At 45.4% G+C, this 57,671-nt stretch carries 55 protein-coding genes (1 of these 55 running past the window's edge); 46 read left to right on the top strand and 9 right to left on the bottom strand.

From position 1 onward, the window contains the following. The 11 genes from MZO41_RS10590 to holA all read left to right on the top strand — a co-directional run. On the top strand, positions 1–197 hold the end of the coding sequence (locus tag MZO41_RS10590; RefSeq protein ID WP_013355674.1) for a TIGR03766 family XrtG-associated glycosyltransferase. It extends 1,393 nt beyond the left edge of the window; 197 of the gene's 1,590 nt are visible here — the last part of the coding sequence; its start codon lies beyond the left edge, outside the window; its stop codon occupies positions 195–197. 462 nt (positions 198–659) lie between these two features. Continuing rightward, positions 660–1,826, top strand: a complete 1,167-nt coding sequence (locus MZO41_RS10585; RefSeq protein WP_003645668.1) for an FtsW/RodA/SpoVE family cell cycle protein — start codon at positions 660–662, stop codon at positions 1,824–1,826. Between the two features lie 30 nt (positions 1,827–1,856). Further along, the gene (locus MZO41_RS10580) at positions 1,857–5,288 is read left to right on the top strand and encodes a pyruvate carboxylase (RefSeq protein ID WP_011101664.1); all 3,432 of its coding nucleotides are present in this window, start codon (positions 1,857–1,859) and stop codon (positions 5,286–5,288) included. A gap of 160 nt (positions 5,289–5,448) precedes the next feature. Beyond that, complete coding sequence (locus tag MZO41_RS10575; protein ID WP_003640811.1) at positions 5,449–5,751, top strand: YlbG family protein; 303 nt, start codon at positions 5,449–5,451, stop codon at positions 5,749–5,751. A 15-nt stretch (positions 5,752–5,766) separates the two neighbouring features. After that, positions 5,767–6,330, top strand: a complete 564-nt coding sequence (rsmD, locus tag MZO41_RS10570; RefSeq protein WP_003644585.1) for a 16S rRNA (guanine(966)-N(2))-methyltransferase RsmD — start codon at positions 5,767–5,769, stop codon at positions 6,328–6,330. Between the two features lie 3 nt (positions 6,331–6,333). Continuing rightward, complete coding sequence (gene coaD, locus MZO41_RS10565; RefSeq protein ID WP_003644584.1) at positions 6,334–6,825, top strand: pantetheine-phosphate adenylyltransferase; 492 nt, start codon at positions 6,334–6,336, stop codon at positions 6,823–6,825. Then, the gene (locus MZO41_RS10560) at positions 6,818–7,864 is read left to right on the top strand and encodes a SepM family pheromone-processing serine protease (protein ID WP_003640808.1); all 1,047 of its coding nucleotides are present in this window, start codon (positions 6,818–6,820) and stop codon (positions 7,862–7,864) included. The genes coaD and MZO41_RS10560 overlap by 8 nt, the downstream gene beginning before the upstream one ends. Before the next feature lie 102 nt (positions 7,865–7,966). Further along, positions 7,967–8,692, top strand: a complete 726-nt coding sequence (locus tag MZO41_RS10555; protein WP_013355671.1) for a helix-hairpin-helix domain-containing protein — start codon at positions 7,967–7,969, stop codon at positions 8,690–8,692. A 54-nt stretch (positions 8,693–8,746) separates the two neighbouring features. After that, complete coding sequence (locus tag MZO41_RS10550) at positions 8,747–9,232, top strand: ComE operon protein 2 (RefSeq protein WP_003645663.1); 486 nt, start codon at positions 8,747–8,749, stop codon at positions 9,230–9,232. Next, positions 9,233–11,524, top strand: a complete 2,292-nt coding sequence (locus tag MZO41_RS10545; RefSeq protein WP_016510987.1) for a DNA internalization-related competence protein ComEC/Rec2 — start codon at positions 9,233–9,235, stop codon at positions 11,522–11,524. It begins immediately after the preceding gene. After that, on the top strand, positions 11,475–12,536 hold the full coding sequence (gene holA, locus MZO41_RS10540; protein WP_011101660.1) for a DNA polymerase III subunit delta: 1,062 nt from the start codon (positions 11,475–11,477) through the stop codon (positions 12,534–12,536). Before MZO41_RS10545 ends, holA begins: the two co-directional genes overlap by 50 nt. 176 nt (positions 12,537–12,712) lie before the next feature. On the opposite strand, the gene rpsT is transcribed toward holA, so the two are convergent. Continuing rightward, positions 12,713–12,967: a 30S ribosomal protein S20 gene (rpsT, locus tag MZO41_RS10535; protein WP_003645660.1), complete on the bottom strand. Its 255-nt coding sequence runs from the start codon at positions 12,965–12,967 to the stop codon at positions 12,713–12,715. Between the two features lie 227 nt (positions 12,968–13,194). On the opposite strand from rpsT, the gene rpsO reads away from it, so the two are divergent. From rpsO to MZO41_RS10480, 11 genes are all read left to right on the top strand, one after another. Next, positions 13,195–13,464 carry a 30S ribosomal protein S15 gene (rpsO, locus tag MZO41_RS10530; RefSeq protein ID WP_003639022.1) on the top strand — a complete coding sequence of 90 codons (270 nt, stop codon included), beginning with the start codon at positions 13,195–13,197 and terminating at the stop codon, positions 13,462–13,464. Positions 13,465–13,600: 136 nt separating this feature from the next. Beyond that, entirely contained in the window at positions 13,601–14,803 is a 1,203-nt protein-coding gene (locus MZO41_RS10525) for an MFS transporter (RefSeq protein WP_003644579.1), read from the top strand. 117 nt (positions 14,804–14,920) lie between these two features. After that, positions 14,921–15,793 (top strand): 4-hydroxy-tetrahydrodipicolinate synthase, encoded by an 873-nt coding sequence (gene dapA / locus MZO41_RS10520; protein WP_003640801.1) that lies wholly within the window; start codon positions 14,921–14,923, stop codon positions 15,791–15,793. 19 nt (positions 15,794–15,812) lie between these two features. Further along, on the top strand, positions 15,813–17,537 hold the full coding sequence (locus MZO41_RS10515) for a ribonuclease J (protein WP_003640800.1): 1,725 nt from the start codon (positions 15,813–15,815) through the stop codon (positions 17,535–17,537). A gap of 62 nt (positions 17,538–17,599) precedes the next feature. Continuing rightward, on the top strand, positions 17,600–18,514 hold the full coding sequence (locus tag MZO41_RS10510) for a hypothetical protein (protein ID WP_013355668.1): 915 nt from the start codon (positions 17,600–17,602) through the stop codon (positions 18,512–18,514). 214 nt (positions 18,515–18,728) lie between these two features. Further along, positions 18,729–19,916, top strand: a complete 1,188-nt coding sequence (gene tuf, locus MZO41_RS10505) for an elongation factor Tu (protein ID WP_003640798.1) — start codon at positions 18,729–18,731, stop codon at positions 19,914–19,916. A 203-nt stretch (positions 19,917–20,119) separates the two neighbouring features. Beyond that, positions 20,120–21,442 carry a trigger factor gene (gene tig / locus MZO41_RS10500; RefSeq protein ID WP_003640797.1) on the top strand — a complete coding sequence of 441 codons (1,323 nt, stop codon included), beginning with the start codon at positions 20,120–20,122 and terminating at the stop codon, positions 21,440–21,442. A 294-nt stretch (positions 21,443–21,736) separates the two neighbouring features. Further along, complete coding sequence (gene clpX, locus MZO41_RS10495) at positions 21,737–23,002, top strand: ATP-dependent Clp protease ATP-binding subunit ClpX (RefSeq protein ID WP_003640796.1); 1,266 nt, start codon at positions 21,737–21,739, stop codon at positions 23,000–23,002. Between the two features lie 158 nt (positions 23,003–23,160). Then, positions 23,161–23,754 carry a ribosome biogenesis GTP-binding protein YihA/YsxC gene (yihA, locus tag MZO41_RS10490; RefSeq protein ID WP_003640795.1) on the top strand — a complete coding sequence of 198 codons (594 nt, stop codon included), beginning with the start codon at positions 23,161–23,163 and terminating at the stop codon, positions 23,752–23,754. 1 nt (position 23,755) lies between these two features. Beyond that, complete coding sequence (locus MZO41_RS10485; RefSeq protein ID WP_003640794.1) at positions 23,756–24,052, top strand: nucleoside triphosphate pyrophosphohydrolase family protein; 297 nt, start codon at positions 23,756–23,758, stop codon at positions 24,050–24,052. Positions 24,053–24,298: 246 nt separating this feature from the next. Beyond that, positions 24,299–24,706 carry an iron-sulfur cluster biosynthesis family protein gene (locus MZO41_RS10480; RefSeq protein ID WP_003644577.1) on the top strand — a complete coding sequence of 136 codons (408 nt, stop codon included), beginning with the start codon at positions 24,299–24,301 and terminating at the stop codon, positions 24,704–24,706. 54 nt (positions 24,707–24,760) lie between these two features. On the opposite strand, the gene MZO41_RS10475 is transcribed toward MZO41_RS10480, so the two are convergent. Further along, positions 24,761–24,931, bottom strand: a complete 171-nt coding sequence (locus MZO41_RS10475; RefSeq protein WP_003640792.1) for an SPJ_0845 family protein — start codon at positions 24,929–24,931, stop codon at positions 24,761–24,763. A gap of 205 nt (positions 24,932–25,136) precedes the next feature. On the opposite strand from MZO41_RS10475, the gene MZO41_RS10470 reads away from it, so the two are divergent. From MZO41_RS10470 to MZO41_RS10410, 13 genes are all read left to right on the top strand, one after another. Further along, positions 25,137–26,612, top strand: coding sequence for an ABC transporter substrate-binding protein/permease (locus tag MZO41_RS10470; RefSeq protein WP_003640791.1), 1,476 nt, complete (start codon positions 25,137–25,139; stop codon positions 26,610–26,612). Further along, positions 26,605–27,345, top strand: a complete 741-nt coding sequence (locus MZO41_RS10465) for an amino acid ABC transporter ATP-binding protein (RefSeq protein WP_003640790.1) — start codon at positions 26,605–26,607, stop codon at positions 27,343–27,345. The genes MZO41_RS10470 and MZO41_RS10465 overlap by 8 nt, the downstream gene beginning before the upstream one ends. 182 nt (positions 27,346–27,527) lie before the next feature. Next, positions 27,528–29,342: an excinuclease ABC subunit UvrC gene (uvrC, locus tag MZO41_RS10460; protein WP_013355666.1), complete on the top strand. Its 1,815-nt coding sequence runs from the start codon at positions 27,528–27,530 to the stop codon at positions 29,340–29,342. 422 nt (positions 29,343–29,764) lie between these two features. Then, positions 29,765–30,523 (top strand): YveK family protein, encoded by a 759-nt coding sequence (locus tag MZO41_RS10455; RefSeq protein ID WP_003640788.1) that lies wholly within the window; start codon positions 29,765–29,767, stop codon positions 30,521–30,523. Positions 30,524–30,540: 17 nt separating this feature from the next. Then, positions 30,541–31,248, top strand: coding sequence for a CpsD/CapB family tyrosine-protein kinase (locus MZO41_RS10450; RefSeq protein WP_003640787.1), 708 nt, complete (start codon positions 30,541–30,543; stop codon positions 31,246–31,248). Further along, complete coding sequence (locus MZO41_RS10445; RefSeq protein ID WP_003644575.1) at positions 31,229–32,008, top strand: tyrosine-protein phosphatase; 780 nt, start codon at positions 31,229–31,231, stop codon at positions 32,006–32,008. Before MZO41_RS10450 ends, MZO41_RS10445 begins: the two co-directional genes overlap by 20 nt. A 15-nt stretch (positions 32,009–32,023) precedes the next feature. After that, positions 32,024–32,965, top strand: a complete 942-nt coding sequence (locus MZO41_RS10440) for an NAD-dependent epimerase/dehydratase family protein (RefSeq protein ID WP_003640785.1) — start codon at positions 32,024–32,026, stop codon at positions 32,963–32,965. After that, a complete protein-coding gene (locus tag MZO41_RS10435) occupies positions 32,952–33,617 on the top strand; it encodes a sugar transferase (RefSeq protein WP_024521680.1) in 666 nt (221 codons plus the stop codon). Before MZO41_RS10440 ends, MZO41_RS10435 begins: the two co-directional genes overlap by 14 nt. After that, positions 33,617–34,708, top strand: coding sequence for a glycosyltransferase family 4 protein (locus MZO41_RS10430; RefSeq protein WP_128650824.1), 1,092 nt, complete (start codon positions 33,617–33,619; stop codon positions 34,706–34,708). The genes MZO41_RS10435 and MZO41_RS10430 overlap by 1 nt, the downstream gene beginning before the upstream one ends. A gap of 15 nt (positions 34,709–34,723) precedes the next feature. Then, positions 34,724–35,752 carry a glycosyltransferase gene (locus MZO41_RS10425; protein ID WP_011101653.1) on the top strand — a complete coding sequence of 343 codons (1,029 nt, stop codon included), beginning with the start codon at positions 34,724–34,726 and terminating at the stop codon, positions 35,750–35,752. After that, positions 35,749–37,023, top strand: coding sequence for a hypothetical protein (locus MZO41_RS10420; protein ID WP_013355664.1), 1,275 nt, complete (start codon positions 35,749–35,751; stop codon positions 37,021–37,023). Before MZO41_RS10425 ends, MZO41_RS10420 begins: the two co-directional genes overlap by 4 nt. Next, on the top strand, positions 37,008–37,976 hold the full coding sequence (locus MZO41_RS10415) for a glycosyltransferase (protein WP_013355663.1): 969 nt from the start codon (positions 37,008–37,010) through the stop codon (positions 37,974–37,976). Before MZO41_RS10420 ends, MZO41_RS10415 begins: the two co-directional genes overlap by 16 nt. A gap of 79 nt (positions 37,977–38,055) precedes the next feature. After that, positions 38,056–39,507, top strand: a complete 1,452-nt coding sequence (locus MZO41_RS10410) for a lipopolysaccharide biosynthesis protein (RefSeq protein WP_013355662.1) — start codon at positions 38,056–38,058, stop codon at positions 39,505–39,507. A 107-nt stretch (positions 39,508–39,614) separates the two neighbouring features. Here MZO41_RS10410 and MZO41_RS10405 read toward each other — a convergent pair whose 3' ends face one another. The 4 genes from MZO41_RS10405 to MZO41_RS10390 all read right to left on the bottom strand — a co-directional run bounded on the left by MZO41_RS10405 (position 39,615) and on the right by MZO41_RS10390 (position 44,735). Next, positions 39,615–40,937 (bottom strand): metallophosphoesterase family protein, encoded by a 1,323-nt coding sequence (locus MZO41_RS10405; RefSeq protein ID WP_003645646.1) that lies wholly within the window; start codon positions 40,935–40,937, stop codon positions 39,615–39,617. Positions 40,938–41,076: 139 nt separating this feature from the next. Next, positions 41,077–43,044: a PTS fructose transporter subunit IIABC gene (locus MZO41_RS10400; RefSeq protein ID WP_003640777.1), complete on the bottom strand. Its 1,968-nt coding sequence runs from the start codon at positions 43,042–43,044 to the stop codon at positions 41,077–41,079. Positions 43,045–43,065: 21 nt separating this feature from the next. Next, positions 43,066–43,983: a 1-phosphofructokinase gene (gene pfkB / locus MZO41_RS10395; RefSeq protein WP_013355660.1), complete on the bottom strand. Its 918-nt coding sequence runs from the start codon at positions 43,981–43,983 to the stop codon at positions 43,066–43,068. After that, on the bottom strand, positions 43,980–44,735 hold the full coding sequence (locus MZO41_RS10390) for a DeoR/GlpR family DNA-binding transcription regulator (protein ID WP_003644567.1): 756 nt from the start codon (positions 44,733–44,735) through the stop codon (positions 43,980–43,982). Before MZO41_RS10390 ends, pfkB begins: the two co-directional genes overlap by 4 nt. 247 nt (positions 44,736–44,982) lie before the next feature. On the opposite strand from MZO41_RS10390, the gene obgE reads away from it, so the two are divergent. Continuing rightward, positions 44,983–46,278 (top strand): GTPase ObgE, encoded by a 1,296-nt coding sequence (gene obgE, locus MZO41_RS10385; protein ID WP_003644566.1) that lies wholly within the window; start codon positions 44,983–44,985, stop codon positions 46,276–46,278. A 146-nt stretch (positions 46,279–46,424) separates the two neighbouring features. Here obgE and MZO41_RS10380 read toward each other — a convergent pair whose 3' ends face one another. Then, complete coding sequence (locus MZO41_RS10380) at positions 46,425–46,709, bottom strand: hypothetical protein (RefSeq protein WP_003644565.1); 285 nt, start codon at positions 46,707–46,709, stop codon at positions 46,425–46,427. Positions 46,710–47,141: 432 nt separating this feature from the next. Between MZO41_RS10380 and rnz the strand changes: the two genes are divergently transcribed. Genes rnz through MZO41_RS10355 form a run of 5 tightly spaced genes read left to right on the top strand, consistent with a single transcriptional unit; the run spans position 47,142 to position 52,136 of the window. After that, positions 47,142–48,077 carry a ribonuclease Z gene (rnz, locus tag MZO41_RS10375; protein WP_003640772.1) on the top strand — a complete coding sequence of 312 codons (936 nt, stop codon included), beginning with the start codon at positions 47,142–47,144 and terminating at the stop codon, positions 48,075–48,077. Positions 48,078–48,086: 9 nt separating this feature from the next. After that, a complete protein-coding gene (locus MZO41_RS10370; protein ID WP_013355657.1) occupies positions 48,087–48,878 on the top strand; it encodes an SDR family NAD(P)-dependent oxidoreductase in 792 nt (263 codons plus the stop codon). 12 nt (positions 48,879–48,890) lie between these two features. Next, on the top strand, positions 48,891–49,241 hold the full coding sequence (locus MZO41_RS10365) for a LapA family protein (RefSeq protein WP_003644563.1): 351 nt from the start codon (positions 48,891–48,893) through the stop codon (positions 49,239–49,241). 21 nt (positions 49,242–49,262) lie between these two features. Continuing rightward, positions 49,263–51,599 (top strand): single-stranded-DNA-specific exonuclease RecJ, encoded by a 2,337-nt coding sequence (recJ, locus tag MZO41_RS10360; RefSeq protein ID WP_013355656.1) that lies wholly within the window; start codon positions 49,263–49,265, stop codon positions 51,597–51,599. Between the two features lie 18 nt (positions 51,600–51,617). Continuing rightward, positions 51,618–52,136 carry an adenine phosphoribosyltransferase gene (locus MZO41_RS10355; protein ID WP_003640768.1) on the top strand — a complete coding sequence of 173 codons (519 nt, stop codon included), beginning with the start codon at positions 51,618–51,620 and terminating at the stop codon, positions 52,134–52,136. A 142-nt stretch (positions 52,137–52,278) separates the two neighbouring features. On the opposite strand, the gene MZO41_RS10350 is transcribed toward MZO41_RS10355, so the two are convergent. Beyond that, positions 52,279–52,863, bottom strand: coding sequence for a winged helix-turn-helix domain-containing protein (locus MZO41_RS10350; RefSeq protein WP_013355655.1), 585 nt, complete (start codon positions 52,861–52,863; stop codon positions 52,279–52,281). A 115-nt stretch (positions 52,864–52,978) separates the two neighbouring features. On the opposite strand from MZO41_RS10350, the gene MZO41_RS10345 reads away from it, so the two are divergent. Continuing rightward, a complete protein-coding gene (locus MZO41_RS10345) occupies positions 52,979–54,190 on the top strand; it encodes an MFS transporter (RefSeq protein WP_003640766.1) in 1,212 nt (403 codons plus the stop codon). 96 nt (positions 54,191–54,286) lie between these two features. On the opposite strand, the gene MZO41_RS10340 is transcribed toward MZO41_RS10345, so the two are convergent. Beyond that, positions 54,287–54,634 (bottom strand): heavy metal-binding domain-containing protein, encoded by a 348-nt coding sequence (locus tag MZO41_RS10340; RefSeq protein ID WP_003640765.1) that lies wholly within the window; start codon positions 54,632–54,634, stop codon positions 54,287–54,289. A gap of 111 nt (positions 54,635–54,745) precedes the next feature. On the opposite strand from MZO41_RS10340, the gene MZO41_RS10335 reads away from it, so the two are divergent. From MZO41_RS10335 to MZO41_RS10320, 4 genes are all read left to right on the top strand, one after another. After that, on the top strand, positions 54,746–55,507 hold the full coding sequence (locus MZO41_RS10335; protein ID WP_033098959.1) for a class I SAM-dependent methyltransferase: 762 nt from the start codon (positions 54,746–54,748) through the stop codon (positions 55,505–55,507). Positions 55,508–55,681: 174 nt separating this feature from the next. Beyond that, positions 55,682–55,888 (top strand): hypothetical protein, encoded by a 207-nt coding sequence (locus MZO41_RS10330; protein ID WP_003640763.1) that lies wholly within the window; start codon positions 55,682–55,684, stop codon positions 55,886–55,888. A 774-nt stretch (positions 55,889–56,662) separates the two neighbouring features. Beyond that, the gene (locus MZO41_RS10325; protein WP_072534013.1) at positions 56,663–56,938 is read left to right on the top strand and encodes an IS3 family transposase; all 276 of its coding nucleotides are present in this window, start codon (positions 56,663–56,665) and stop codon (positions 56,936–56,938) included. A gap of 347 nt (positions 56,939–57,285) precedes the next feature. Beyond that, on the top strand, positions 57,286–57,564 hold the full coding sequence (locus tag MZO41_RS10320) for a hypothetical protein (RefSeq protein ID WP_128650826.1): 279 nt from the start codon (positions 57,286–57,288) through the stop codon (positions 57,562–57,564). Positions 57,565–57,671: the final 107 nt, after the last annotated feature.

The following is a 57,671-nucleotide window of genomic DNA, read 5'->3' as shown; positions in this document are numbered from 1 at the left end:
GGTTGGCGATGATTGGTGGGTTTATCTTCCTCCTCTTGTTCGAAGGTGGTCGGAGTCGGTACCTAATTCAGTACTTACCGTGCCTGCTATTACTGGGCGCATTCTCATTTGAACGGGCAGTTGCGAATGTCCGGCGTGTTAGGGATTGGTATCAGCGTAAGTTGCGAGCCGCGATTGCGGCAGATGAGTCCGAGTGAGCGTGCAATCGTCCCAGTGCGTGACACGAAAGCGATCGTTAACGAGCGGTTAGCAATCCAAAATAGCTGTGGTGGGTCCTAAATAGGGCTTACCACGGCTATTTTATCGTTCACGTTGTCGATTGTTGGCTCTTGCGGGGGCGCTTATCGCGTTATGGGTGGCAATGCGCGACAAATTCATTCCGACGTCAAGTGCCGGAACGGCGCGGGTTGTTCAAATCGTCTAGGTACGTTCATTTAAGGAAAATACACTGATTTGGAGGCGCTGCCAGTCGGTTATTAATGAGGCTAAACGCACTGGTTTGTAAATCAGTAATCCAAACTTGATTAAAAAACAACAAATTAATATGTGAAAATGCTGTGTTAAAATCGACTTATGCTATAATTGTTGCAAGCAAACAGTTCGCGTTATTGTGGGGGATAATCCGAATTGAGATATTAATTAGGGTGGGATTTAAGCTCATGTGGAAAAAGTTACACTATATGGACTATGTGCTGTTTATCCCGTATTTGATTCTCAGCGGGATCGGCGTTGTCATGGTCTATTCATCGAGTTCATACGTAGCCGCACAAAACGGTTCGACACCCACCGGTTATTTAGTTAAACAACTGATCTGGGTCGTCTTAGGCTTAGTGATCACCTTGGTTTGTATGAATTTGAAGATCGACTATTTTAAGCAAACCAAGTTACTTGGTATGTTAGGGTTTGCGATGTTATTTGTTCTGGTTCTCCTCCGATTGGTTGGTCAATCAATTAATGGGGCGGCTGGCTGGATCATTTTGGGACCAGTCTCGATCCAACCAGCTGAATTTTGCAAGTTTTACCTGATCATTTACTTGGCATCAATTATTTCTCAACGGGAGGCACATTTTGGGGTGGCTCGAATCCGTGAATTGGGTGCTCAGTTTGTGATGTTGTTCGCGATGATTTTACTGATTTTTGTGCAACCCGACCTTGGTGGGGCCACGATTAATTTAGCCATCGCGGCGGTTATTTTGTTTGCGAGTGGCATTTCATACTTTGTAGGTGTTGGTGTCTTTGCTGGGGCGGTCGCGGCCTTTGAATGGATTTTAGTACCTTTAGTGAGTCGCATGCCCCAAAGTGCTTTTGCAAATTCTTATCAGTTACGGCGGTTTCTCGGTTTCCTGAATCCGTTTAAAACGGCTTCAGGAGCGGGGACGCAGTTAGTCAACTCTTACTATGCCATCTCAAACGGTGGTTTGACAGGCGTTGGGATTGGGAATAGTTTGCAAAAACGTGGTTATTTACCAGAACCGAACACTGATTTTATTATGTCAATCACTGCCGAAGAACTCGGACTAATTGGCATTTTAATCGTAATGGGCTTACTACTTGTCATCGTGATGCGCACGATCTATATCGGGGTTCGTGCGACTAATACGTTCAACGCGTTGGTCTGTTACGGTGTCGCAGCCTACATGACCATTCAAGCATTTATTAATGTGGGTGGGATCGTTGGTCTGATTCCGATTACTGGGGTGACCTTCCCATTCATGAGTTATGGTGGTTCTAGCATGATGGTATTGACGCTTTCACTAGGATTGGTATTAAACATTAGTGCACTTGAAAAAATGGCGCGCCTTAATACAGTTCGACAGGCAGGCTAAGACGATTTTATTTGGAAATGAGGGATTTTGGTGAAGAAAGTATTAATTGCTAACCGTGGTGAAATTGCGACCCGGGTCATTCGTGCTTGCCACGAATTAGGCCTTCAGACTGTTGCGATTTACGCCAAAGAAGATGAGTTTTCAGTTCACCGTTTTAAAGCTGATGAAGCGTACTTAGTAGGTGAGGGTAAGGCGCCGATTGCGGCTTACCTGGATATTGAAGATATTATTCGCATTGCTAAAGAAAATCATGTGGATGCGATTCACCCAGGTTACGGCTTTTTATCTGAAAATGCTACTTTTGCTCGGCGGATTGCTGAAGAAGGCATGACCTTCGTTGGTCCTAAGCCAGAGCACCTCGAGATGTTTGGTGATAAGATTACGGCCAAACGTGTAGCTCGCGATGCCGGCGTGCAGACGATTCCGAGCACCTTACACCCGGTTACTAGCCTGAACGAGGCGTTACAGTTTACTCAGCAATACGGTTATCCAATTATGATCAAAGCTGCCATGGGTGGTGGTGGTCGGGGAATGCGCATCGTTCATGAAGCTTCTGAATTACAAGAAGCTTTTGACCGTGCCCGTTCAGAGGCCATGCAATCCTTTGGTGATGACGAGATTTACTTGGAAAAATTCATCGCGAATCCCAAACACATTGAAGTCCAGATTTTAGCGGATGCTCACGGCAATGTCATGCATTTATTTGAACGTGACTGTTCTGTTCAGCGCCGTAATCAAAAGGTGATTGAATTTGCACCGGCCGTGGCCCTGCCAATCGAGTTGCGTCAAAAGATCTGTAACGCCGCAGTCGACTTGATGAAGAGTGTACACTATTTAAACGCCGCAACGGTTGAATTCTTGGTTGAAGGGGACCAATTCTACTTCATGGAAGTTAATCCGCGGGTTCAAGTTGAACATACGGTGACAGAAATGATTACCGAAATCGATATTGTCCATGCTCAGCTCAAAATTGCGATGGGTGGTGACCTATTCGAGGATTTACGGTTACCACATCAAGACGCATTGACATATAAGGGTGCGGCAATTCAGTGTCGAATTACGACGGAAGATCCCGCAAATGATTTTATGCCAGATACTGGTCGCATCGAGACGTACCGGTCACCAGGTGGTAATGGGGTTCGTTTGGATGCTGGTAATACCTATTCCGGCGCAATCGTAACACCTTATTTTGATTCACTGCTTGTAAAGGCTTGTGTTGCGGCGCGGAACTTCAAAGCGGCCGTTCATAAAATGCGACGCGTCCTAGTTGAATTCGATATTCGCGGCGTGAAGACGAACATTCCGTTTATGCTGAATGTGATTGACAACCCAACGTTCCAAGCAGGTGAAGCGGGGACCCGGTTTATTGATCAGACCCCAACGCTCTTCAAATTCCCTGACGATACGCAACGTGAAGATAAGATGTTGAAGTATATTGGGAATGTGACGGTCAATGGTTTCGCTGACGTTGCCCAACATTCGAAGAAGTACTATCCGGACGTTGAGTTTAAGGATGATTTTCAACCGATCGCACCCGACATCGTCACGGCAAAAGACGTGTTGGATCAACAAGGTGTCCAGGGATTACAACAGTGGTTGTTAGCCCAGAAGCAAGTGTTATTAACAGATACGACCATGCGGGATGCGCATCAGAGTTTATTTGCAACGCGGATGCGGACGAAGGATATGTTAGCCGTTGCCGCGGCTTCACAAAAAGCGTTGCCACAGTTATTCTCCTATGAGATGTGGGGTGGTGCGACGTTCGATGTGGCCTATCGTTTTCTAAATGAAAATCCCTGGAATCGGCTGAAAGAACTTCGGCAGGCAATGCCCCGGACACTCTTCCAAATGTTGTTCCGTGGTTCCAATGCGGTGGGTTACCAGAACTATCCAGATAATGTGATTCGCGAATTTATCTTAGAAGCAGCTAAGAGTGGCATTGATGTTTTCCGCATTTTTGACAGTTTGAATTGGATTCCTCAAATGGAAAAGAGTATTCAGGCCGTCAAGGAAACCGGGAAGATTGCGGAAGCCACGATTTGTTATACGGGCGACATTATGGACCCTGACCGGCAAAAATACAATCTTGATTATTATCGTCAGCTGGCCTTGGATCTGCAATCAACTGGTGCCGACATTATTGCCATCAAGGATATGGCGGGTGTGTTAAAGCCAGAGGCCGCCTATGAATTAGTATCGACGTTGAAAGACGCGCTGTCCGTGCCAGTTCATCTGCATACGCATGATACGACTGGTAATGGAATCTTTACCTATGCCCGAGCAGTGGAAGCTGGTGTTGACGTGGTCGATGTTGCTGCGAGTGCGCTATCAGGCACGACCAGCCAACCATCAATGAGTTCGTTGTATTACGCATTAGCCCACAATGATCGTCAACCTGATGTTGATATTAACAACGTTGAAGCCATCAATCGGTATTGGCAAGGCGTACGGCCATACTACCAAGACTTCTCGAACGGTATGACCGGACCACAGACAGATATTTATCAGACGCAGATGCCGGGTGGACAATATTCTAACTTGCAGCAACAAGCTAAGGCTGTTGGTCTTGGGGATCGTTGGGAAGAAGTTAAGACGATGTATGCGACGGTCAATGATATGTTTGGTGATATTATCAAAGTTACGCCCAGCTCTAAAGTTGTTGGTGACATGGCCCTGTTCATGATGGAAAATCACTTGACACCGGACGATGTTTATAATCAGGGTACCAAGCTCGATTTCCCGGCATCGGTCATCAACTTCTTTGCTGGCAATCTTGGTCAACCAGTCGGAGGCTTTCCAAAGAAGCTCCAGCAGATTGTCTTGAAAGGCCAGCCAGCGTTGACTGTGCGGCCCGGTAGTTTAGCCAAACCAGCTGACTTTGCTGCGGTCAAAGCAGAGTTATCGGCTAAACTTGGTCATGAAGCGAGCCATCAGGAAGTGCTCAGCTACATCCTGTACCCGAAAGTATTCATGGATTACGACGCTAGCCATAAGCGCTACGGGCACGTATCACTGTTAGACACACCGACCTTTTTCCAAGGCATGCGGCTCGGTGAGACGGTCAATATTGAGTTAGCCAAAGGTAAGACGATGATCGTCAAGCTTAATCAGATTAGTGATCCCGATGTCGATGGTGTCCGGACACTTTACTTTAGTATCAATGGTCAAAATCAAGAGATTATGGTCAAGGACAATGCCATTCACCAATCGGCAACCAGCACGCGCAAGGCGGAACCAACTAATGAAGATGAAGTTGGCGCAACGATGAGTGGTTCAGTTCTGAAACTGTTAGTTAAGAAGGGCCAAACGGTTAAGAAAGGTGAGCCATTACTTGTGACGGAAGCAATGAAGATGGAGACAACCATTCAGGCACCGGAAGATGGGGTCATCGAACATATTTATGTTAATGCGGGTGACGTCATTCAGACGGATGACTTACTGCTCGAGATTGCACCACAATAAGGATATTTCAAGCAAAAACACTAGTGGCTTAGGTTACTAGTGTTTTTTAGCTTCAGCGCTTCGCCAATAAAAACCACTGCGTAGTTAAGAACTTAGTTGACGAAATGCTGAATCTAGCCTAACATTTAAACAGCAACGCTAGTAGAAGAGGTGAGGTTCGATGGATTTTACAGTTAAACCGCGCCGGTCGCTCATCGTTTATATGCATTCGATGAAGCAGGTGCGTCAATTGAAACGTTTTGGATTAATTCAATACCAATCGCGTAAAGAGCATTATGTGGTCTTGTACATGGATGAAAGTCAAATTCCGGCCGCGACCACGAAAATCAAAAAATTAAATTTTGTCCGCAGGGTTGAACCGTCATACCGCCCGGACGTTGCAATGAACTTTGGCGAACGTGTGGATCAAGGCTTTTTTAAGCCAACCACGACTGGTGCGCCTGATGACGATGATGAGGATTAAGTTGGTGAAGATGAAATGCGAATTGTAGCAGGAGACTTTGGTGGTCGACGGCTCAAAGCCGTGCCAGGCATGCAAACTCGGCCGACGACGGACAAAGTTAAAGAAGCTGTTTTTAATATTATTGGCCCCTATTTCGATGGTGGGCAGTCCCTAGACTTATTTGCTGGGAGCGGTGGCTTGAGTATCGAAGCTGTATCACGCGGAGTGGCTCGGGCCGTCTTGATTGATCGGCAGTATCAAGCTATCAAGACGATTAAGGATAACATTGCCGTTACAAAAGCCCCCGAACGATTTGAAGTTATCAAAGGCGATGCTGAGCGTATTTTGGACCGATTAGCATCCCAAGATGAATACTTTGATTGGGTGTTTTTAGACCCACCCTATGCCAAGCAACAGATTGTGAAGGATATTCAGCATTGTGATGCACTAGGATTGTTGAATCCGGGTTGTCGGATCATTTGTGAGACGGATACGAATGCGAACTTGCCAACGGTCTTACCCGGATTTGAGTTGATCAGACAACAAGATTACGGTATTACGGTCATTACCATTTACCAAAAAGTAACGGAGGTCGGGTAAGTTATGGTGACAGCAGTTTTTCCGGGGAGTTTCGACCCAATCACACGGGGCCACTTGGATATGATTCAACGTGCCAGTCGATTAGTTGACCGGTTGATTGTGGCCGTCATGGTCAATACGAGTAAGCAACCGTTATTTACGATGACGGAAAAAGTCGCGATGATCAGTGATGAGCTGACGGATTTACCCAACGTTGAAGTTCAGGCCGCAACTGGTTTGACCGTTGACTTTATGGCGAGTGTCCATGCGACAGTTTTGGTACGAGGTTTGCGGAATGAACAGGACTTCGGATATGAACGTGATATCGCTTGGATGAACAAGTCATTAGACGAGACAATCGAAACGATTTGCTTGATTGCACGGCCCCCGTACGCTTACTTTTCTTCCAGCTTAATTAAGGAAGTTGCCAAGATGGGAGCGGACGTTTCCAAGTACGTCCCGACCGCGGTGGCGCAAAAACTCCATCAGCGGTTAGGAACTGATCAGCATGACTAAGGGCCGGGAGTTGTTAAAACGTTACTGGGGCTTGCTGGTCGTGATACTGGTGGTACTTGCACTATTTCTAATTCCTTTACCGTACTATATTGAAGGACCCGGAAGTGCAAACAATTTGAAGACTTTTGTGACCGTCAAGCGGCATCCGGATCATCACCGGGGGAAGTTTATGTTGACCTCGGTCGCAGAAGCTCGGGCGACGCCGCTGATGTGGCTTTACGCACAATTGAATCCGCACTATGACGTGGTCAGTGCTCAGGATATGACTGGCGGTCAGGATGACGCGACTTATAATCGGGTTCAGAAGTTTTATATGCGAAGTGCAATCAACGAAGCTATCGCGACGGCGTATTCGGCTGCGCATCAGCAATACCGCAAGGTTTATCAGGGTATCTACGTTTTAACGGTTCAGTCTAATTCGAAATTTAGAAACCAGTTAAAAGTTGGCGATACGATTACGAAAGTCGATGGCCACCATTTTAATACAGCCAGTGCGTATCAGCATTATATTGGTAAGCAGGGCGTCGGACATCGAGTGACGATCACGTATCGGCGAAAGGGCCACTTGAAGCAAGCAAGTGCGCCCCTAATCAAGCTGAGCACGCACCGCGCCGGGATTGGTATCGGCCTAACTGATAATATTAAAGTGACGACGACTATTCCGGTTAAGGTTGATCCCGGACAAATCGGGGGTCCCTCGGCCGGATTGATGTTTAGCTTGCAAATCTATCAGCAATTGACTAATCAGAATTTGCGACACGGACGGAAGATTGCGGGGACCGGCACCATCGATCAAAATGGACAAGTTGGTGAAATTGGTGGTATCGACAAGAAAGTGATTGCTGCTAAGCGGGCAGGGGCGACAATTTTCTTTGCACCGTATGTGAAACCAACCAAAGCGCTTTTGGCGGTTGAAGAAAAGGGTCAAACTAACTATCAACTTGCTAAAGCGACCGCGAAAAAGTACGCGCCTAATATGAAAGTTGTTCCAGTGACCTCATTTAAACAGGCCGTTCATTATTTGCAGACACACCAATAGTAAAATTGAAATGCAAGTTAGCAAAGTTTGGGGTAAAACCCAAACTTTTTTCATGGGCAGCCGCTCCTTTTGCGTAACTATTCGCTGAAGGGGTGAAAACAAATGATAGATTGGATTAAGCTGCTCAAAATACACTGGCGGATTGTTGGTGGTGTTACTGCCGTGATCATTATTTTGATAACGGGATGGGCACTGAGTCAACTTAAGCAGCCTCAACCCGCCGGTACGGATAACTTGTTGGCGCATTCGTTCAATTCCACATCAATGGGAGGCGCGAGTCGAACGTCTGCCAATGCTGACCAGCCCGCAACGAGTACCCAACCGTCGAACGCTACACCGAGCCCAGCCCGACCGACAGGTGCTAGTTCACCCGGGTATGTCGATATTAAGGGTGCGGTTAATAAACCAGGGTTGTATCAGGTTACTGCTAGTATGCGGGTCGCGGATGTCATCCAACTGGCACAAGGCATGCAGCCACAGGCAGATGCTCGGCAGATCAACTTGGCTGCCAAAGTAACCGATCAGCAAGTGATCTACGTGCCAGCTAAGGGCGAACAGGCCCCGGCTGTTGCGCCACCAGTCGTCCAGTCAACGGGGCCTACTGGCGGAACACCAACTAGTGATCATGCGGCAACGGATAAGGTCAATCTCAACACGGCTGATGTGGCCGCGTTGCAAACGTTGAGCGGAATCGGGCAGAAGAAAGCTGAAAAAATCATTGATTATCGCCAGCAACATGGTAATTTTAAAACAATTGATGATTTGAAAAACGTCAGTGGCTTTGGAGAAAAGACTGTGGCCAAATACAAAGACCAGCTCACCGTCTAGTTTCAAAGCGCACATTTTGGTATACTACTGTCATTGAAAGTGAGGCATAAAATGATGAAAGATCAACGAATTCCATGGGATCAGTATTTTATGATGCAGGCGGTCTTATTGGCGAGTCGAAGCACGTGTGAGCGGCTTTCGGTTGGTGCCACGATTGTTCGCGACAAACGCATTATTGCGGGTGGTTACAATGGTTCAGTATCCGGCGATGTTCATTGTATCGATGAGGGGTGTTACCTTGTTGATGGGCACTGTGTTCGCACTATTCACGCGGAAATGAATGCGATTTTGCAGTGTGCGAAATTCGGTGCAGCTACGGATGGTGCTGAAATCTATGTCACTGACTTTCCATGTTTACAATGCACGAAAATGTTATTACAAGCTGGAATTCAAAAAATTCATTATTTACGTAATTATCATAACGATGCGTATGCCATGTCCTTAATTGAACGAAAACACGTGGCTTTACAACAAGTTCAGTTCGACCAATCAGATTTGGATAAGCTGAATCTTGATCAAATCTTGTTAGATCGTGACTAATTGCGTGCACTATTTTTTGCTGCCATTGCGTGCGGCTTACTTAGTAGTTGGTTAGTTGACCAACAATGGCTGGCAGCCGGATTATTATTAATTTGGTTATTGCGAGTCATCCGATTACGAGATCGACAGTGTTTGATGGTGACGATTGGCTGTGTTTTATCTTTGGCAATCTGGCTGAACTGGCAAAACCACCGTTTCGCCTCCATTGTTCAGCGGCCCAGTCAGGTGGTCACAAGCCATTTGGCTGTCCAACCCGATGCGATTACGGTGCGCGGTGGTCAGTATCAGCTGATTGCCACTAGTCCAATGGGCAAAGTACTTGTTAGAGGACAGCTGAAAAGTGCCACTGAAAAACAGTATCTGACCCAGTTTACTCACCGGACGATCTGGCACGTTCAGGGGGAAGTCGCCGCCATCGCACCTCCTACCAACCCGGGGCAGTTTAATGCGCCTAGGTATTATCGCAGTCAAGGCATCGCCCGCCAAGTAACGGTCACAGCGGTTCAACGAATAGAAATTGCGTCGCGGCGTGGTTGGCTGGGGCTACTTGATCGATTACACCAATGGCGTCAGCAATTCTTTCTAGCCTGTCAAAGATTGCCACCAACGCTTAGTCGTTATGCGACGAGTCTACTGGTTGGGATACGCCCCACAGATTTTCAGACGACAATGGGGGCCGTTCAACAGCTGGGACTATTGCATTTGTTCAGTTTGTCGGGTATGCATGTTATTTTATTAGTTAAATTCTTGCAATGGGTCTTGTTACGACTGCATCTAAGTCAGCAAGCAATCGATATTTGGTTATTAGGGCTCTTGCCAGCATACCTTGTCTTGGGCGGCGGTGCCGATAGCTTGCGGCGGGCAGTTGTAACCGCGGCTTTACCAATTATTTGGCAGTTGCTAACACATCAGTCAAGTGGGGCGTTGGGTGGTTGGAGCCTTGCCCTGATAATGGGGATTGCCCATAATCCTTTGGTATTGAGCCAATTAGGTGGTCAGCTCAGTTATGGACTAGCCTTGCTGCTGATCTTAATGCCTGGTTTGCCGCCGTGGCGATTAGCAATTTGGATTCAGGTTATCAGTTTACCGGTTTTGCTTGTAGCTACGGCGCAGTGGCATCTGTGGTCCTTAGCAGTCAATTTGGTGGTTGCGCCTATTTTTAGTTGGGTATTATTACCGGTGACGGTCGTGGGGGCGAGCATTGGCTTTGGTTCTACCAATGTCACCAGCGTGTGTGAATGGGTGTTGGTTAATTTTCAGAATTGGCTTGAGTGGGTCAGCCATTGGCCAGGCCTACTCATTATCGGTCAACCGAGTACACTGTGGGCATGGACGCTCAGTCTATTGAGTTTGTGGTTGTTACGGACACCGCGGCGTCGGTATTACTGGCGACTGTTACTGGCATATGCTTGTTTTAGTCTTAGTCTACGTTTTCCACTTCACGGTGCCGTTCAATTTATCGATGTCGGTCAGGGCGATTCGATCTTGATTCGCCAACCATTTAACCGCCAAGTGAGTTTGATCGATACTGGGGGGCAACTACACTTTTCCCGGCCACGTTGGCAGGCAGAGCAGGTACAACCGCGATCGCGTGCGGAAACGATTACGGTCAATTATTTGCACCGGCTAGGGATCACTCACTTGGATACAGTTTATTTATCACACAAGGATGTTGACCATATTGGTGATTTGGGTGAACTATTACGCTTGATGCCGGTCAATCAAGTGGTGGTACCTGCCGGAATGGCGCGCCTAGCCAAGTTTCAAAAGCTGCTAGTGCCCGCCAGAAAGCGGCCTAAAGTGGTTGAAGCATTGGCCGGCCATACGTTTGCAGATGGATTGGTTGCGGTGCATCCGTTTAAACCGGGACGGGCTGAAAATGAAGATTCGTTGGTGCTAACGGGGGTTTTTGGTCAGCAACGTTTCATGTTTACGGGTGATCTTGACCGAGCGGGGGAGCGTGCAATCGTTGCCCGATATCCACAATTACGCGTGGACGTTTTAAAGCTAGGGCATCATGGCAGTAAAACAGCCTCGGATCCGTTAGCTTTGCGCCAATTAGGTGTGCACCACGGTATTTTATCGGTGGGTCGGCACAATCGCTATGGGCATCCGAATCAAGAAACACTAATAACTCTAGCTGAACAGCATATTGTCACTTATTCAACGGCTTTGCAGGGGATGATAACCTATCGTTTCGTTAATCATCGCCAGGGACGTTGGCAAACATTTTTAAAGGAAGGTGATCGCCATCAACGCACAACAGGCGTTAAAATCGATTCGCAACGGTGACTTGGCATCAATCTATGTTATCTTGGGAACGGTCGACTATTTGGCCGATCAGCTCAAACAGGCTTTTACGCAGCAAATTCCCAGTGAAGAACAAACGATGAACGTCGGCAGTTATGATATGGAAACGACGCCAGTAGCTGTGGCTTTAGATGATGCAATGTCGGCACCGTTTTTTGGTGAACGGCGATTAGTCTTTATTAATCACCCGTACTTTTTGACGGGTGAAAATAAGAAGACCAAGGTTGACCATGATCTGGCCTCACTACAGCACTATTTTGAACAACCGGAACCAAGTACGATTCTGGTGTTTATGGCACCCTATGAGAAATTAGATGCGCGTAAAAAGCTCGTTAAAACGTTAAAAAAACAGGCGACGACGGTTGAAGTCAACCAAGTCTCGGAGGCTGAAACGCAACGCTATGTGCAAGCGGCGTTAGATGAGAAACAGATTCGCATTGATGCGGACGCACTACAGGAACTGGTTAATCGAACTGACGGGCAGTTGGGACTGATTATGGGACAATTACCGAAGTTGATGATTTACGCAGCCCAATCCCAACGAATTGATTTAGCGGCAGTTCAGGCTTTGGTGACTAAATCACTGACGCAAAATGTTTTTGATTTGGTCAACGATGTACTTCGTTATCAGACGCAGTCAGCGGTCGAACTTTACCATGAACTGGTGGCAGCTCAGGAAGCCCCACTAAAGATCAATGCAATCTTATTAGGACAATTCCGATTGTTGCTACAGGTCAAAATTATGGCGCGTGCAGGCTATAGTCAGGGCAGCCTAGCTAGCACGCTTAAAGTGCACCCATATCGGGTCAAACTAGCCATGCAAACGGTCCGCCATTTTGATCAAGCTGCGTTACGGGCGGCGTACTTAGGACTGCTCCAAACAGAAGTACAAATGAAAACGACACAACGCGACCCGGAGTTGCTCTTTGAGTTATTTATGGTTCAATTTGTTAATGAGCGACAGTCAGCGGTCGGAACGCGGCTGTCCCGTTAGGCATTGGCTTGTTGGACAAGCGAGAACGACTATTCACGAAGGCAAAAGTAATAGTGCTTAGATATGGAGCCCAAAAAAAGATGGTCGACCGGAATTCTCAGAATTCGGTCGACCATCTTTTGAGTCATTAAAGGCGATAAAAAAACGCCGTCGCAATGCTCGGGCGTAAAATTAGCTTATTTAGCGTAACGTGCAGCCATCCGTGACTTGTCACGGGCAGCTTTGTTGCGCTTGATAAGACCTTTAGAAGCAGCCTTGTCAACGGCGCTAGTTGCTGCTAAGTATAAATCGTCGACGTTGTCGGCACCAGCAGTTTTAGCAGCTTCAAATTTTTTAACAGCAGTCCGCATCGCACTCATTTGGGCGGTGTTACGGACGTTTGCTTTATTGTTTGTTTTCACGCGTTCAATAGCGGATTTGATAATTGGCATCAGATTCACCTCCATCATTTTTTCAACAAATGCTATTATACATAAGCCCCGGCTTGAATGCAACCGTTATGTGTAAAGTAATTTATCTTGATATGTATTGAAACTTGCTTTTTACTCTTTAGTTTGCTAGACTATATCAAGTGTTCAGCAACCCTTTACTTAGTTTTTCGTGCACCACCAACGATTTACTCAGTTTAGGGCAATTATTGGAAAGGTGGTTGAAACACATGGCAATTTCACGCGAAAAGAAGACGGAGCTTATTAACAAGTATGCTCGTCACGAAGGCGATACTGGTTCTGTTGAAGTCCAAGTTGCAGTTTTAACGGAAGACATCAACGAATTAAACGAACATTTACGAGTTCACAAGAAGGATTTTCATTCACAACGTGGGTTGATGAAGAAAATTGGTCACCGTCGTAACTTGTTAGCTTACCTTCGTAAAGAAGACGTTAACCGTTACCGTGACTTAATCCAAAGTCTTGGTCTTCGTCGTTAATATTGAGATTACGAGAACTGCCTGCGGGTGGTTCTTTTTTTGTGTAAAAAATTACAGAAACGATACATAAACTTTATTAAACCCAAACAACCGTTCGCTATACTTATGTTTATTCAAAAGTGAATGAGGGGATTTCATGGAAGCAATGGCAACGTTGACTCGTAACTTTCGGGTCTTATGGTTTGGCAGTTTAATCACTGATTTAGGTAACGCAATGACGTTACCGTTTATTGTGCTGTATATTCAGACATTAGGCGATTATTCAACGACCCAGTTGAATTTTCTAGGGGCAGCGGCGTTTGCCGTGACATACGCCTGCAAAGCTTTAGTCGCACCATTGTGGGGCCGATTGGCGGATCAAAAGGGGCGTAAGCTGATGTGTCTACGCGCATCTGGCATGATGACCTTAACGATTCTTGGTGTGGGACTAGCACCTAACGTGATCGTCCTCTTGATTTTACGAGCCGCACAGGGAGCGTTTTCAGGTTACATCAATAATGCTAACGCACTGATTTCGATTACCGTACCTGCGGAACAACGTGGCCAGTGGTTAAGTAAACTGGTCACTGGTAGCATCAGTGGCACATTGATGGGGCCGCTTTTGGGAAGCTTGCTGGCTAATACCGTTGGCTATCGGGGGGCGTTCGTGGCTACTAGTAGTTTGATGGCGCTTGTCTTTGTCATGACCTGGTGGGGTGTTCAAGAGAAGGTGACGGCAGTTAGTCGCGCCACGTTACCACCATTGCGACCAATCTTACATCAATTGGGTGGTCGCTTTATTTGTGCCTTGCTGACATCGTTACTAGTTGTTCAGGCGACGACCAATGCGATAACACCACTGTTAAGCTTGCTGGTCGGACAGTTAGCGCCCCAAGCAACGGCGCAGACGATTATCTTGATGACGGGGATTGTGGCGGCTGCGCCGGGACTTGCCACGATTCTAATGGCTGGTCGTGTTGGGCGCATTCTGGATCGGCTGGGCGCTGGCCGTTGCTTAGTTATTTTTTTGATTTTAGCGATTGTTGACTTATTGTTGACTAGTTTAGTACATCAGGTCGCGTGGCTGGTCGGGCTACGGCTAATACTGGGAATTGCGGATGCGGCACTATTGCCCGCGCTTCAAGTGATGACAGTCGAGCATGTCCCACACGCAGCGTTTGGGCGTGTGTTTAGTTTAAATCAGTCCGCGCAAGCTTGTGGTAACGTGGTCGGCCCCGGGTTAGCCGTGATTGTTGCCAATTGGTGGGGGTATCAGTCAATCTTTATTGTTACGGCTGGATTACAGCTGATGGCATTGATGCTGTGGGTCGCGTATTTTAGTCAGCAACGACCACATTAGATTGCATTGAATGGTCTAACTATTGCTTTACTTTAAAATGTGGTAAACTGGGGAGAGTTACTTAATCGGAACAGGTACGCTGGTACTTGTAAATTTTAATAGAGGAGTTTTTAGATCATGAACTTTGCAAACGTTGATTTGATGACCGCAATGGTGACCCCTTTCGATGATCACCAACAATTGGACGAAAAGCGGTTAGCAAGTTTGATTGAACATTTATTGGCACACGGCACCCAAGGTATTCTGGTGGGTGGGACAACTGGTGAAGCACCAACGCTAACCGAAGATGAAAAATTAACCTTACTAAAGAAAGCAGCTGAGATTGTCGATGGTCGGGTACCAATCGTGGCCGGGACCGGCTCAAACAGTACCGCTGCTACCATCGCATTTACTAAGAAGGTTAGTCAGATTAAGGGGATTGATGCAGCTTTAGTGGTGGTTCCCTACTACAACAAGCCTGATCAAGCTGGTATGATTGCCCACTTTACAGCGGTTGCTGATCAAGGTGGCTTACCAGTTATTATTTATAATATTCCGGGCCGGGTTATTGTGAAGATGACCGTGGCCACGATCTTAACATTAGCACAAAATCCCAATATTATTGGGATTAAGCAGTGTGCGACGATGGAAGAGTTTGGCGCGATTGTCGAAAATGCACCGGCTGATTTTCTTGTTTATACTGGTGAAGATTCTCAGAGTTTGGCTGCCAAGGAAATTGGTGGTGCTGGGGTTATCTCAGTGGCAAGTCATATCTATGGTGACGAAATGACGGCGATGTTTAGTGCCATCGACCAGGGTGAGATTGCCACGGCCGCTAAGTATCAACGGGACTTAACACCCAAGATGAGTGCCTTGTTTAGTGCACCATCGCCATCGCCAGTTAAAGCGGCCTTAAATCATTTGGGTCAGCCGGTGGGTGAACCACGGTTACCAATCTTACCATTGAGTACTGAACAAACGGCTCAGCTTTTTAAAACATTAAACATTTAGAAGAATCAAGGTGAAATAATTGAGTAGTGAAATTCAAATTACCCCATTTGGTGGGGTCCGTGAGAACGGCAAAAACATGTATGCTGTCGAAGTCGATGGTGATATTTATATTTTAGATTGTGGGTTAAAGTACCCGGAAAATGAGTTATTAGGAATTGATATCGTGATTCCGGACTTCAGTTATTTGCGAGAAAATGCTGATCGAATCGTCGGTGTCTTTTTGACCCACGGCCACGCTGATGCCATTGGTGCGTTACCGTACTTTTTGAATGAGTTCAACGTTCCCGTGTTTGGTTCAGAGCTAACCATTGAGTTGGCAAAAATTCAATTGCAAAAGGACCCTAAAGCTAAAAACTTTAATGACTTCCACATCATTAATGAGAAGACAGAAATTGATTTTGGCACGGTCACGGTTTCGTTTTTCCGCACGACCCATTCGATTCCAGATTCAATGGGAATCGTGTTGCAAACCAGTGCCGGTGAGGTCGTTTATACCGGTGACTTTAAGTTTGATCCGACGGCCGCAGGCGACTATCAGACTGATTTTGCGCGGTTGGCGGAGATTGGATCAAAAGGCGTCTTGGCGTTACTTAGTGATTCAGCTAATGCAGAAAATTATGAACAGCCGGTCAGTGAACGTGAAATTGCGGCCTATGTTTTAGAAACGTTTAAATATCATCCAGGACGGATCATTGTCGCTTCAGTTGCATCCAATATCTTGCGTATTCAGCAAGTTTTAGATGCCGCTGCAAAGTCTAATCGGAAAGTCGCTTTAATGCCTGGTGACGTTGAGAGTATCGTGAAGACCGCAATCGATTTAGGCAAGTTACACATGCCTGAAGACGTTGTCGTGCCACTTAAAGCCATTGATAAACTTAAACCTGAACAAATCGTGATTTTACAAACGGGCCGAATGGGCGAACCTATTAAGGCCTTACAACGGATGGCTAATAAGCAGGAGAGCAAGGTCAATATCGAAAAGGGTGATCTGGTGTTTATTACTACCACACCGTCACATTCGATGGAAACCGTGGTTGCCAAGACCCGTGATATGATTTATCGTGCTGATGCGGACGTTAAGGCGATTGCTGATGAAATGAATTCCTCCGGCCATGCCGCTAAACGTGACTTGCAAATGATGATCAACATGATGAAGCCCCAATATTTCATTCCGATTCAAGGGGAGTATCGTCTGTTGGATGCTCATGCGGACTTTGCACGTGAAGTTGGAATTCCGGACGACCATGTCCTGATCGCAGCCAAGGGTGACCAGTTACGTTATGACGGTGATACCATGCACTTGGCCGGTTCAATCGAAGTCGGCGATACGATGATCGATGGCATCGGGGTCGGTGACATTGGAAACATTGTGTTACGTGACCGCAAGATTTTGTCTGAAGACGGTATTTTCGTGGCAGTGGTCACGATTGATCGCAAAAAGAAGAAGATTATTGCCACTCCTAAGATTACTTCACGGGGCTTCGTCTACGTCAAGACTAGTAAAGACTTGATGCAAGAGAGCGCTGAGTTAGTCAAAACGACGGTGCAAGAAAATCTTGATAATAAAGAGTTTGATTGGGGCCATTTAAAACAGGCTGTCCGTGAGAAGTTGAACCATTATTTATGGGACCAGACCAAGCGGCACCCAGTTATTTTACCGGTTATTATGGAAGTTAATCAGCATCATCGGCGTACAAAGAAGGCTAAACCAGCCAAACCAGTCGAGACTGAATCTAAAGCTTAGTATTAAAAAAGTCGGAAGCTACTTCCGACTTTTTTGGTTACAATGAAGAGGAGGAAGGTTCAATGACAATAGCTGAAACACAATTGGCCGCCGAACAAGCCAGTCGAGCTCAGGATTGGTCCAAGGCGGCTAGTTTGTGGGAGCAAGTGTATCAGGCACAGCAAACGGCACCAGTTAATTACGAATTGGTCCAAGCGTTGGTGGCTGATCAACAATATGTGGCAGCAGCTAATTATGCCAGTGAGTTTGAAGCGCAGTATTTAGCAACCGATGCGGCCGCAGATCTGTATCTGAATGCATTGGTTGCTAATCATGACTTCATTTCTGCCCACATTATGATCAAGGCACGCCCAACGAGTACGTGGACTACGGCTGCAAACACAACTTTAAAAGCGGCGGAGAGTACGGCTGAGCGAACGCTAGGATCGACATTGACCACAACAATGCGTCATTTTTATCATTTATCTGACCAGCCCGTCCAGAAACAGGTGGCAGGTTTGCAAGCAGCCCGTCACCTGCCATATGAGCGCTATCTGACGGCAGCCAAGTTTCTATTAGTAGATCCGTTTTTGCATCCCTTAACACGAGTAGAAGTGTTATATACACTGTACCAATTGCAAGTATCAGAGACGGTCAAGATGCAGTGGCTACTGGATGAGAAGATGTTGACACTGTGTCCAGCAAAGTTAGTCGCACTCGGTCAGGACGAGACGAGCAAGGCCGTTTACCATGCTTTGAAAGTGCGACTTGGTAATCAAGATGTCTTTTTATATGAAAGCTTACGAGAACTTTTACAATTGCAATTAATGTATTTATATCCATGCGCTGCACAGGTTATTACAGATTCCACGGCTTGGATCGATCTTTTGATTAGTTTGCAAACTGGGCAGACGATAGCGCCGTCTGATGACCAAACTGAAAAAATGATGAAAATTCAGCAAAAAATTCAGCAATTTAGCCTTGATTTACAATCATAAGCGTGTGTAATAAGAATTTACTAACAAAAATTCAATTTTTTGAATAATATCTGTTTACAAATCAGATTAGGCTATATATAATATTTAAGGATTCTCAGTGATGGGTGCGCGATTTGGCCTTTTCACTAGGATGTAGTATAATACTAACTAAAGAATTGTTGAGACCATTTTGGCCTCGACGTTATTCTTGCGAAAATCACAGGAGGTTTCATTAATGGCAAAAGAACATTATGAAAGAACAAAACCCCATGTAAACATTGGTACTATTGGCCACGTTGACCATGGGAAGACTACTTTGACCGCTGCAATCACTAAGGTATTAGCATCTAAGGGCTTGGCTAAAGAACAAGACTTTGCTTCTATCGATGCTGCTCCGGAAGAACGTGAACGTGGTATTACTATCAACACTGCCCACGTTGAATACGAAACTGAAAAGCGTCACTACGCTCATATCGATGCCCCAGGACATGCTGACTACGTTAAGAACATGATTACTGGTGCCGCTCAAATGGACGGTGCAATCTTAGTTGTTGCCGCAACTGATGGTCCTATGCCACAAACGCGTGAACACATCCTCTTGGCTCGCCAAGTTGGTGTTGACTATATCGTTGTCTTCTTAAACAAGACTGATCTTGTTGACGATGACGAATTAGTTGACTTGGTTGAAATGGAAGTACGTGAATTACTTTCAGAATACGATTTCCCTGGTGACGATATTCCTGTTATCCGTGGTTCAGCGCTTAAAGCACTTGAAGGCGACCCAGAACAAGAAAAGGTTATCATGCACTTAATGGATGTTGTTGATGAATACATCCCAACTCCAGTTCGTGATACTGAAAAGCCTTTCTTAATGCCTGTTGAAGACGTCTTCTCAATCACTGGTCGTGGGACTGTTGCTTCTGGTCGTATCGATCGTGGGACTGTTAAGGTCGGCGACGAAGTTGAAATCGTTGGTTTACACGAAGATGTTCTTAAGTCAACTGTTACGGGTCTTGAAATGTTCCGTAAGACACTTGACTTAGGTGAAGCCGGGGATAACGTTGGTGCGTTATTACGTGGTGTTAACCGTGAACAAGTTGTTCGTGGCCAAGTTTTGGCTAAGCCAGGTTCGATCCAAACCCACAAGAAGTTCAAGGGTGAAGTTTATATCTTGAGCAAAGAAGAAGGTGGCCGTCATACGCCATTCTTCTCAAACTATCGTCCACAATTCTACTTCCACACCACTGATATCACTGGTGTTATTGAATTGCCAGACGGCGTTGAAATGGTTATGCCTGGTGACAACGTAACGTTCACTGTTGAATTGATTCAACCAGCTGCCATCGAAAAGGGTACCAAGTTCACGGTTCGTGAAGGTGGTCATACTGTCGGTGCCGGTGTTGTTTCAGAAATTGATGACTAATCTCTAACTGATTTTCATTGATTGATCTAAGCGACTTGGAAGTCTTCTTCCAAGTCGCTTTTTTTAAGAAAAACGAACAATAAATCGCGAGCTTATGCGCTTTTTTAGCCAATTTGGTTTACTTTACGGTGTCGATAGGTTAAACTTAACAAGTATGCAATTGACTAGAATTGTAGAAATTATAATGTTTCGGAGGGAATACAATGGCTGCAAAGTGGGAAAAGAAAGAAGGCAACCAAGGCGAATTAACATTCGAAATTGGTGCTGATAAAATTAGTGAAGGTATCGACAAGGCCTTCCAACGGACTAAAAAGAACTTAAATGTTCCTGGTTTCCGTAAGGGTAAGGTTCCACGTCAAATCTTCAATCAAATGTATGGTGAAGAAGCACTTTATCAAGATGCTTTAAACATCGTGCTCCCAGAGGCATATGAAGAAGCAATCAAGGAAACTGAAATCGAACCAGTTGATCAACCTCAAATCGATGTTGATAGCATGGAAAAAGGTAAGCCTTGGGTATTAAAGGCCGTTGTAACGGTTAAACCAGAAGTTAAGCTTGGTCAATACAAGGAACTTAGTGTAACGCGTCAAAATACTCGCGTTTATGCTAAGGATGTTGATGCCGAATTAGAATCACGGCGTGAAAAACAAGCTGAATTAGTTTTGAAGGAAGACCAACCAGCCGCTAAGGGCGATACGGTGGTTATTGATTTCAAAGGATTCGTTGATGGCGAACCATTTGAAGGTGGCGAATCAGAAAACTACTCACTTGAATTAGGTTCTAACTCATTCATCCCTGGTTTTGAAGACCAATTAGTTGGTGTCAAGGCTGGCGACGAAACTGAAGTTAAGGTAACGTTCCCTAAGGATTACCAAGCTGAAGACTTACAAAACAAAGAAGCCACTTTCAAAGTGACAGTTCATGAAGTCAAGACTAAGGAACTCCCTGAATTAGATGACGAATTTGCCAAGGATGTTGACGAAGATGTTGACACACTTGAAGAATTAAAAGCTAAGATCAAGGACGAACTTAAGGAACAAAAGGAATCCGCTGCACATGATGCCATTGAAGACGAAGCTTTAAACCAAGCGGTTGACAATGCTGAAATTCAAGCAATTCCTGATGCCATGAAAGAAGACGATATTCATCGTCAAATGGATCAATACTTGGCTAATATGCAACAACAAGGTATCGATCCAAAGACTTACTACAAGTTGACTGGTACTACTGAAGACGACTTGCACAAGCAATTTGCTGCTGATGCTGAACGCCGGGTTAAGACTAACTTGGTCTTAGAAGCGGTTGTTGAAGCTGAAAACATCAAGCCATCTCAGGATGAAATTGCGGCCGAAGTTAAGGATTTAGCTAGTCAATACAACATGGAAGAAAGTGCTGTTCGTGGTGCTTTAACGGATGACATGTTGTCACATGACATTGCGATTCGCCAAGCCGTTGACTTGATTGCGGATTCTGCTAAGCAAAATGCCAAAGCAGAAGACAAAAAAGACGACAGCGACAAGAACTAATTAATTCAATTAGATACAAGTCGAGGGTCTTGGAAGAATAATTCTTCCGAGACCCTTTTACATAGCGTCAGCTAATCGTAAGATTAATTTAATAGCTATTTGGCTGACGCCTGTGATTTACTGCGAGAATCATTCGGTTTTCAAAGTGGTTAGCCGGATGATTGAACAGATAATTTCGGGTTTAGGTTCGTCCATGTTATAGTAGTGGACGTAGAAGACAGTGCCTAAGCTGGTTTTAGCTCAGTTTTTCTGTTATGATTAATCCATGTAAATACATCGATGAGGTGAGAATGAATGTTTGAAAATACCGAGACAAACGGCCCTGTGAACTGCTCATTTTGTGGTAAATCACAAGATCAAGTTAAAAAGATCGTGGCTGGCCCCGGCGTTTATATCTGTAATGAATGTATCGATTTATGTAAAGAAATTATCGATGAAGAGTTTAGCGAAGAACAAACCCATGAATTAACAGATATCCCAACGCCAAAGGAAATTGTAGACGAGTTAGACCAATACGTGATCGGCCAAAATGAAGCTAAGCGGACCCTATCAGTTGCGGTTTATAACCACTACAAGCGGGTTAAGGCCATGGCTGATAATGATGAAGAGACCGAAGATGGTCCTGAATTACAAAAGAGTAATATTAGCTTAGTGGGACCAACTGGTTCTGGTAAGACTTTCTTAGCTCAGAGTTTAGCGCGAATTTTGGATGTGCCATTTGCTATTGCGGATGCCACGACGTTAACTGAAGCCGGCTATGTTGGTGAAGACGTTGAAAATATTTTGCTGAAATTACTGCAAAATGCGGATTACGACGTTGAACGTGCCGAAAAAGGGATCATTTATATTGATGAAATCGATAAGATCGCCAAGAAGAGTGAAAATGTCTCAATTACACGGGATGTTTCCGGTGAAGGGGTTCAACAAGCCCTCTTGAAGATTTTGGAAGGTACGATTGCCAATGTGCCACCGCAGGGCGGGCGTAAGCATCCCCAACAAGAGTTTATTCAAATTGACACGACCAACATTTTATTCATCGTTGGTGGGGCCTTTGATGGAATCGAAGACATCGTCAAACGTCGCCTAGGCGATAAAACGATTGGTTTCGGTACGGACACCGATGGTAAGAATGCCGTTCTAGACGATTCCAAGAGTCTCATGCAACAAGTTGTGCCAGAAGACCTCTTACAATTCGGTTTAATTCCTGAATTTATTGGGCGCCTTCCAATATTGACTGCGCTAGAACGTTTAACGGAAGATGATTTGGTCCGGATCTTAACGGAACCAAAGAATGCGCTTGTCAAGCAATATCAACGCCTAATTGCTCTAGACGGTGCAGAATTAGACTTTAACGATGACGCTTTACGTGCCATCGCGCAAGAAGCCTTAGCACGTAATACTGGTGCTCGGGGTCTACGCTCGATTATTGAAGACACGATGCGGGACATTATGTATGATATTCCAAGTCGTGAAGATGTTAAAAAGGTGATTATTACTCGCGAGACGGTTGCTGATCACGCTGAACCAGAACTGGTTTTAGCTGATCAAAAAGCTTCCTAACGTTTCGTTCAGAAGATCAATAGACATTACTCAGGACCGCGATGAGTTTTCATTCGCGGTCCTGAGTGCTGTTTAAATCGAATTTGAGCGCGGATGACAACCCGCTGCAAAAATTATGGTAAAATGAATGCAATACGATTGCAGAAGGAGTTAATTCGATGGAAGTGCATAACGTTGAACTTGTCATGAGCGCGGTAGCGCCGAGCCAGTACCCGACTACTGGGTTTCCAGAAATTGGGTTAGCGGGGCGCTCTAACGTCGGAAAATCATCCCTGATTAATGTGTTGATTAACCGCAATAGCTATGCGCGGACGTCTAGTCAACCTGGGAAGACCCAAACACTGAACTTTTATAAAGTTGAAGATCAATTATACTTCGTCGATGTTCCGGGATACGGTTATGCTAAGGTATCTAAGAAGGAACGTGAGAAGTGGGGACAAATGATTGAGACGTATCTAACAAGCCGAGAGACACTGCGGGGTGTCGTTATTCTAGTCGATGCACGTCATGCGCCAACTAAAGACGATGTCGCAATGTACGAGTGGATGCGTTACTATGAGATGCCATTACTGGTCGTGGCAACTAAGAGTGATAAAATTCCGCGTGGTAAGTGGAACAAACAGGAAAGTTTAATTAAAAAGACGCTTAACTTCCAAGCTGAAGACGATTTTATCGCCTTTTCAGCTAAGACCAAAGAAGGCAAGGATGCTGTTTGGCAATGGATCGAAGCGCACACTGTGGGAGGCAACTAACTTGGAATTTAATGAGTATCAGTCGTTAGCAAATCGGACATTATATGGTAATGAGCAGGTGCTGACGAACTTATCGCTGGGATTAGCTTCAGAGACTGGTCAAGTCGTTGACTTAGTCAAAAAGTATACGTTTCATGGTGAACGTTTGAATAAAGATCAGCTGACGAAACAGATGGGCGATGTGTTATGGTACTTATCACAAGTTGCTGAATGGGCGGATATTCCGTTCGAAGAAGTTGCGCAACAAAATATTGTTAAACTCAACGATAAGTACCCGAATGGTAAACCAGTTAAATAGTCGGTGAAGAGTGGTCTAACCTGAAGAGTTGGGCTGTCAGCAGGTAAGGCTGGCAGCCCAACTCTTTTTTATTGCGACGGACGACCACATATCATTTGCAAAAATTGTGTCATTATTGAGTTCGGCTGTTTATTTTCACTTTTCTAGGTAAATTAATTGCATTTGCAGCTGAAATAGCGTAAATTAAAGACTGTAAAAGAGTTGTGCACAACTTAAATGTTTTTGAAACGGAAAGGATGCTTAACTATGAAGATTAATATCAAAGACGATGCTCAAGCCTACCTTGCAGATAAGATTCCGGCAGGGAGTCAAGTAATTTTAACAACTGACGATGGTTCTAACAAATATTCGAGTTTAGGCGGTAGCTGTGCCATTGGTAATAAGTTTCAGTTAGTTATTCTTAAAGCCGCTGATCCCGACTATACCACGCCATTAGAAAATAATGCTGGTTATGTGATGCACGTTGCACCGGCTGATGAAGCCTACTTGGGGAACGGCCTCAACATTTCTCGCTGGCATAATGCTTTAGCGCTCAAGGATGATAGCGGGATGCTCGACGGTGCTTTGGCTGTTGTTGATTGGCGCGATGTTTCACCAGAAACGGAAGCAGAGCGGCGCGAAAAGATGCAAACAATCGGGACTAAAATTTGCTAAATAGTTATTCAAATAAAAACGCGATGGCTAACTGCCATTGCGTTTTTTTGACTGCTATTTATGGGCGTCCTTTTTATCAGCTGCCTTATTTTCTTTGCGTTTAGCATGTTCGTCAATAGTATCCTGAACCGCTTTAGTGGTGAGTTTATCCTTATCGTCAGGACCAATGGCAAACTTGTCGAATAGCTTATCAAGGTTATCTTGACGCTGTACTTTTAAACTCATAAAATCATTCCTTTCGATTAACGCCTATCATAGCAAATTTCCGACAATTTGTCAGTTATTCGTCTTTTATGCATAATCAATGGGTCAAAACGTGTATAAACGACTTATTTATGCATAAAATAAAGAAATTCTCAAAAATACTTGCATAAATAATCATATGCGGTTATACTTTATTCTTGTAAATTACAAAACGAGGAGAATACCTATGAAAAAAAGATTTGGGTGGTTTTTAGCCATTATTGTGGCCCTGATCATGACCGTCGTCCCACTCGGACAGACGCAACATGCGCAAGCGGCCGATAATTCATTAGAACAAATTCAGAAAAAGGGCGTCTTAGTAATGGGGACGTCGCCTGATTATCCACCGTATGAGTTTCAAGCAACGGTCAACGGTAAGAGTAAGATCGTTGGGATGGATGTTCAGATTGGGAAACAAGTTGCTAAGGATCTGGGCGTGAAGCTGAAGATCAAATCCATGTCATTTGACTCATTGCTAGTGGCACTCCAAACTGGCAAGGTTGATATGATTATCTCTGGGATGAACCCAACCCCTTCACGGCGGAAAAATGTTGATTTTACCCACGTTTATTATCAAGGTGGCTACGATATTGTCATCAATAAGACTGATAAGGGCAAGTACAAGAATAAGAATTCATTCAAGAATGGCACGTTGGGTGCCCAAACTGGAACGACTCAATATAATGCCGTCAAAAACCAAACGACTGCCAAGGCTAAAGGGATGACTTCACAATCTGATCTGATTTTGGCACTTCAGAGTCACAAAGTTGATGGGGTTGCTATGGAAAAGCCTTCTGCAGAAGCCTATGTTGCAAACAATAAGAGTTTGGTTGCTATTCCTAGTGACTTCAACATGAGCTCTAGTGCAACGAGTTCGGCGATCGCATTTCGGAAAGGTTCAACTAGTCTTGTTAACAAAGTCAATAAGACCGTTGATCGGATTAAGAAACAGAACCTCGTTAAAAAGCAATACTTACCGGCAGCCGGCAAGTATTTGAAGACCAATACCGTTAATACGTCAATGGGACATTACTGGAAGGCTTTTGCAACCGGGATCGAATATACGTTAATCATTACGGTTTGCTCCGTTTTCTTCGGTTTTATCATCGGTATTTTATTGGCATTAGCACGGATGGCTAAAGGAAATCCACTTAAGACTGCCATTCGGTGGTTAGCAACTGCGTATGTTGAATTTATTCGTGGGACGCCAATGATGGTCCAAGTGATGTTTGTGTACTTCGGACTTGGGTTATTCGTCAATTTACCAGCACTGACTTCTGGGATTATTGCGATTTCCTTGAACTCTGGTGCGTACGTTGCTGAATATATTCGTGGCGGGATTAATTCCGTCGATGTTGGGCAGACGGAAGCTGCTCGGAGTTTAGGAATGTCCAACGGTGAAACGATGCGTTACGTGGTCTTGCCACAAGCATTGAAGAACATTTGGCCATCACTTGGGAACGAATTTATTACGTTGATCAAGGATAGTTCCATCGTTTCGATTATTGGGGTCACTGAATTAATTTATCAAAGTAACATTGTTCGTTCAGATACGTACCGGGGGGTTGCACCGATCGTTGTTATTATGGTGCTATACTTCATCTTAACCTTTACCGCTTCACGGATCTTGAACTACTTCGAAAGGAGAATGCAACATGACTAAACCAGTAATTGAAGTTAAAGACCTTGCGAAGAGCTTCGGTGAAAATGACGTTTTAAAGGATATTACAGAAAAAGTTGAACCCGGTCAGGTGATCGTGGTGATTGGTCCTTCTGGTGGTGGGAAGAGTACCTTCTTACGTTGTTTAAACTTACTCGAGACGCCCACAAGTGGTCAAGTCGCTTTCGAAGGTCAAGATCTCACAACTTTGGATACGAAGAGTGTTAACGCGCTACGTGAAAAAATGGGAATGGTTTTCCAAGGGTTTAATCTATTTCCCAACATGACTGTATTGGAAAACATTAAATTGGCGCCGATGAAGGTCAAGCATGTCGATGATGCCGCGGCGACTAAGCAAGCGCACGAATTATTGCAACGCGTTGGGTTGGACGATCATGCGGATGCCTTTCCAAGTAGTCTTTCAGGTGGTCAGGCTCAACGGGTGGCGATTGCTCGTGCGTTGGCGATGAACCCTGAAGTGATGCTGTTTGACGAACCAACGTCTGCCTTGGACCCGGAAATGGTTGGGGAAGTGTTAAACGTGATGCAAGAACTTGCTAAGGATGGGATGACCATGGTTGTGGTCACTCACGAAATGGGTTTTGCTAAGTCAGTAGCGGATCGAATCTGGTTCATGGCTGATGGCTATATTCAGGAGAATAATACGCCTGAGGAATTCTTTGCGAACCCGCAAACAGAGCGGGCCCAAGATTTTCTTTCTAAAATTTTGATGTAAACAACACATAACCGGTAATCAGCTCAGTTGCTGATTACCGGTTTTTTGCTACACTGTGATCAGTAGCGACAGTGATGAATAGTCGGTCATAATAAAAATCATATTTCCGGGCTGTTTGGTTGAGCCCCATGCTAGCAGGCGGTATACTAATAATGCTAATCTAAATGAAGGGAAGGTGTGTTATGGCATCCGCGCATATTGAACATAAGTTATCCTTGTTACCGGACTTACCAGGATGTTATCTGATGAAGAACTTAAACAGTCAGATCATTTATGTGGGTAAGGCCAAGAACTTGAAAAATCGGGTGCGTTCATATTTCAAAAGCAGCCATACTGGTAAGACCGCGCGGTTAGTATCAGAGATTGCGGACTTTGAGTTTATTGTGACCTCAACGGATAAGGAAGCCTTCCTGCTAGAAATTACGTTAATTCAAAAACATCAACCGTACTTTAATATTAAATTAAAAAAGGGAACCGGTTATCCGTACATTAAGATTACCAATGAACGAGACCCCCAGATCCTGATCGTCAGTGATGTTCGTAAAGATGGTGGCTACTACTTTGGGCCATATCCCAATGTTTACGCGGCTCAGGAAACGGTCAATTTTATTCAGAAGGTCTATCCGTTGCGGCGTTGCCATGGTTTCCAGAAGCGGCCGTGTCTCTATTATCATATGGGCCAATGCTTGGGAGCTTGCTTTAAAACGGTGCCGGTGGCAGAATATGACGCTCAGATCAAGCGGATTAAATCCTTTTTGAATGGTCACGTTGAAACGGTCAAGAAGCAGTTAACTAAACGAATGGATCAAGCGGCCGCTGACCTAGAATTTGAACGAGCCGCTGAATTACGTGATCAACTGAATTATATTGAAATGACGGTTGAAAAGCAGAAAATTATTTCAAACGATAATACGCCCCGCGACCTGTTTAATTTCTATCTTGATAAAGGCTGGCTTTCGATTCAGGTCTTCTTTATTCGGCAAGCGCGGTTGATGAAGCGCGAGAAACGCTTGTTCCCAGTAGTGTCAACTGCACCTGAAGAAATGACGAGCTTTATCTTGCAATTTTATAATCGCAAAAATAACGTTCTACCACGCGAAGTTTTAGTCCCCAACGGTCTTGATAAGCAGGTCCTGAGTGACATTCTCGGAATTCCGGTAAGGACCCCTCAACGCGGCCAGAAAAAGGATTTGCTGGACATGGCACAAAAAAATGCTCGAATCGTCTTAGAAGAGAAGTTCCGGTTGTTGGAATTGGATGCGCGCAAGACGACGGGGGCGATGCAAGAAATCACGGATGCTTTAGGCATTCCTGCTGGTCATAAAATTGAGGCTTTTGACCACTCTCATATTCAGGGGGCCGACTTGGTTTCTGCCATGGTCGTCTTCACGGACGGGCAACCGAATAAAAAATTGTATCGGAAATATAAGTTGCGGACGGTCGATCATGCTGATGAAGCTGCATCGACCCGTGAAGTGATTCGGCGGCGCTATACACGGCTACTGAAGGAGCATGCAGCATTGCCCGACCTGATTTTGATGGATGGTGGCGAGATCCAGCTGGAAGCCGCTAAGGACGTCTTAGAGAACGAATTAGGGATTGCAACGCCAGTCGCGGCGATGGTCAAAAATGACCACCATAAGACGGCGGATTTACTCGCTTCGGCCGGGGATCAGCATCTACATCTAGATCCGAAGAGTCAGGGATTCTATTTGTTACAACGGATTCAAGATGAAGTGCACCGCTTTGCGATTACGTTCCACCGACAAGTGCATACCAAACATTCATTGAGTTCGCGATTGGATGAGATTCCTGGTGTTGGGCCGAAGACGCGTAATAAATTATTACGTAAATTTGGATCGATGAGTAAAATTGCTGGTGCCTCACTGGAAGAGATTCAGTCCCTGGGAATTGCTAAAAACGTTGCACAAACTGTCAAATTTTCATTAGCCGGTGGTGGTGTAACACCGAAGCATTATCAAAAGGGCGCCACATAGTTGTCATCTGGCTAACTAATGTAATTAATGTTAAGAAGACCATCTAGTTTTCACGAACTAGGTGGTCTTTTTTGATGCTTGAAAGCATCATTGATTTGTAAAAATGTCGATTTTGTGATTAGTTGAAAAGCACATTGGTTGCTGGAGTAACCGATGATTTAATCGAAATAATTGTGGGTAAATACGAGCTAAAATAAAGTCAAATAATTATACGATTTATATTATATTGATTAGTAACTATCAATAAATATAACATTATTGTCTATAACGTCAATTTAAATTTAGAGATTGTCGAATATTCGCTTGTATTTATATGAGTTTCATGAAAATTCGTGAAAACTATTGCGTCGTTTGCAACTGGTTTTCTACAATAATGTCAATCGTTTAATAAAAGTCAGTCAAGAAATATTGGAGCGTGTGGAATGGAGCAAGTAATAACCTTTGATTTTATTGTTAAACTCATTCGTCAGTATTGGAAGGTATTATTGAGTTTAATGATTTTGGGCGGGACGATTGCAACAGTGGTGACTTTGTGGGTCATTCAGCCCGAGTATCAAGCCAATGTTCAAATATTAGTGAACCGCAAACACAGTAGTGCGGGCGCGGATTTGACGGGCCAGCAAGCCGATGTGCAGATGATTACGACTTATAAGGAATTAATTACAAAACCAGTCGTGTTGAAGCCGGCACGGCAGACTTTAATGGCAGAAACTGACATTCGACGCTCACTTGAGTCGCTTAAGCAAACGGTCAGCGTGACCAGTACGGCCAATTCGCAGGTGTTTTCAATCGTTGTTCGTGATAAAAATGCGAAAGCTAGTGCAATGATTGCGAACCAAATTGCTGCAACGTTTAAAGATCAGGTCCAGCATATTATTAGGGTCAATAATGTAACGATCGTTGCACCCGCAGAGACGCCGGATCAGCCGGTAGCGCCTAAAAAAATCATCAATATCCTAATTGGTTTCGTGGGGGGGCTGATTTTGGGATTGGTGTATGCAAGTGTCCGAATCTTGTCCAATCGGCGAGTGCAGACACTCGAATACCTAGCAGATGAATTAATGCTGACAAGTCTAGGAATCATTAATCATCAACAGCCGGTCACAGCGACTCACGACCAACCGGCAATTAAACCACAGCCGGTGACGTCAGTTGTTAAAGCGGCAGTCAAACGAGTTTAACATAGGGGGGAACGGTTATGAAATTGAGGCGAAGAGTAGCGAATATGCATACCGGCATACAGTTAACAACTTTGACGGCACCGATGTCAGTCGTAACTGAGCAAGTCAAAACGATCCGAACAAATCTTAACTATGCGATGGTCGGTAAACCGTTGAAAACACTAATGATCACGTCAGCGATTCAGGGCGAGGGAAAATCAACGGTCGGCAGCAACTTAGCCGTGGAATACGCCAAGAAAGGCCTGCAAGTCTTACTTGTCGATGCTGATTTGCGGCGGCCGACGATTCATCAGACGTTTGCGATCAGTAATCAACGGGGAGTGAGTTCATGGTTAAGCGGGCAACTGACGGACGTGAACGAGGCCATTTATCCCGTACTTGATCATTTGTTTGTCATGCCGAGTGGGCCTAAACCACCCAATCCAGCTGAGTTATTAGCCAGCGATAGAATGACCGAGTTTTTAACGGTCGCAACACGTAAGTTAGATTTAGTGATTGTTGATGCGCCGCCGATACTGCCCGTGACCGACGCTCGGATCTTAGCTGGTCAAGTGGATGGCACTGTCCTAGTCGTTCGCCAAAACTTTGTCGAAAAAGTTGCGGTGCGCCAGGCAGTGAGTGCCTTGAAGAATGCTCGCGCACAATTACTCGGGACTATTTTAAATGACGTGGACATTAAAACTCACGGTTATGGGTACGGCTATTATGGGACTGAGACCAACTGAGTATATTGACCTGCACTGTCACTTATTACCGGGATTGGATGACGGCCCCCAGCAGCTTGCTCAGGCAGTCGAAATGGCGCGACAAGCGGTGGCTGATGGCATTCATTACGTCTTGGCAACGCCACATCATCTAGATCGGCGTTATCAGAATACTGGCCTGGTAGTTGAGCGGGCCGTTGCCGAGCTCCAGGCCGAACTTAAGCGGCAACAAATTCCACTGACCGTTTTTGCCGGTCAGGAGGTCCATTTGCGAGATGATTTGGCGACAGCTCTGCCGCACTTGCTAGGAATTGATGTTGGTCGGCGCTATTTGTTACTAGAATTGCCACACGAGCAGGTACCTAATTACGTGGCGCAAGTAATTTTTGAGCTCTTACAGCAAGGGACGACTCCGGTGATTGCCCATCCAGAGCGAAATGCTCAGATTATGGCACAACCAGAGCGGCTCTATGATTTAGTGCAGCAGGGCTGTTTGGCACAGCTAACAGCGGGGAGTCTCGTTGGGCAATTTGGGCGAGCGGTTAAAAGTACAGCGCTGGAATTAGTTGAATGCGGGCTGGTCCAAGTGATTGCTTCAGATGCGCATTTGATGGCACGACGAGGATTTATGATGCGGGCAGGTTATCAGGCATTAGCACGGTTAGATAGTACCAATCCTGCATCTTTTGCAGTGAATGCAAGACTGCTACTGAACGGGGATCCAGTAGTGTTAGGGGAAGTCTTGCGACCAAATCAACGACGAAAATTTTGGCTTTTTTGAGAGGGGTAAATAGTTATGAAGGCATTGGTAACGGGAGGTGCGGGGTTCATTGGCTCGCACTTGGTTGATCATTTAGTTGAATCTGGCTTTGAGGTGGTGGTGGTAGACGATCTGTCAATGGGGGCCATCAGCAATATCAAGCATTGGGAACAGATTACGATATACGTCGCGGATGTCTGTGACGATAAATTCATGCAACAATTGTTAGCAGACGAACGGCCAGACTATATTTATTTTCTGGCAGCGATTGCGAGTGTGGCGGATTCGATTGAGCGGCCGGCAGAAACGCATGCTGTCAATCATACCGCGGTATTTAACTTGCTCGAACATATTCGCCAAATTCGCTTGCCTATTAAGCAATTTCTATTCACTTCTTCGGCGGCGGTTTATGGCAATCTACCTGAATTACCAAAACGCGAGGATTCGCGCGTCGCACCCGTGTCACCGTATGCTATTGATAAGTATGCGACTGAACGTTTTGTATTGGCATACGGTGAGTTGTACGATTTGCCGACCGTTTGTGTGCGGTTCTTCAACGTTTATGGACCGCGTCAGAATCCAAGCTCACCGTATTCGGGGGTTTTGTCGATTTTGACGGATTGTTTGAAAACACAGCGACCATTTACATTATTCGGTGATGGAACGCAGACTCGTGATTTTGTATATGTAAGTGATGTTATCAAGGCATTATGGTTGATTACAGAACATCAAGTGCAACATGAAGTGATCAATATTGCCAATGGCTTAGAAACTAGTTTAAATGGCATTATTCAGATGTATCAAGAGATTGCTGGTCAACAACTTGAAATCAAACGGGCCGAGCAGCGGGGTGGTGAAGTTGATCATTCAGTTGCAAGTATTGGCAAGTTGGCACGCTTAAATTATGAATCAGAGTGGCCGTTGAGAAGAGGATTAACTAAGTACTGGGAAGGGGAATGTGAGCATGCACGAAGTTGAGATTAATGAATCAATCGTGGCTGACGAACAACACTGTGAATTTATTAGCAAAATTGGTGTTCCGGTCACCGGCTGGAAGATGGATCTAAAGCGGTGTTTCGATCTAGCAGTCGGCTTATTGGGCACACTGCTCAGCGTTCCCATCGTAATTGTGTTTGCCATACTTATCAAGTTGACTTCTGACGGTCCCGTTTTCTACAAGCAGGAGCGAGTCGGTTGGATGGGGACGACCTTTGACGTGATTAAGCTGCGATCAATGTATCAGGACGCTGAGGCGCAGACGGGTGCGATCTGGGCAAAAAAAAATGATCCTCGGGTGACGCCGGTTGGACGCTGGATGCGCAAAACTCGGATCGATGAGTTACCACAATTTTGGAATGTTTTGAAGGGCGATATGAGTTTGGTCGGACCTCGCCCGGAACGGCCAGAACTAACCGAACAATTCAGTGAACGCTATCCTGATTTTCCGAAACGGCTACGAATCATTCCTGGCATTACCGGCTATGCGCAGATCAATGGTGGCTATGATATTACACCGGGTGCCAAGTGTCAGTACGATAACTATTACATTGAGCACTTTTCGATTTGGTTTGATATCAAGATGCTGATGGGAACGGTTAGGGTGATTATTTCCGGGGATGGTGCGCGGTAGTGAAGATTGTTTACATCATTACTCAAGCGACTTGGGGTGGGGCCCAGGCGCATCTATATAGTTTGATCAAAGCGCAAGTGATGCGTGGCAATGCCGTTGCCTTAGTATACGGCGTTGAAGGACGCCTGAGTGCAAGCGTCGCGAAAGAATTTCAAGACGTGCAAGTTGTCAGAGTTGCCAGCCTGGTACATCCGATTGCACCGCTGAGTGATTTGAAAGCAATCTACACGTTAAGGAAATTAGTAAAAAATTGGCAGCCAGATATTATTCATTTGCATTCTTCGAAGGTTGGTATGATTGGGAGGCTCGCCACGATTAGATTGCCAATGAAAGTCATTTTTACGGTCCATGGCTGGGGCTTTACTCCTGGTGTCGGGAAGAAACGGCAGCTATTGATGAAAACTATTGAAAAAGCATTAAGTCGCCTGACAACGGCTTACATCTGTGTCTCGCAGTTTGATTATGATTTGGGTGTCCAAAGTGGTGTGATTACTAGTGCTCATCCTGCTCGTGTTATCCATAATGGCGTGACAGCATTAACGGGCGCAAACAAGGCGACCAGTTCCGAGGTCTTTGTACTATCAATGGCGGCACGCTTTGATACACCAAAACGGCAGGATATCCTGATTCAAGCATTGACATACTTGCCGGAAAATCTACCAATCGTGTGTCATTTTCTGGGTGACGGCCCTTCGATTGAAGCCTGTAAAACGCTAACGCACCAGTTGAATCTGGATGGTAAAGTGAACTTTTATGGGGTGGTGGATAATGTACAAAAATATTATTCTCAATCGGACGTTGGGGTGCTGATTTCTGATTATGAAGCACTCCCAATCAGTTTAGTGGAAGCCTTAGCCCAAGGTCTGCCGATTATTGCGTCGAATGTTGGGGGCATTCAGGAATTGATTGATCATAATGGCTTTTTGGTCACCAATGATGCGCGCCAGATTGCTGAAAAAATTCTGACACTCTATCAATCGAAAAAGATCGCCGAGGTCAAGACTAATTCCTATCAAATGTATCAACGTCACTATACTGAGCATGAGATGCTCGAACAAACGCAGGCGTACTATTTGCGTTGCTTGGCCTAGAAGGGACGATTGTCGATGACAAAAATTGTTCATGTCTTGTTTTCCGCCAAATTAGGTGGTGCTGAGCAGGTGGTCATTAATATCAGTAGGGGTTTGAGTGGATCCTATGATTTCACCTACTGCTCACAATCAGGATCGATACAAGAAAGCTTGCAAGCTGTCGGAATCGCGTATCAAAGTTTTTCGCCGAAACAGCTTCTTAAATTTCGGCGAGCTATTCTGGCACTCCAGCCAGATATTATTCACGCACACGATTTCAAAGCGAGTTTTTTGGTCAACCTGCTTTTTCACCATGTGCCAATTATCACCCATATCCATCAAGCCCCGATATGGCAGACTAGTGTGAACTGGAAAAGTTTGGCGTTTCAATATATTGGCAACAAGAGCTCACGAGTCTTATATGTTTCAGATTGGGCTAAAGAATCGTATCGCTTCCACAAACATTTAACCAATACGGCGATTATTCCCAATGGAATCGACAGTTCACGGATTTGCCAACTGGCTACTGCCAGTACAACCACTGCATTTGACCTGTTATTCGTGGGACGGTTGGAAGATGTTAAAGATCCCGCAAGATTTGTGAGAATTGCGCATAAATTATTAGACGCAATCCCTGAACTAAAGATTGGGATTGTCGGCGATGGTAGCTTGAGCGCACACATCGCTAAACAGATTGCAGCCACCCCGCAAATACGGTGGTTAGGGTTTAAAAGTAACCCTTACAAATACATGCGGCATGCAAAAGTTGTGCTGTCGACGTCCAAATCAGACGCGTTTGGATTGACCATGGTCGAGGCAGCCTTATTGGGTGCGATTCCGTTTGCCCCCCGCATTGGGGGCATCTCTCAAACGGCCGCAAGGGTAAATGGCCTGGTTTATGCGAGTGATGCTGAATTATTGGCAGTACTGACACGTCTCTTTTCGGATGGGAAATTTTATCAGGAAACCAAGGCTAAAATAGCAGCGGTCGATTTTAGTGACTATGAACAAAGGCAATTCATTCAGCGGATCCAGCAAGTTTATAAAGGAGTAATGGAACGATGACTGCAGTAAATCGTCAGATTGGTGGGCCATTCTTAAGACTAGGACTATTGATTGCCGGATTTTACCTGATTTACCAACCCAACTTTTGGAGCAGTAGTTATGTGCCCCTGATTGTTACACTGGGGATTACTGGTGGTTGCGTCTTGCTATTGTCGCCAAAGGACTTATCGATTGCTATTAATCGGCTGCACATTTTTGTGATTGGTGTGATGCTATCAGTGATTTACTTTGCGTTCAGAGCGAAGCTGGCAGGAACTGATCCCCGGGTGTTTCAAAATGTTGTGATTATTTTGAATGTCCTTGCCTTAGTGTTATGGCTAGAAGTTCTTCGTAAGTATTTTAACGTGACAAGTGAAACGGTCTTGACCTGGATGCTATGGATGGTGGTTGTTCAATGCTTGTTTGCTTTGGTCATGCTGGCAAGTTCGGGTATTCGCGCTGCGATTTTAGCAAAAACAGCCACCGGTATTATTCAGAATCAGTTTATTTATGGTGAACGTTTGTATGGAATCAGCAGTGATTACACATTTTTTACCCCAATTTACCATAGTCTGATGGGACTAGTTGCGATATATATGGGAATGAACCTTGGCAAAAAGTATTATTGGTTCCTGCCATTTTGTGTCTTTATTATCGTATTAAACGGCCGAACTGGCTTGATCACGCTGGCTTTTGGTTTTGCCTTGATGCTGGTCAAACGAATGCTGTCCAGTGTTCGAGGGCTGTTTCAGGTTGCACTGATTATCGTGTTGAGTGTGACCTTTATCATACTGGGTTTGGCTTTTCTGCAATCCATCCAGCCTGATACGTATACCTGGATCGTCAGTGGCTTTGAAGATACGTTTGCACTCGTCTTTGAAGGTAGTAAGCAGGGCAATTACGAACAACTGACGGGCTCGTTCTTGATGTTTCCGAGTCAGCTTTTAGATTGGGTGTTTGGTTATGGCGTTCGCGTATATGGTGGCAATGCCAACAATATTTGGTTCGGAACGTCCGACATTGGCTTTATTAATGACTTATTTATGGGGGGCATCATTTACATGGTGCTACTGTACGGTACGATTATAGCCTCGTTGACGGCTTGCCACAAAAAGTCTGGAAAGGTTGTTCGTGATAGTAAAATCTTTCTAGCCTTTGGCGTAGTTCTACTAATCGCAAATTATAAAGGTGAGGTTGCGCGCAGCGGCATGGTACTGACGGCAATAATATTCTTGGGGTATTTACTTTCAACTGAATTGAAGATTGAGGAGAAAAAATGGCAATCAGCGTAATTATGAGTGTATATAATGAACGACCTGAGCAAGTCCAGCAAGCGGTTGACTCGATTTTGAAGCAAACCTATTTGCCGAGGGAGTTTGTGATCGTACTGGATAATCCAGAACGGAGTGATTTAAAAGACTTGTTAATGGATTACGATTGCCGTGTGGAAATGATCAAACTAGTGTGCAATCCAGAAAACCTCGGCCTGGCTGCTAGTCTCAATAAGGCGATTGAGCTAGCAAGTAGTGAGTTGATTGCGCGGATGGATGCGGATGATATTTCTGTCACTAATCGGCTCGAAGTGGAATTAGAGGCGTTAAAAACGCGCGATTTGGATTTAATTTCCGGAAATATTACTTATCTTGATGAACAGGATGAGGTTGTCGGGGAAAAATCGGCCATTCCCGAGGCTGAACCACTAATTCAAAAAATCCTGCCCTATGGTTCGACAATTATTCATCCCACCGTTTTAATGCGGAAAACGGCCGTCCAACAAGTCGGTGGTTACCGTTTATTACCAACGGCTGAGGACTATGATCTTTGGCTGCGGCTGCTTGCTAATGGATTCAAAATCGGGTCAATTAACCGCCGAGTGTTGAACTATCGGTTACGCGGTAATAGTATGACCAGCGACGCGTGGAAAACGTATCTGGTATCGCGCTATATTCAACAATTGTATGCGGAACGTAAACGGACGGGAGCAGACAGTTTCGGCCGCGGGATGTCGGCGTTAACAGACAAAATAAATGACGTCCGTGCCCAAAGTATGTTTAATCGTGGGCAAAAATATTTTACGATGGCGATGGCCAGTATGCGCAAACGAAAACTTGGTCAGGCCCTGGCTGCGTTAGTCCGCGCAATGGTGACATCCCCAGATAATTGTTACTATGTGATCAACTATTTACGTTTAAGAACGATTTGGTCGGTAAATGGGCGCCGGTATCGACAACAACCAAGTGATTGAACGTGTGCGGTGCTTATGAGATTTGTTATTAGTAAGCAGGGGATGTGATGCTCAGTTCAGACCTATGAGAAAGGAATTTATGTTAGTCAGTATTAGAAATAAATATCGGCATTTGCCAAAGCAAGTTAAGGCCTCACTTTGGTTCTTAGTCTGTGCTTTTTTTGAAAAGAGCATTTCAATAATCGCAACGCCCATTTTTACCAGAATAATGTCTACTTCCGAGTATGGTCAATTTAATGTGCTGTACTCCTGGCTGACTATCGTCACGATCATCGTCTCACTAAATCTGTGCTACGGCGTTTATACTCAAGGTCTCATCAAATTCAGCCATGATCGACGTCGATATTCGGCTGCATTACAAGGATTAACGGTTGTGTTGGTATTAGCATGGACACTAGTTTACCTTGGCTTTCGTGATTTTTGGAATAGTGTCTTTTCTTTAACGACGACGCAGATGTTGGCGATGCTTCTAATGGTATGGACCTCGTCAGTTTTTAATTTTTGGGCTGGTGAGCGCCGAGTTGCCTTGCAATACAAATCATTGGTGATGGTGACCTTGCTGGTTGCAATCGCCAAACCGTTAGTAGGCGTATTGCTCGTTGTGTATGCGAATGATAAAGTGACGGCTCGATTTTTAGGGCTAGCATTAGTGGAACTGGTAGGCTATACGGGCTTGTTTTTTGTGCAAATGTATCGTGGCAAAACGTTTTTCTCGCGCCATTTTTGGCGTCACGCATTAATGTTCAACATCCCGTTGGCCCCACATTATCTTTCACAAATCGTTCTGAGTAGTGCTGACCGGATTATGATTGCGAACATGGTAAATACGAAAAGTGCGGGCATTTATAGTTTGGCGTACTCACTTTCACAAATCATGATCTTATTTAACGTTGCATTGTCGCAAACGCTGAGTCCGTGGATATATCAAAAAATCAAGGATCGACGGGTGGCCGATATTGCGGGTGTTGCTTACGGTGCCTTAGTTTTAATTGCGGTTGTCAACCTGCTATTGATTGCATTTGCGCCCGAAATCGTTTCGATATTCGCACCACGAGCATATGCTAAGGCGACCTGGATCGTTCCACCAATCGCAATGAGCGTCTTTTTCATTTTTGCTTTTGATTTATTTGCAAAGTTTGAGTTCTATTATGAACGGACATCTTTAATCATGATTGCCAGTGTTATTGGCGCAGTATTGAATGTGGCGCTAAATTATTGGTTGATTCCAATTTTAGGATACGAGGTGGCGGGATATACAACATTAATTTGCTATGTGATGTATGCGGTTGTTCATTATTGGTTTATGAATCGAATCTGTCGCGAAAAACTTGGCACGCTTCCATATGATCGCAAGATACTGGGGCTGATTACGCTCACTTTTTTGGCGGTTGGCTTTCTATTTTTAGGAGGCTATCACAGTGTTGTACTCCGTTATCTATTGATTTTGATAACGGCCGTCGTCGGATTTAGCAAGCGTGATTATTTAATGACCATTGTTAACCAAATGCTACGTGTGCGAAAACCAATCTAGCCGAATCGAAGTAGGGTGGTGCCGGTGTGACTGACCAGCTATAAGTAGTGACTAATCAAAAAGACGACAGCCTGAAAATTCGCTGTCGTCTTTAGTTTATAAAGTGGTTATTGTACGGACCCAGACCACGTCACGTTGCCGTGTAGTTTCTTGGTGGCTAACACGAAGCCGCGCAAACTTGTATTGTGGGGCATTTGTTGCCAAGCTTGAATAGCGGCGCTATTTTTGACTGGGGTGCCCCGAAAGAGCGCGATATTGGCGGCCGCCATGCCGCGGGCTAGCTGATTAACTTTAGCGCTTGATAGTTGCGTTTCGTCACGGTCCTCATATAACTGACTCAGTGCTGCGTTATAGCCAGCCGCATATAACACGTCATGATCGTACTTTTGATAGGCGCGCATCGCTTTATTACCACGGTGGTGCTTGATGTAAGCACTCACGTTTAACGGGGTCGCGTGGTACGTGGCCGTCCCGTTACTCTGGTTGATCTTAAGCGTACCGTAATAGTGAGATCCCAGTATCAGGGCGCCACTGGCAATATCAGTCAGTGACTGGTTCTTGACTTTGGTAGACTTGATATTTTGAGCATGAATATGGCCGCTGAGCGATAACTTGATACCCGCAGTGGTAAAGGCCTTACGGACATCTTCGGCATAACCGATTGTATAGTCCTGATGAATCACCGTGTGGTCCATTGTATTGTGATGTAGGACGGGAATGAGAGTCGCATGGGCTTGTTTTGCTTGCTTACCGACTTTAGTAAGCCATTGTAAGGTCCCATCGGTCAGGCCACCACCGACCGTTGAATTACCTTGTTGATAATTACTTTTATAAATGGCGGAGTTTAGCATTAAAAACCAAGTGTGTTTACTAGGTTTTACCAAATATCCCAATGAGCTTGGGTCAGTTTCACTGGCTTGGCCGTAGCCGGCCTGATGATAGATCTTCTTGAACTGGGTCGGGCTAGTCGCCTCGGTGCTATATTGATGCTTTCCTTTGAAGCGACGGGCGATGGGGTTGTTCAAGTCGTGATTACCGGGGACGACGTAGACGCGGATGTGCTTAGCAGTCAGTCGGCGAAGCTGCTTGGCAACGTACTCGTGACTGGCTTTTTCACCGTTGTTAGTAATATCGCCACTGATGAGCACAACGTCAGGCTTGGTGATTAACGCCTTAGCAATAAAAGCGCGAAAAATCGTCGCGCTGTATTTTAAATCCGCACCGGCATCGTTAGCCGCGTACTGCGTGAAAGCCTTACCATTATCATGCAGCCTGGGCGCAATGACATGGTCATCACTGATCACCATCGCTGTTAAGGTCTTGTGACTGACAGGGGGCAGGGTCATTTTAGTTTGTTTTTGGCAACCGGAAAGCAGCATCATGCCGAATAATACACAGCTGATGCCAAAGATAGATTTTCGTAGTTTCATCAAACTCGTCTCGATTCTCGTTAACATAATCAGTATATTACTTTCATTATACCCGTTTTATTGCGGGGTTAGACGGCTGATTCGTTAATTTTGAAAACAAAAAAAGACGATCAATTTGATCGTCTTTTTAGATATCACATTATTTAGAAGCTTTAGCTGGTTTCCAGAGACCAAGGATAACCCCAGCGATAACGGCACCGATAATTGTGGCACCGATGTAGCCCCAGATATTCGTGGCGAGTAATGAGACCCAGAGGCCACCATGAGGAGCAGGGACGGCAACGCCCCAAAGTTGAGTTAAGCCACCGGCGATGGCAGCACCAATCACACTTGAACCGATAACGTGCAATGGGTCAGCTGTGGCGAATGGAATGGCACCTTCAGTAATGAAGGAAATACCAAGTAACCAGTTAGAGATACCAGCTTTACGTTCGTCATCCGTAAATTTCTTTGGCCAGAAGGCAGTGGCAATCGCAGTTGCCAATGGTGGAACCATCCCACCAGCCATAACAGCGGCCATTAAGTTCCCATGTCCAGTTGCGGTAAAGGCACCAGTTGCGAAGACGTAAGCGGCCTTGTTGAAAGGACCACCCATATCGATCGACATCATACCACCGAGGACAAGCCCGAGGAGAACGGCATTACCAGTACCCATTGAGTTTAGGAAGTGGGTAATCCAGGCGTTGATAACTGAGAAGATTGGGTTAACAACGAAGAACATTAGCGCAGCAATAATCAATAAGCCCAGAATTGGGAAGATCAGCATTGGCTTCATCCCGTCTAAGGATTGTGGCATGTTCTTGGTCCACTTCTTCATCCAAACAGTAATATAACCGGCTAAGAAACCAGCGGCTAAACCACCTAAGAAACCAGCGGGACTCTTAGCATTGGCGGTAATGGAGGCCGTGTAAACACCACCGTAAGCGCCAGTGTATACCGTGGCCATGAACCCACCAACGAACCCGGGCATCAAAGCAGGACGATCACCAATTGATTCGGCGATGTAACCGGCTAAAACAGGTACCATGAAGGCGAAAGCCATGTTACCAGCTTGGTTGAAGAAGGTAAAGGCTAAGCTCTTACTACCAACGAATTGCTCAATAATGAAGGAGAGGGCCATTAAGATCCCACCACCGACAACGAATGGCAACATGTGGGAAATTCCGTTCATGAGGTCTTTGTAAACTTCACCCCAAACACTACCATTAGCGCTGCCACCTTCATCGTCATCTGCAGCACCACCATCAGCATCGTGATAGACAGGAGCTTTACCGCTCAAGGCTTCTTGAACTAATTGATCGGCCTTGTTGATCCCGTCAGTAACGGGACGGTTAACCAGGTGCTTACCATCAAAACGGGCCATCTTGACCTTTTTGTCAGCGGCGATCACAACACCGTCGGCACGAGCGATTTCATCGGCAGTCAATAAGTGCTTAACACCTTCAGAACCATTCGTTTCGATTTTGATGTCAACACCGGCCGCTTCACCGGCTTTGATCAAGGCTGCTTCGGCCATGTAAGTATGGGCGATTCCGTTTGGACAGGCGGTAACCCCAACTAAATAGGGACGTTTTTCGTCAGTGGTGGTGCTGGCAGCTGCGGCTTCTTTTTCGGCCTTGGCAGCTGCATCTTTGGCTTCCTTTTCTTCCTTAGCAGCCTGGGCATCACCGAAGAGTTGTTGAACTTCTTCAGGTGACTGTGCATTCTTAAGTTTAGCGACCAATTCAGGATCAATCAATAAGCTTGAGAGGGCGGCGAGGGCGGCTAAATGGGTGTTGTTGGCACCTTCAGGAGCAGCAATCATGAAGAAAAGATGAACGGGTTGACCATCTAACGCGTTGAAGTCAACGCCGGCCTTACTCTTAGCAAACATCACGGTTGCCCGGTTAACAGCCTTATCTTTGGCATGGGGCATAGCAATCCCGTCGCCAATCCCGGTAGTTGATTCGGCTTCCCGTTTGATGATGTCTTGCTTGTAGAGGGCCTCATCATTGATGATACCTTGTTCGGCATATTTATGAACTAACTCATCAATCGCTTCGTCCTTGGTCGTGGCGTGCATGTCCATGATCATGACATCTTTTAGTAATAAATCGCGGATATCCATGTTTAGTTAACAGTCCTTTCTTTAGTGAGCGAGTTTTTCAATGTTAATGAGTGGCAAAATTTCATCGATCTTGGCGCGGGTCGCAATGTCTTCTGAGAAGGCGGTTGCGGAGCCACAAGCTAAGCCGTAGCGGAAGCTTTCAACAGCATCGTGTGTTTTGGCGAATGTGCCGACAAAGCCACCAATCATTGAATCACCGGCACCAACTGAGTTGATTACCTGGCCCTTTGGTGCGGGACTAAAGTAGACCGCATCCTTGGTGATTAGGAGGCCACCATCGCCGGCCATTGAAATCAGCACGTGTTGTGCACCTTCAGCTAGCATCCGTTGGCCCGCTGCAATGATATCAGCCTGGCTATTAAACGTCGTGTGGTAGTAATCAGCAAGTTCGTGGTTATTAGGCTTCACAACGAGGGGGTGGCTGGGTAAAGTTTTCTTCAAAGCTTCACCGGTCGTGTCGATGACAAAATTAGCACCAGCAGCTTCGACCTTCTGAATAATATCGTAGTAGAAGCTATCTGGTAAACTAGGCGCTAAACTACCAGACATGACGACCACGTCATCCGGCGTTAAATTGGCTAATTCGGTGTAGAAGGCTTCGATTTCTTTGGCGGTGATGTCCGGGCCAGCACCGTTTAATTCGGTCTCTTCTTCAGCGTGAATCTTCACGTTGATCCGGGTGTCATCGGCAATCGGTGTGAAGTGACAATCTAGGCCCTTGGCTTTTAAAGCATCACTGATAAACGTGCCGGTAAACCCACCGATAAAGCCGAGGGCCTTGTTGGGTTGGTCTAGGTCGTTCAGAATCTGCGATACATTGATGCCTTTACCGCCAGGGAGTTTCGCCGTGTGTGCTAACCGGTTAACACTACCGAGGGTCATTTGGGGTAGTTGCACCACGTAGTCAATTGATGGATTGACAGTAATGGTATAAATCATGATTGAACCTCCTGAATCGTAGTTAATGGTTGATACTGTTCGGCAACGCTTGGCGTGAGTTGGTCAGTGATGATGGTTGCACTGGATAAATCACCGACGCGCGCAAACGAAACGTGGTCGAACTTAGTGTTGTCAGCTAAGATAAAGCTTTCTTCACTTTGTAGAATTGCGGTTTTTTTGACGACCGCTTCATCGGGGTCGGGCGTTGTGAGCCCGAATTTTGGGTGGACACCGTTGATACCAAGAAAAACTTTGTTGAACCGGTATTCCTCTAACGATTTAACGGCTTCGGGACCAATTACGGCTTTGGTAGTGCCTTTCAAATTGCCACCAAGCAGGTAGGTTTGGATGCCCATGTCTGCCAAAGCGGAAGCATGGACCACACCATTAGTCACGACACGTAAGTTGTAGCTCGGATTTAAATGGTGAATCATGGCTAGGGTCGAAGTCCCAGCATCCAAATAAATGACGTCATCAACTTGAATGTTCGCAACGGCTTGCTGCGCGATATGGTCCTTGGCGTTAACGTTGCGGGAAACCTTATCATTCATCGCGGGTTCCTCTTGGAGTGAGTTCATATACTTCGCACCACCGTGCACGCGGAGTAACTCGCCCTGTTCTTCTAGCTGTTGGAGGTCACGGCGCGCCGTGGACTCGGAACAACGAGTTTCAGAACAGATGTCCTTGATTTTAATAATGCCCTTGAAACGGATCGTATTTAAAATGTACTGTTGACGTTCTTCTGTAAGCACTTTCAAATCCCTCCGCATAATAATATACCTGTTTAAACGTCAAAATGCAACAAAAACCTTCAAAAACCGTCAAAATAATCCAAAACCTGTCATCAAATCGTCATTAGCATCCAAATAAAGATGATCTGTCTAATTAGGCGTGGAACTTTTGACGAAGTGGCCGAAGATTTGTATACTAGGTCAGGTATCTAATTTCGCACGATCGGATTTCGTAGATAATAATATAGAAGAAACGGGAGAAAAGAACATGTTTGTTGATCAAGTAAAAGTAGATGTAAAGGCCGGTAACGGTGGTAACGGCATGGTTGCTTTCCGCCGTGAAAAGTTTGTTCCTAATGGTGGTCCCGCTGGTGGTGATGGTGGTCGCGGCGGAAGCGTCGTATTGCAGGCTGACGAAGGATTACGAACACTGATGGATTTTCGTTATACGCGGAAGTTCAAAGCCGCAGCTGGTGGCAATGGAATGATTAAGCAGATGACTGGTCGTTCCGCGAAGGACACAATTATCAAAGTACCGCTTGGGACAACGGTGACGGATGCTGAAACTGGTGAGTTAATTGGCGATATCGTCAATAAAGATCAGCGGTTAGTGGTTGCCAAGGGTGGCCGGGGCGGCCGGGGAAATATTCATTTTGCTAGCGCTAAGAACCCTGCTCCTGAAATTGCTGAAAATGGTGAGCCCGGCGATGAATTGACGATTCGAATGGAATTGAAAGTCTTGGCCGATGTTGGTCTGGTTGGTTTTCCTTCAGTCGGCAAGTCGACACTGCTTTCAGTGGTCACGAGTGCTAAGCCCAAGATTGCGGCCTATCATTTTACAACTTTAGTGCCTAATCTCGGGATGGTTCGTTTGGATGACGGTCGTGATTTTGTTATGGCTGATTTACCTGGTTTGATCGAAGGTGCAGCTAACGGGGTCGGCTTAGGGATTCAATTCTTGCGGCATATTGAACGGACGCGCGTTATTTTACATCTGATTGATATGAGTGGTGTAGAAGAAAACGATCCGTTTGAGGATTATCACAAAATTAATCACGAGCTGACGAGTTATGATCCTGACCTCTTGAAGCGGCCCCAAATCGTGGTGGCGACTAAGATGGATATGCCGGATGCCGAAGCTAATCTGGAAGACTTTAAGGCGAAGTTAGCGACGGATGATACGTTGCCAAACACGCCAGCCGTCTATCCGGTATCATCGATTACCCAACAGGGACTAAAAGCCTTGTTAGCCAAGACGGCTGATTTGTTGGATACGACGCCACAATTCCCAATCAAGGGTGTTGACGACTTGAAGCACCGTGATTACACGACTGAAGCGGATGCGGACTTTAGCATTGATAATCCAGAACCGGGCTTGTTCGTCTTGTCTGGTGATAAGTTAGAACGGCTCTTTAAGATGACCAATTTAGATCATGAAGAAAGTTTAATGCGCTTTGCTCGGCAATTACGTGGGATGGGTGTTGATGATGCCTTACGTGCAGCTGGTGCCAAGAATGATGATACGATTCAAATCTTGGACTACTCCTTCCAGTTTATGGACTAAACTTTTGTGACGACATAATTAGTTGATGATTGTCGTTACGACAGTCTGGTAGGTAGACTAGTGATAAAATAATGAACAATCCAAAAACAGCGCCGTTAGAATTTTAACTAACGACGCTGTTTTTGAGTTGACGTGCGATTAGATGCTCAGCCAAACAGTAAGCGCTGCTGGCTTAAGCGATAGCCAAATAATCGGCGCGGACGCGGTGGGGTTTGAATACAGAGCTGCGTTTGACCATCGATTTGGCGCGTCCGCGCATTGAACTGGTCGAGTGTCAGCGGGAGCGCGCTTTTTGAAGCTACTAAAACCAGCTGGTGATCGACGAGCGTAACACTTTGGATTGGCCAGATTTGATTAGTCGTTAGTTCCCAATACAGTGGTAAAGTTTGCTGTAGATCAGCGGTTGATAAGTTAAAGTCGATGAGTCGCATAACGGTTACCTCTTGTTCAGACGATTTGTAAGCAAGTATACGATAATCAATTGGGTTAAGCAAGATGGACTGAGGATTCATTTGCCGGCGATGACGGGTTGAATGAAAACGGTCACAACCCGTCATAGTCAGTTTGCCCGGAAAAGTGCATTTTTTGATTATAGATAACACCGGTGGCAGGCAGTCTTGGCGCGTGGAATCTTGAAACCAAGTGCGATAATTTTAGCCTGACATGTTAAAATAAAATGAGCAGCGTTGTTCGTGTTCTTCCTGTTAATTGTGAGGAGTCGCCCAACGTCGCTTGCTTTTTAGAATTGCGGTCGGTGAGCGCACGGTGTTGACCGGCCATGACTTTGCAGTGCTAACAATTGTGTATTGCCGCTAGATTCGGTAAAATAGTTAGCAGACTGTATAGATAGGACGAACAAAAATATGCAATTAGAATTTTTAGGTACCGGTGCCGGCTCACCGGGCAAATTTCGAAATGTCACTAGCACAGCATTACGACTATTAGATGAGCGAAATGAAGTCTGGTTGTTCGATGTCGGCGAAGGGACGCAACACCAGATTTTACGCACGACGTTAAAACCACGCAAAATTGCAAAAATATTTATTACCCATCTGCATGGCGACCATATCTTTGGCTTGCCGGGGTTATTGAGCTCGCGTTCTTTTCAAGGCGGGGACGAACCACTCACCATTTATGGGCCAGTCGGTGTCCGCGACTTCGTTCAAACGGCGTTGCGGGTCTCTGGCACCCATTTGTCATATCCATTGAAGTTTCATGAAATCACGAAGGCTGAGACAGTTTTTGAAGATGCGACGTTCAAAGTAAGCTGCGAACCTCTGGATCATCGGATCGCTTGTTTTGGTTACCGGGTAGAAGAAGCGGACCACCCGGGTGAATTACAAGCCGATCGACTCAAAGCCCTGAACATTCCGAGTGGTCCCGTCTATGGTCAATTAAAAGCCGGCAAAACGGTGACGTTGCCTGATGGTCGGACAATTAATGGTCAAGATTACATCGCTGCGCCACAAAAGGGGCGGACGGTGACGATTCTCGGTGATACTCGGCGGACACCGCACGCGGTCAGCTTGGCACAGGATGCGGATGCTTTAGTTCATGAGAGCACGTTCGGAAAAGATGAAGGTAAGTTGGCACATAACTATTACCATTCAACGAGTACCCAAGCAGCCCAGGTGGCCCAACAGGCCGGTGTTAAGCAGCTATTGTTGACCCATATCTCGGCTCGGTACACGGGTAAGTTGAGTAAGGAACTACAAAAACAAGCACAGAAAGTCTTTAGTCACTCGAAAGTCGTTCGTGACTTTGATGTAATTGATATTCCATTACCTGAGAAAGGTTAGGTCAAGTAAATGACGAACTTAGTGGGTAAAACTGTTTTGGTTACTGGCGCGTCTAGTGGACTAGGCGAGCAACTAGCCCTAGCCGTGGCGAGTCAGGGAGCCAATGTTGTCTTAGCAGCCCGGCGGCGAGAACGGCTAACACAGGTTGCTGATCAATGTCGTCTGTTATCAAAGGGGCAGGCCGTGGCGATTACTTGTGACGTGGGCCACGTGGCGGACGTTGATCACGTCTTTGCGACCATCGATGAGCTATTTGGTCAATTGGATGTGGTCATTAACGCCGCTGGTTTTGGCGATATGACCACGGTGATCACTATGGATGCGCCGGTAATGGCGAAAATGTTGCGCGTCAATACGTTGGGAACCATGTATGTTAGCCAACTGGCTGCGCAACGGATGGTCAAGCAACCTGCAGGTGAAATTGTCAACATCGCCTCGATGGCTGGCAAAATTGCGACGCCTAAATCAGCCGTTTATGCGGCTAGTAAGGCGGCCATTATTGCTTATGATAATGCGTTGCGCTTAGAACTCAAGGATGCTCATGTCAACGTATTGACGGTCAATCCGGGTCCCATTAAAACGGACTTTTTCAAAATTGCGGATCCCACGGGGCACTATTTAGAACGGGTCGACCAGCTGGCATTGAACCCCGTTAAGTTTGCTGAATTGATTGTAAGCAAACTCGGGCATCAACGGCGCGAACTGAATCGGCCTTGGGTGATGTCTGCAGCTAATTTAGGTTATCAGCTGGCACCCAAGCTTGGGGATTGGCTGACGGGGACGGTTTTTAATTTTAAATAGGGGATGAATTTAATGAAGAATCAATGGCGGTTAGTGAGTGCACTAGTCATTGCACTAGTAGTGATTATTTTTGCAATTTTAAACGTAGAACCAGTTCGAATCAATTTTGGAATTACAGCAGTTCATTGGCCACTGATTTTGGTCATTGTGGTGACGTTGATCTTAGGTGTCATTACCGCAGTACTGATGGCGACGGTCAATGAATCTAAGGAACGGACAGCCCATAGTGAAGCTTTAGCAGCGGCCCAGGCTAAGATTGACAAGTTGACTGCCGAAAATAAGCAATTAACGTTGCGTTTGAATAATAAAGGTAAACAAAAACGAGCGGTGGCAGAACAACCAACCACGCCAGCGGATAAGTAAGTTGTTGAAAGGAAGGATGCCATGTTAGCGGCAAAGAAAAAGTGGGTGCCACGTTTAACAACGGCCGTTGATGAAGCCGATGTTGATAAGTTAGCTGAGGCGGCCAGCGTGACCCCCTTAGTTGCCCGGTTATTAATAATGCGGGGCATTAATACGGCGGAAGAAGCCGCTCCATTCCTGCACGCAGATCAACAACCATTGTTGGATCCAACGACCATGCACGATATGGAAAAAGCCGTTGACCGCATTCAAGAGGCGATTATTGCCGGGGATCAAATTACCATTTACGGTGATTATGATGCAGATGGTTTAACAAGTACGTCAATTATGTATGAAACGTTGGACCAAATTGGCGCTAACGTGAATTACTATATTCCAGATCGTTTCAAGGATGGTTATGGGCCTAATCAGGCTGCTTTTGACCGGCTGATTGCGGCTGGAACGAAGCTGTTTGTGACGGTGGACAACGGTGTCGCGGGAAATGCGGTCATCAATCAAGTGCAGGAACAGGGCATCGATGTCGTGGTGACCGATCATCATGAGTTACCGACTGAATTGCCGCACGCTTACGCCATTGTCCATCCACGACATCCAGAGGGCAGTTATCCATTTGGTGGTCTTTCTGGTGCCGGTGTGGCGTTTAAAGTAGCAACGGCGCTGCTTGAGGAAGTACCCGAGGAACTGTTAGATCTGGCTGCTATTGGAACGGTTGCTGATTTGGTCAGCTTAACTGGTGAAAATCGGACTTTGGTAACGCTCGGCCTGAAGGTCTTACAGCAGACGACCCGCCCAGGCTTGGCCGCACTGATTCAAGAAGCCGGATTGATTCCCGATAAATTGACCGAGACCAATATCGGGTTTGGTATTGCCCCTCGGCTAAACGCACTTGGCCGTCTGCAGTCGGCGCAGAGCGGTGTAGAATTATTGACAACTTTGGACGATGAGCGGGCGACCGCGCTGGCCAAGCAGGTCAATCAATTGAATGAAAAACGCCAAGGCTTGGTCAAGACAATCAGTGCCAGTGCAATCGAGCAAGCACAGACGCCGGAAAATGAGGCCCGCCAAACCTTAGTTATTACCGGGCATGGTTGGCACGAGGGTGTTTTGGGAATCGTCGCGAGCCACGTGGTCGAAACGTCTGGCAAACCAACCCTAGTGTTAAATGAGGATGATGATGGCCGGCTCAAAGGTAGTGGTCGGAGCGTTGAAGCGTATAATTTATTTGCCGCAATCGACCCAGTTCGTGAGTCATTGGTGGCTTTTGGCGGTCATCATATGGCGGTTGGACTAACTGTCATGGCCGACCAGTTAGCAACGCTTAAAGAGGCGATGGAAGCGGCGGCGGTTAGTCAGCAATTAGCAGACAATGCGCAAGTCAGTTTACCAATTGACGGCACGTTACCATTAGCTGAGGCAACCTTGGCAACTCTGGCAGATATTCAAGCGTTGGCCCCCTTTGGAACGGATAACCCGGCACCGTTGTTTGAATTAGTTCCAACGACTGTTCCGCAAGCACGCGCGATTGGTAGTGATCAGCAACACTTGAAATTACAACTGGGTGATGGCACCAATACGATTGATGCTATCGGTTTTTCGATGGGTACTGCCTTGCCGGCTATTCAGGCGAGTCCCACCGATGTGACGTTAGTGGGTGAGTTGAGTGAAAATACTTGGAACGGTCAGACAAAGCCCCAAATCATGGTTAAGGATATTGCAGTGACGGGGACCCAGGTGATCGACGCCCGGACGCAACATCTTTCGGCCCATTTGTTTCAAGCACCGGGGGTTTACCTCTTTTTCCACCAGCGTCTGTTGAAAAAAGTTGAACAGTATTTAGGTTCCCAAGCGCAAGCCGTATGGGTGGGGGATACGAAAACGGATCTGACTGCCGTGACGGCTAATCAAGCGGTCTTCATTGTCGATTGTCCTGACACGCTGGCGGATATGACCCAGGTACTCAGCACAATTGCGCTCGATCAGCTGACGCTCTACTTATATCGGCAAGAATCGGTTTATTTAACGGGAATGCCAAATCGCGCGCAGTTTGCGAAACTTTTCCAGTTTACCGCAGCGCACCATGATGTTGATATTCATCATCAATTAACATTAGTGGCCAAGCATCTGCATATTGAACGAAATTTGCTTATTTTCATGATTCAGGTGTTTTTTGAGGTCGGATTTGTTAAAATAAATGATGGTGTCATGAATGGCGTTTCGAATCCGGCAAAAGCGGATTTACATCACGCCCCTAGTTATCAGCTGCGCGAACAACAAATCGTTGCTGAAGAAACGCTTTTATATAGTAAATCTGCAGCGCTCCAAGTATGGGTGAAGAACCAGGCTGCGGTTAAGAATTGAAGGAGCTGTTAAGAACAAATGGCATTAGATTTAAAAAAGTATGTGGCTAGTATTCCGGACTATCCCGAACCTGGAATCATTTTTCGCGATATTTCACCACTGATGGCTGACGGGGAAGCTTACCGTGAAGCGACTGATCAGATCGTGCAATTTGCGCGTGATAAACATGTTGATATGATTGTCGGGCCTGAAGCACGCGGCTTTATCGTGGGTTGTCCAGTGGCCTATGAATTAGGCGTTGGTTTTGCACCTGCTCGTAAGAAGGGTAAGTTACCACGCGAAACGGTCAAAGCAACTTATGATTTGGAATACGGGCAGTCTGCACTTTATTTGCATAAAGATGCAATTAAGCCGGGACAAAATGTGCTAGTTACTGATGATTTATTAGCAACTGGTGGGACCATCTCAGCAACGATTCAAATGGTTGAAGAATTAGGCGGTAACGTGGTTGGGACGGCTTTCTTGGTCGAACTCAAAGAGTTGCACGGCCGCGATAAGATTAAAGATTATGATATGTTGAGCTTGATGCAATTTTAAAGCCAATATTAAAAGCTCCGAATGACGATTTATTAGTCATTCGGAGCTTTTTTGCTAACCCTTGTTTTGGTCGTTAGTTAGCTTGGATAGTCAGTGATTCTTTGGTAGCCAAGCCAAAAAGACTAACAATTGCATATTCTAATTATTGCCACTTTTCAATGAGTAGTTTAACCTGACGCTTGTCCGTTGACTGAGGATCAGGATCATTCTTTTCAGCATCGCCAAGCAATTTGATCAAATCTAAGCGCAACTGGTGCTCGCCTGCCGCTGAAAGGTTTAGGATCGCGTTACTGAAAAAAATGGCTGACTTGTCAGGTTGCTTGCGGGTCATCTCTTCCTGGTAGGCTTCGGTAAAGTCGTGGTTCAATAGCATGATCCATTGTAAAACTTGTTGGACATGGGCTTGAGTCCACGTACCGGAGATGTCAGTCAGATCAGTATCGAGACCATCAAGATCTGCTAATTCCTGTGGCGTCTCATGGGAGAGGTGGGCACTGGAATAGTAGTTTTCAGTTAGATTTTTAACCTGAACTTGATTAACGATGGTTAATAAGTCGGCATCCTGCATTTTATTGATGGTGTAGTACAACTGATTGTTGGGAATTTTAGTTTGGGCTGAAATTTGCTTAGTTGTTAAACCAGTTTTAGATTTGGTGGCCTTTAAGATAGCGGCCACCTTGGGATCGACCATTAACTTTGCAAACTGAGCCAGTGTGTTTTTGGGCATATTTTTCACCTCAATACTAGCTTAACCATTTGACAAATAGAAATCAAACGATTAAAGTTGCTTTATCATTTAAATTTATTTAAGCGATAAATAATATTAAATTGGAAGTGGCGTTATGAAAAATCTAGGCCGTAATCGAGCGTTTGTCACGTTAACAGTAGCTGATCTTTTTGAGACAATTGGTACCAGCCTATTTAACATTATTCTATTAACGTACGCGCGAACGTTTGCACAAGCAAATTTGATGGTTTCGCTAGTTTCGGTGGCTACTGTGCTTCCTGGTATTTTTGGTATGCTTACTGGTCGATTGGCAGACTCGCAAACCAACAAGCGGGGGTGGTTAGCAGGTTTGAAATTTGTTCAAGCGGCATTATATCTCGTGTTAGCGCAACTTATTACTGAAAAACAGGTCGGGTTGCTGTTGATTATTATTGTCATCAATTTGTGCTCAGACGTGTTGGGGATGTTGAGTGGCAGCCTCCGAATGCCATTATTACAAGCTAAAGTCGCGTCTGAGTTACAAGAAGAGGCCTTAGGGATCAACCAAGGCATCGGAGTGTTAATGCAGACGATGGGCCAAGCGTTGGGTGTCAGTCTATTGGCCGCAACGGGCGATTATCGTCTCGCGGGATATTTGAATGCAATCACGTTCTTGATTGCCGGTCTGGTGCTGCTGTCTGGGTATGAAACGCTAAAATTACCTTCCGCAACTGTCACCGTGACGTCGACATTTCGTCAACTGCTACGACAAGTACGACAAGCAATGGAAGCGGGGGTGCACATGAACGTCTTGGCGCTATTGGGGAGCGTCTTGTTCTTGAATGCGGTGGGTGCAAGCGTCGATGCACTATTGAATTTATACCTGATTCACCGGGCGACGCAGTTACCATTTTCATTCGGAGTCGCAATTCTTGTGATGAATACTGCTGACGTATTTGGCTCGGTTGCAGGGAATTTGTTACATACAGGTTACTTTCAGAGGTGGACGTTTCGTGGTGTCATGTTAACTACCGTCGTGGCGTTTGAGGGTTTATTTATTAATCTGTTGTTTTGGCAAAACTATTGGGTAGTGGTTACAATCATGATGATTGGGGGATTTTGTATGGGACAAGCAAATCCTAAATTGATGGCGAGTTTATTGAAAGTGGCCGATCAAAGTATCGTTGGGAGCTTAGGCGGCATCATAAATTCATTGGCGACGATTTCGATTCCAATCGGCAGTGTTGGATTGGTCTTGTTGGATAATATCGTGAGCCCAGAAGCGGCTTATTTGACGGCCATGGGATTACTGTTAGCTTGTGGTGGTTGTCTGTTCATTCGCCGGTGACGAAAATTATAATTGTGTTATACAAACAGCTGCCACCATGCTAAAAAACCGCTTGCCCAGATTACCGGCAGGCGGTTTCGTTAGTCTCGAATCAGATTAAGCATTGTCAGTGGTCAAATCTTCGGTGATAAAACGAACTGCGGTACCATATGCGGCAACCGATTGCATATCCTGACTAATGGAGCCGGTGTCGAACCGCATCATCACAACGGCATCCGCACCCATGGCACTTGCATTATCGCGCAACCGATTGACCGCGACATCGCGCGACTCTTCGAGCATCTTGGTGTAATCCTTGATTTCGCCGCCAACTAGGCCCTTTAAGCCTGCCCCAATGTTACGGACCAGATTCTTAGATTGAGTGGTTAACCCAAAGACTTCACCGATAACTTCATAGGGGTGCCCCGGAATATTTTCAGTGGTCGTGACCAGTAATTGTGTCATTGACTGAACCTCCTTTTAAAGATATTGTAATCATAGCATAATTCGTATTGAAATAGGCCAGCGGAGACTTTGATGAGTGGTCTGGTTTACAGGAAACGAAGGAGGCAAAATATGACAGCTTTAGAAAGAAGTTGGTTTGAAGAAGCGCAGCAATCCATGCACGGCTGGGACTTTAGTCATCTGGCTGGCCGGTGGCAGACTGCGGACTTACCGTGGGATTACGCTGCCCTAGTTCGTGAGCATCTAAGTGCCGATGATCGATGGTTGGATATTGATACGGGCGGTGGTGAATTGATGGGGCGTTTTAACCATCAGCCAGCGCTGACTGCGGTAACTGAGGGGTGGCAACCAAATATTGAGTTGTTGAAGCAAACGGTGGTTAAAAAGGGGATAACATTATATCCAGATGCCGCCGAACAGTTGACGGCCGTACCAAATTCGACATTTGATATTGTAACGAATAGTCATGGTGCGATGCCAGTGAAGCGAATTGCGGAAGTTTTAAAGCCGGGGGGCCGATTTGTGACTCAGCAAGTTGGTGCGACCAATAATTATGCGTTGTCACGATTCTTTGACGAGCATTACGAACCGGCGTATCCTGACAATCAGTTGTTGACGGTAATGGCTCAAATGCAGGCTGCGGGATTTGAAATTCTGCGGGCTGAGCAAGCCTACGCGGCACTGAGTTTTACGGATGTTGGCGCAATTGTCTATTATGCCACGGTGATTCCATGGGAGTTTCCGCATTTTGACGTGGCACGGATGCTTCCCAAATTACATCAGTTACAATCCTTACTGGCCATTAATGGTCGCGTCACGACGTTTGAAGACCGATTTATGATTATCGCTCGTAAACTGGCTCGTCGTGATTGAGGTTGCGAGGGGGCATATTAATCGGATTGGCACTTAACAAACGTAATCGGTTATGAATTGTAGCTTAAACGTTGGATTTGAGTATTCAGAGCTTGTACTTAATTGCGCACTGCCTATAATAGGCGTTATTCCAATCGGTTATTTCATTGGAATCACGAGTTAGGGGGGAGCGTCATGCGGATACGTCGACCGGTTCGGTTTTATCGCTCATTTTGGTTTTGGTTAAGCGTGATTTTTCTATGGGTCTCAACTGCCGGTTTTCCGAAGACTTTAGTGACAGTGGGGGATGTACTGTGCTATGGCATTTTATTTTTACTATCATGCGTGGGTATTCTTGGTTCGTTCTTTGTTTTTGGTCAAGCCGCACGTGAACAGAAGTAATTGGGTATCCGTTGGCAAGGGCTGACGGATATTTTTTGTGGATTAGAATGGTATTACTTGATTGATGTTGTTGATCATTATGATTATTTCAAGTGCCGATGTTTAATAAGGCATTGATGTGAATGAATTTGAATTGGCATTCAACAATTAAAGAAGCAGCTTTAGAATATGTTACTAAACCAATAGTATAGAAAACCTCTAGGTGGTTCAAGAAAGCGTTGATATTGAGTGCCAAAATTTTGGAGCAGGCAAGAGTAGCTCAAGTCTAAAACCTATTTTGTAATAGTAGTATCCATACCATTTCCAAACAGTATAGTAGGTAGCAAACCATGTTGATATTGACTTGTTTGATTTGAATTATATAAAAAACAAGAATCCTGAAAATCAATAAAGTGAACTCTTGAGTTTGACTAAATCCAGACTCAGGGGGTTTTACTATGTTTTCAGCTAAAATAAAGCAACAAGTCCAGTAACGACAACCCATTTCAGATTGAAACAACCGATGATGGTTTGAGACTGGAAACGAAGACTGATTGAGAGACGTCTTAAGCCATCTAAAGGACGGTCTTTAAAAATGACAGATAAATCTAAAAAATCTAAGACATTGAGACAACTTCAGAAAGAAAACGAGCTTTTACGAATCCGGGTAGCATACTTGGAAAAACTCGAAGCCTTGGCACAGAAAAAATCGCAAACCAAGAAAAAGCCCAGCTAATCGCTGAGCTAAGGCGTAAATTCAATGTTAAATTAGTTATGGTTTTAAAAGTAGCACACATGTCAAGTAGTAGTTACCACGATGCGCTTCACCGTAAATATCAATCAGGCTCATCAACGTTAATTGATGAGGTTAAAAGCATTCGTTTGGCAAATCCCGATTACGGTTACCGAACCGTGACTTTAGCGCTTAAAAATAAGGGGATCAGCGTTAATCACAAGGCAGTACTTCGTATTATGCGTGAAAATAATCTCCTTTGTCAGGCATTCAATCATCGAACGAAAAATATAACTCTTATAAAGGAACTGTTGGTACAGTTGCCCATAACCGTTTAAACCGTCGTTTTAAAACGGATCGCCCATTTCAAAAAATCGTTACTGATGTAACGGAGATCCGTTGGGGAAATCAAACGCTCAACGAACGTGCATACTTTACAGCTTATATTGACCTTTATAACGGAGAAATCCTTGAATGGGCATTGGTCCTAGACTAACGGTAGACTTCGTCACACGCCCCCCTTGAACGATTAGTGGCAAAACGTTCAAACTTACCATACCACAATTAGCAGCTTAGAAATTCACTCTAATTATGGGGTTCACTTCAATAATGGCTGGTGTAGGGATTTTTTTGCTTTAGTGACTATTGTATAATTACTTTAACGAAAGGTTGTTATCTAATGAATATGAATGAAGATAAAAGAGTATTTCTAGACTATTTAAGGCAAATATATGATCAGACGAACGAGCATTTGCGTGAACAAGAACATAAACGTGATCAGGTGGTTACCTTTTACGCAGTATTAATTAGTTTCATAATAACCGCAAATCACACGATTCAAGCGAATTTTGGTGGACCAGTCATGATGATGATATTAGACTTGGCACTTTGTGTTATTGGTGCGATAGTATGTATTTCAATTGCTAGTTTAAGAGGGTGGCATACACAGTATCTGAGAGCGTAAAATATCTTGTGTAAATGCATAAAAGATTTCTGAATTGTATAGAAATAGGGAATGCCTTCCCTTATGATATTTAGTAACCACAGAAAACATCACAGGAGGCATTCCCC

Source organism: Lactiplantibacillus sp. C232 (assembly GCF_023806725.1).
In the GTDB taxonomy this organism is placed as follows: domain Bacteria; phylum Bacillota; class Bacilli; order Lactobacillales; family Lactobacillaceae; genus Lactiplantibacillus; species Lactiplantibacillus plantarum.
The sequence above is the reverse complement of the archived record's forward strand: the minus strand, read 5'-3'. Positions and strand labels throughout refer to the sequence as shown.

Coding starts and splice junctions, on each gene's coding strand:
- MZO41_RS10585 (WP_003645668.1), top strand. CDS start 660: ATGTGGAAAAAGTTACACTATATGGACTATGTGCTGTTTATCCCGTAT.
- MZO41_RS10575 (WP_003640811.1), top strand. CDS start 5,449: ATGGATTTTACAGTTAAACCGCGCCGGTCGCTCATCGTTTATATGCAT.
- rsmD (WP_003644585.1), top strand. CDS start 5,767: ATGCGAATTGTAGCAGGAGACTTTGGTGGTCGACGGCTCAAAGCCGTG.
- coaD (WP_003644584.1), top strand. CDS start 6,334: ATGGTGACAGCAGTTTTTCCGGGGAGTTTCGACCCAATCACACGGGGC.
- MZO41_RS10560 (WP_003640808.1), top strand. CDS start 6,818: ATGACTAAGGGCCGGGAGTTGTTAAAACGTTACTGGGGCTTGCTGGTC.
- MZO41_RS10555 (WP_013355671.1), top strand. CDS start 7,967: ATGATAGATTGGATTAAGCTGCTCAAAATACACTGGCGGATTGTTGGT.
- MZO41_RS10550 (WP_003645663.1), top strand. CDS start 8,747: ATGAAAGATCAACGAATTCCATGGGATCAGTATTTTATGATGCAGGCG.
- rpsT (WP_003645660.1), bottom strand. CDS start 12,967: ATGCCAATTATCAAATCCGCTATTGAACGCGTGAAAACAAACAATAAA.
- rpsO (WP_003639022.1), top strand. CDS start 13,195: ATGGCAATTTCACGCGAAAAGAAGACGGAGCTTATTAACAAGTATGCT.
- MZO41_RS10525 (WP_003644579.1), top strand. CDS start 13,601: ATGGAAGCAATGGCAACGTTGACTCGTAACTTTCGGGTCTTATGGTTT.
- dapA (WP_003640801.1), top strand. CDS start 14,921: ATGAACTTTGCAAACGTTGATTTGATGACCGCAATGGTGACCCCTTTC.
- MZO41_RS10510 (WP_013355668.1), top strand. CDS start 17,600: ATGACAATAGCTGAAACACAATTGGCCGCCGAACAAGCCAGTCGAGCT.
- tuf (WP_003640798.1), top strand. CDS start 18,729: ATGGCAAAAGAACATTATGAAAGAACAAAACCCCATGTAAACATTGGT.
- tig (WP_003640797.1), top strand. CDS start 20,120: ATGGCTGCAAAGTGGGAAAAGAAAGAAGGCAACCAAGGCGAATTAACA.
- clpX (WP_003640796.1), top strand. CDS start 21,737: ATGTTTGAAAATACCGAGACAAACGGCCCTGTGAACTGCTCATTTTGT.
- yihA (WP_003640795.1), top strand. CDS start 23,161: ATGGAAGTGCATAACGTTGAACTTGTCATGAGCGCGGTAGCGCCGAGC.
- MZO41_RS10480 (WP_003644577.1), top strand. CDS start 24,299: ATGAAGATTAATATCAAAGACGATGCTCAAGCCTACCTTGCAGATAAG.
- MZO41_RS10475 (WP_003640792.1), bottom strand. CDS start 24,931: ATGAGTTTAAAAGTACAGCGTCAAGATAACCTTGATAAGCTATTCGAC.
- MZO41_RS10470 (WP_003640791.1), top strand. CDS start 25,137: ATGAAAAAAAGATTTGGGTGGTTTTTAGCCATTATTGTGGCCCTGATC.
- MZO41_RS10465 (WP_003640790.1), top strand. CDS start 26,605: ATGACTAAACCAGTAATTGAAGTTAAAGACCTTGCGAAGAGCTTCGGT.
- uvrC (WP_013355666.1), top strand. CDS start 27,528: ATGGCATCCGCGCATATTGAACATAAGTTATCCTTGTTACCGGACTTA.
- MZO41_RS10455 (WP_003640788.1), top strand. CDS start 29,765: ATGGAGCAAGTAATAACCTTTGATTTTATTGTTAAACTCATTCGTCAG.
- MZO41_RS10450 (WP_003640787.1), top strand. CDS start 30,541: ATGAAATTGAGGCGAAGAGTAGCGAATATGCATACCGGCATACAGTTA.
- MZO41_RS10445 (WP_003644575.1), top strand. CDS start 31,229: ATGGGACTGAGACCAACTGAGTATATTGACCTGCACTGTCACTTATTA.
- MZO41_RS10440 (WP_003640785.1), top strand. CDS start 32,024: ATGAAGGCATTGGTAACGGGAGGTGCGGGGTTCATTGGCTCGCACTTG.
- MZO41_RS10435 (WP_024521680.1), top strand. CDS start 32,952: ATGCACGAAGTTGAGATTAATGAATCAATCGTGGCTGACGAACAACAC.
- MZO41_RS10425 (WP_011101653.1), top strand. CDS start 34,724: ATGACAAAAATTGTTCATGTCTTGTTTTCCGCCAAATTAGGTGGTGCT.
- MZO41_RS10420 (WP_013355664.1), top strand. CDS start 35,749: ATGACTGCAGTAAATCGTCAGATTGGTGGGCCATTCTTAAGACTAGGA.
- MZO41_RS10415 (WP_013355663.1), top strand. CDS start 37,008: ATGGCAATCAGCGTAATTATGAGTGTATATAATGAACGACCTGAGCAA.
- MZO41_RS10410 (WP_013355662.1), top strand. CDS start 38,056: ATGTTAGTCAGTATTAGAAATAAATATCGGCATTTGCCAAAGCAAGTT.
- MZO41_RS10405 (WP_003645646.1), bottom strand. CDS start 40,937: ATGAAACTACGAAAATCTATCTTTGGCATCAGCTGTGTATTATTCGGC.
- MZO41_RS10400 (WP_003640777.1), bottom strand. CDS start 43,044: ATGGATATCCGCGATTTATTACTAAAAGATGTCATGATCATGGACATG.
- pfkB (WP_013355660.1), bottom strand. CDS start 43,983: ATGATTTATACCATTACTGTCAATCCATCAATTGACTACGTGGTGCAA.
- obgE (WP_003644566.1), top strand. CDS start 44,983: ATGTTTGTTGATCAAGTAAAAGTAGATGTAAAGGCCGGTAACGGTGGT.
- MZO41_RS10380 (WP_003644565.1), bottom strand. CDS start 46,709: ATGCGACTCATCGACTTTAACTTATCAACCGCTGATCTACAGCAAACT.
- rnz (WP_003640772.1), top strand. CDS start 47,142: ATGCAATTAGAATTTTTAGGTACCGGTGCCGGCTCACCGGGCAAATTT.
- MZO41_RS10370 (WP_013355657.1), top strand. CDS start 48,087: ATGACGAACTTAGTGGGTAAAACTGTTTTGGTTACTGGCGCGTCTAGT.
- MZO41_RS10365 (WP_003644563.1), top strand. CDS start 48,891: ATGAAGAATCAATGGCGGTTAGTGAGTGCACTAGTCATTGCACTAGTA.
- recJ (WP_013355656.1), top strand. CDS start 49,263: ATGTTAGCGGCAAAGAAAAAGTGGGTGCCACGTTTAACAACGGCCGTT.
- MZO41_RS10355 (WP_003640768.1), top strand. CDS start 51,618: ATGGCATTAGATTTAAAAAAGTATGTGGCTAGTATTCCGGACTATCCC.
- MZO41_RS10350 (WP_013355655.1), bottom strand. CDS start 52,863: ATGCCCAAAAACACACTGGCTCAGTTTGCAAAGTTAATGGTCGATCCC.
- MZO41_RS10345 (WP_003640766.1), top strand. CDS start 52,979: ATGAAAAATCTAGGCCGTAATCGAGCGTTTGTCACGTTAACAGTAGCT.
- MZO41_RS10340 (WP_003640765.1), bottom strand. CDS start 54,634: ATGACACAATTACTGGTCACGACCACTGAAAATATTCCGGGGCACCCC.
- MZO41_RS10335 (WP_033098959.1), top strand. CDS start 54,746: ATGACAGCTTTAGAAAGAAGTTGGTTTGAAGAAGCGCAGCAATCCATG.
- MZO41_RS10330 (WP_003640763.1), top strand. CDS start 55,682: ATGCGGATACGTCGACCGGTTCGGTTTTATCGCTCATTTTGGTTTTGG.
- MZO41_RS10325 (WP_072534013.1), top strand. CDS start 56,663: ATGTCAAGTAGTAGTTACCACGATGCGCTTCACCGTAAATATCAATCA.
- MZO41_RS10320 (WP_128650826.1), top strand. CDS start 57,286: ATGAATGAAGATAAAAGAGTATTTCTAGACTATTTAAGGCAAATATAT.